Origin of the sequence: Kitasatospora setae KM-6054, assembly GCF_000269985.1 — a bacterium.
Lineage (GTDB): Bacteria > Actinomycetota > Actinomycetes > Streptomycetales > Streptomycetaceae > Kitasatospora > Kitasatospora setae.
In genome coordinates this window covers 5697578-5754083 of record NC_016109.1, presented here as the reverse complement: position 1 = coordinate 5754083, position 56506 = coordinate 5697578, and the positions used below count along the sequence as shown (strand labels likewise).

Genomic DNA, 56506 nt, shown 5'->3' with positions numbered 1-56506 from the left:
GGTCGCCGTCCTCCCGGAACAGGTCGACCGCCTCGGTGATCAGCGGCTCGGCGGCCTTGGCCATCGCCACGCCGCGGTCCGAGGTGTAGGCGAGGTCCCGGTAGGAGTGCCCGTTCTCCGCGCACAGCTCGGCGTACGAGAAGAACCGGAGCCAGTTCGGCGTCTCCTCGTTGGTCTCCCGGATGTCGCTGAAGGTGTCCTCGGAGAGCCGCACCGCGCGGGCGCAGCGGTTGACCTCGCCGATGGTGGAGTACGCCCGCGCCTCCATCGCGTACAGCAGCGACTGCTGGCGGGCGGTGGCGGTGTCCCGGCTGCCGTACTGGGCGAGGTGGATCAGCTCCAGCGCGTCCTCGCCGCGGTTGAGGTGGATCATCTGGCGGCTCATGTCGGTCAGCACGTGCGCGCCGAACGGGCGGTCGCCGGCCTCCTTGGCCGCGTGCAGCGCCAGCACGTAGTACTTCTGGGCGCTCGGGTGCATGCCCACGTCGTACGACATGAAGCCCGCCAGGTGGGCGAGTTCGGCGGTGATCCGGAACAGCCGCTTGGTGGTCGCCTCGGGGTAGCTCTCCTGCAACAGGTCGGTGACCTCGTGGAGTTGGCCGACCACCGCCTTGCGGCGCAGGCCGCCGCCGTTCTGCGCGTCCCACTTCCGGAACATCTCGGTGGTCTGCTCCAGCAGCTGCATCTCCGGCTCGGAGAGCCGACCGGAGAAGTGGTCGCCGCCGCTGGCCGCGGCCAGGATCGGGGTGGGCGCGCCGTTCGGGCCGGGCGTCAGCCAGCGCTGCATCGGCTCGATCAGCGCCGCGCCGGCCGTCAGCGCCAGCGAAGTGCCGAGGAAGCCCCGGCGGTTGAGCATCAGGTCGCTGCGCGAGTACTCGCTGATCGCCTGGACGGTCTGCTGCGGGCTCCAGGGCAGGTCCACCCCGCTGCCGGCGGTGGTCACCTGGACCACCGCGCGCAGGCCGAGGTCCTCGACCGAGACGACCGAGCCGAAGCGCTCGGAGAACAGCTCCGACATGATCTTCGGGATCGGCTCGCGCGGCTGCTCGCCGTCCAGCCAGCGACGCACCCGCGAGGTGTCCGTGGAGACGTGGTGCGCGCCGATCTGCCGCGCCCTGCGGTTCACTTGGCGTGCCAGCTCGCCCTTCGACCAGCCGCTGCGCGCGAACCACGAGCCCAGCTTCTCGTTCGGCTGCTTCTCACCCATGGGACCGTCCCCATCCCGCCCCGAACCCGGGGCCCCGCTTCGCCCTGACCCGTTTCCATCGCCGCCCGCGTGACCGGTCGGCTGCGTTCCGTATTGCGCATGCCGAACGTAGCGCCCCTCCGCCATCCGGGGGAGCAACGTCGGAGAAACGCCACCTTTCGCCACCCCCAAGAGTGAACTACCGGACGCCCGGCCGCGCTTCACTGGAAGTCAGCTCGGCATGACCGCGGCACATGCCCGGACCAGACGGCACCCGACGGAGGCACGCGTGCGGCAACGACGATCCGGCATCCGAAGCGCCGGTGCAAGGCGCCTGCTGGCCCGCGCGACCCGGATCGGCGCGCGCCGGTCCGCGCGCGCCTCCAGCGCGCCACGCACCACGCGTCCGCGGGGCGACGCACCGTCACCTTCCCGTAACCAGCGGCGACCGGAACCGGTTGGGGGTGGCATGGACAAGCTCTTCGGCACCCTGCGGCTCACCCCCCTCGGCGCCCGCCGCCGCACCCGGCCCACCGCGCTGCAGACCGCCGCCGAGTACTCCGGCCGCTGGGGCTGGACGCTGGCCGTCGGCAGCCCGACCGCGCGCCCGGGCACCGCCTGCGACTGCGGCGCCGCGCGGTGCGCCGCGCCCAACCTGCACCTGCGGGTCGGCCCGGTGATCGCCCCCGGCGCCACCGCCGCCGAGCTGGCCGCCCGATGTCCGGAGGGCGCCCCGCTGCTGCTGCCCACCGGCCACCAGTTCGACGTGCTGGACGTGCCGGCCCAGCCCGGCCTGCAGGCGCTGGTCCGGCTGGAGCGGATGGGCACCCAGGTCGGCCCGGTGCTGGCCTCCCCGGCCGGCCGGCTGCTGCTCTTCGTCGCCCCCGGCACCGCCGAGCGGCTGCCCGACCTGCTCTACCGGATGGGCTGGGACGACGCCTCGCTCGACCTCGCCTGCCACGGCCTCGGCTCCTACCTGGCCGCCCCGCCGACCCCGCTCGGCCCGCTCGGCCCGATGCGCTGGCTGCGCCGCCCGGCCGCCGACACCGCCCCGCCGGAGGCCCGCCTGCTGCTCGGCACGCTGGCGTACGCCTGCCACCGCACCCGGGACCGCGAGACCGAGTTCGCCAGCTGAGGCCCCGCGGGCGTCCCGGGAACGGCGCGAGGTCCGTCCCAGGAGGGCGACTCCCTCCTCGAACGGACCTCGTCGGCGGGCGACGACCGCCGGGGCTCAGCCCAGCAGGGCGTCCACGAACGCGCCCGGCTCGAACGGCGCGAGGTCGTCCGCGCCCTCGCCGAGGCCGATCAGCTTGACCGGGACGCCCAGTTCGCGCTGCACCGAGATGACGATGCCGCCCTTCGCGGTGCCGTCGAGCTTGGTGAGCACGATGCCGGTGATGTCGACCACCTCGGCGAACACCCGGGCCTGCACCAGGCCGTTCTGGCCGGTGGTGGCGTCCAGCACGAGCAGCACCTCGTCGACCGGGCCGTGCTTCTCGACGACCCGCTTGACCTTGCCCAGCTCGTCCATCAGGCCGGTCTTGGTGTGCAGCCGGCCCGCGGTGTCGACCAGGACGGTGTCGACGCCGTCCGCGATGCCCTGCTTGACGGCGTCGAAGGCGACGGACGCGGGGTCGCCGCCCTCGGGGCCGCGCACGGTGTGCGCGCCGACCCGCTCGCCCCAGGTCTGCAGCTGGTCGGCGGCGGCGGCGCGGAAGGTGTCGGCGGCGCCGAGCACGACCTTCCGGCCGTCGGCGACCAGGACCCGGGCGAGCTTGCCGGTGGTGGTGGTCTTGCCGACGCCGTTGACGCCGACCACCAGCACCACGGCCGGGCCGTCCCCGTGCTTGACCGAGCGGACGGTGCGGTCGGCCTCGGTGCCGATCAGCTTGACCAGCTCCTCCCGGAGCAGGCCGCGCAGCTCGTCGGGGGTGCGGGTGCCGAGGACCTTGACCCGGGTGCGCAGGTTGTCGACCAGCTCCTGGGTGGCGCCGACGCCGACGTCCGCGGTGAGCAGGGTCTCCTCGATCTCCTCCCAGGTGTCCTCGTCGAGGCGGTCCCGGGAGAGCAGCGTGAGCAGGCCCTTGCCGAGGGTCGACTGCGAGCGGGAGAGCCGGGAGCGCAGCCGCACCAGGCGGCCGGCGGTGGGCTCCGGCACCTCGATCGCGGGCGCGGCCTCGGCCTCCTCGGCGCGCACCTCCTCGGCGGTCCCGGGCTCGGCGGCCTCGGGCTGGGCGGTCCCGGGCTCGGCGGTCTCGGGCTGGGCGGTCTCGGGGGCCTCGGGGGCCTCGGGTGCCTGTGCCTCGGCGGGCGGGGCCTTCACCTGCTCCGGCTTCGCCGCTTCCGGCTCGGCGGGCGCGGTGACGGTCGGCCGCGGGCTCGGCTGGTCCAGTTCTCTGCGTCGTTTGCCGGAGACGACGAGTCCGGTGATCGCGCCGATGGCGACCACCGCAATGACAACGGCAAGGATCACGTATTCCATAACCCGTCCAGTATCACGTAGCGCCTAGGCCGGTCCCGGTTGCGCGGGCTCCGGCGCCGTCCTGTGCCCGTCCGGGGCCCCGCCGTGCGGCCCGTCCGCGCGCTCCTGTCCGGGCACCCGCAGCCGCTGGCTGATCACCTGCGAGATGCCGTCGCCCTTCATGGTGACGCCGTAGAGGGCGTCGGCGGACTCCATGGTGAGCTTCTGGTGGGTGATGACGATCAGCTGGGAGCTCTCCCGCAGCTCCTCCATGATCCCGACCAGCCGCCGCAGGTTGGTCTCGTCGAGCGCGGCCTCGACCTCGTCCATGACGTAGAACGGGCTGGGCCTGGCCTTGAAGATCGACACCAGCAGGGCGACGGCGGTGAGCGAGCGCTCGCCGCCGGAGAGCAGCGAGAGCCGCTTGACCTTCTTGCCGGGCGGCCGGGCCTCGACCTCCACGCCGGTGGTGAGCATGTTCTCCGGGTCGGTGAGCAGCAGCCGGCCCTCGCCGCCGGGGAACAGCCGGGCGAAGACGCCCTCGAACTGGGCGGCGGTGTCGTGGTAGGCGGCGGTGAACAGCTGCTCGACCCGGGTGTCGACGTCGCGGACGATGTCCATCAGGTCGCGGCGGCTCTTGCGCAGGTCGTCGAGCTGTTCGCCGAGGAACCGGTGCCTGGCCTCCAGCGCGGCGAACTCCTCCAGCGCGAGCGGGTTGACCTTGCCGAGCTGCTGGTGGGCGCGCTCGGCGGCCTTGAGCCGCCGCTCGACCTCGGCCCGGACGTACGGGCGGGCGCCGTCCCCGGCGTCCCCGCCGTCCCCGCCGTCCCCGGCGTCCTCGGCGGCGGGCTCGGCGCCGTCCGCGGGCGGCGGGGGCGGGACGGGCTGGTCGGGGCCGTAGCCGGCCAGGAGTTCGGCGGCGGCGATGCCGAACTCCTCCAGCGCCCGGGACTCCAGCTGTTCGATCCGCATCCGCTTCTCGGCGCGCAGCACCTCGTCGCGGTGGCCGGCGTCGACCAGCCGGTCGAGTTCGGCCTTGAGCGCGCGGCCGTGCTCGCGGAACTGCCGCAGTTCGGCCTCCCGGACGGCCCGGTCGGCCTCGACGGCGGCGCGTTCGGTCTCGGCGGCGGCGAGGGTCTCCTCGATCCGGCCGAGCAGGTGGCGGGCGCCGGTGGCGACGGCGCCGGCGGTGGCGCCCTCGCGGCGGGCGCGGTCGCGGCGTTCGGCGGCGCGGGCGCGGGCCTCGCGTTCGGCGCGGGCGGCGCGGTCGAGCTGGTCGGCCCGGCCGGCCAGGTTGCGGACCCGCTCCTCGTGGGTGCGGACGGCGAGCCTGGCCTCCGTCTCGGCCTGCCGGGCGGCGGAGGCGGCGAGGGCGAGCCGGTCGCGTTCGGCGGGGTCGGGTTCGTCCTCGCCGCCGTCGGCGATCTCCTCGGCGGCGGCCAGCCGGGCGGCGGACTCCTCGGCGGCGGCGCGGGCCCCGGCGAGGGCGTCGGCGGCGGCGGCCGCGGCGGCCGCGGTGCGTTCGGCCTCGTCGGCGGCGGCCCGGGCGGCGCCGCCGGAGCGGCCGAGGGCGCCGGCGAGTTCGGCCCGGCGCCGTTCGCCCTGGCGCCGCAGGGCGGCCAGCCGCTCGGTCTCGGCGGCGAGTTCGGCGCGCAGCTCGCGGGCGGCGGCGAGTTCGGCGGCCAGCCGTTCGCAGCGGGCGGCGAGTTCCTCGATGCCGCGGGCGGCCTCGGCGACGGCGGCCCGGGTCTCCAGCGGGCTGGGCGCGCCGGGCGAGCCGCCCTGGGCGAGGGCGGCGGAGAACAGGTCGCCGGCCCGGGTGACGGCCTGCCAGTCGGGGTCGGCGGCGATCAACTCCCGTGCGGTGTCGAGGTCTTCGACGACGGCGGTACGGGCCAGCAGTCGGCGGGCGGCGGCCGCCGGGCCGGGCGGGCCGTCGACCAGTTCGCCGGCCCACCGCGCGCCCGCGCTCGTGGCCGGGGTCGGCGGGACGGGCCGGGCCGGCGCGTCGGCGATCAGCAGCGCGGCGCGGCCGGCGTCCTCGGCGCGCAGCCGGTCGAGCGCGTCGGCGGCGGCGGCCGGATCGGTGACGGCGACGGCTTCGGCGGCGGCGCCGAGCGCGGCGGCCACCGCGAGTTCGAACCCGGTTGCGACGGTGAGGAGTTCGGCGACGGGGCCGAGGACGCCGGGGCGGCCGAGCAGGGCGCCGCTGCCGTCCTTGCGGCGCAGGCCGAGGGCGAGGGCGTCGTGCCGGGCGGTGAGCGCGGCGCGTTCCTGTTCGGCGGCGGCGAGCGCGTCGCGGGCGGTCGAGGCGGCGCGTTCGGCGTCCCGGTGGGCCGCGCGGGCGCGGTCGTGCCGTTCCTCGGCCTCCTGCTCGTCCGCGGTGAACTCGGCGCCCCGCTCGCTGAGGTGCTGGTGTTCGGCGCGGGCGGCTTCGGCGCGCAGCAGCGCCTCGTCGCGGGCGGTGGCGAGCCGGTCGGTCTCGGCCTCGGCGGCGGCGGCCCGGGTGCGGGCGGCGGCGGCGGTGCCCTGGAGCCGGGCGAGGCCCTCGCGGCGGTCGGCGATGGCGCGGGCGGCGGCCTTGAGCCGGGTCTCCTCGTCGGCGAGGGCGCGTTCGAGGTCGGCGCGTTCCTCGGTGGCCTCGGCCAGCGCGTACCGGGCCTGTTCGAGGGCCTCCTCGAGGGCGGCCTCGTCCTCGCGGACCCGGGCGGCCTCGCGTTCGAGGTCCTCGGGGTCGCGGCCGCGGCGTTCCTCCAGCTGGCCCGCGGTGGCGGCGGCGCGGATCCGGGCCTCGGCGAGGCCGATGGTGCCGCGGGTGCGCTCGGCGAGCGAGGAGAGCCGGTACCAGGTCTGCCGGGCGGCCTCCAGGGCGGGCCCGAGCTGCTCGACCTGGGCCTCCAGGACGGCTTCGCGCTGGATGGCGGCGGCGAGTTCCTGTTCGACGGTGGTGCGGCGGAGCTTCAGCGCGAGTTCGTCGGCGACCTCGGCCTCGACGGCGCGGCGCAGCGTGAGCAGGTCGTCGGCGAGCAGCCGCAGCCGGGCGTCGCGCAGTTCGGCCTGGATCCCGGCGGCCCGGCGGGCGATCCTCGCCTGGCGGCCGAGCGGGCCGAGCTGGCGGCGCAGTTCGGCGACCAGGTCCTGGACCCGGTTGAGGTTGGTCTGCATCGCGTCGAGTTTCCGCAGCGCCTTCTCCTTGCGCTTGCGGTGCTTGAGGACGCCGGCCGCCTCCTCGATGAAGGCGCGCCGTCCCATCGGGTCGGCGTGCAGCACGGAGTCGAGCTGGCCCTGGCCGACGATGACGTGCATCTCCCGGCCGATGCCGGAGTCGGAGAGCAGTTCCTGGATGTCGAGCAGTCGGCAGACGGTGCCGTTGAGCGCGTACTCGCTGCCGCCGTTGCGGAACATCGTCCGGGTGATGGTGACTTCGGAGTAGTCGATGGGCAGCGCGCCGTCGGTGTTGTCGATGGTGAGGCTGACCTCGGCGCGGCCGAGCGGGGGGCGGCCGCTGGTGCCGGCGAAGATGACGTCCTCCATCTTGCCGCCGCGCAGCGACTTGGCGCCCTGTTCGCCCATCACCCAGGAGAGCGCGTCGACGACGTTGGACTTGCCGGAGCCGTTGGGGCCGACCACGCAGGTGATGCCGGGTTCGAAGCGCAGGGTGGTCGCCGAGGCGAAGGACTTGAACCCGCGCAGGGTCAGGCTCTTGAGGTGCACCCGACCGTCCTCCTCGCCGTAGCCCGTGCCCCGGGCCGCCGGCCCGCCGCTCGGGGCCGCCCGCCGCCTGCGACTGTATCCGGCCGGGCCGTCGGCGGATGGTTTGGCAGCGCGGCGGGTCGGGGAAGTGGGACGGCAAAGGGTCGTCGCGGACACGACGAAGGGACGTCCGCTTCGGACGTCCCTTGCAGGCTGCCACCCTCTCGCGAGGGAGGCTCAGCGCACGACTGCGTCGATCGCGAGGACCACGAACGATCAGGTCAGGGCCGGCTCGCGCTGGTCCAGGTCGATGCTGCTGAGCAGCGAGTGCTCATCGGCGACGGCGGACAGCGCGTCGTTCTCGGCCTGGAGCTTGACCAGCTCGTTCTCCAGGTCCTGGACGCGCTGCTGCAGCCGTCGCATCTCGGTGAGCATTCGCGGGTCGGGGCCGCCGACGTACCCGAGAAGCGCCTTTGCCATGATGTGTGGTCCTCCACGCTGAGTGACCGAACCGTGTACGGTGGGTCTTGGGGGAAGGGATACGCACGCGCCTGCGCGCCGGACGTGCTGGCTGGGCACTACGAGGGCATCCGCTGGTGAGTGGCACACTCACAGGCGTGGCCCCGCCGGTTAAACGCAAACCTGTGCGCGGGTTTCCAGCGTCTCACCAAAGACCGTACGGGTCAACACGATCACCGCACGCTACCGCGCCCCTGTCACCTGCATGGCGGGAACGACACGCCATCGGCCGGGCTAGTGGATCACTACGTCTGCGGAGTCAACCACGTGTGGGGCCCGATGGCAACCCTGTGACACCGGCAGTTGCCAGGTGCTCTCCCCGCCCCGGCGAGCGCGGTGTGCTCATCGGATCGCGAAGCCGTCGTACCCGTCGCCTACGGCGGTCCAGATCTCGGTGACCCCGCTGACCCGACCAGGCGTTCCGGGCCCGCGGAGCGCGGCGAGCAGCCGCTCGCAGTCGGCGCGCGACCCCTCGGCGACCACCTGGACGCGGCCGTCGCCGAGGTTGCTCGTGTAGCCCGTCAGCCCGATCTCCAGGGCCCTGGCCCTGGTCCACCAGCGGAACCCGACCTGCTGGACGCGGCCGCGCACCCAGATGGTGGCGCGGACGGACCGGTGGCTGTCGTGACCCTGCATGCGTCCGACCATAGTCGGGCACTCCGGGGGCGCTCGGAAGGGGCTGCACGCCCCCCTGCCACCGACCCCCCGCCCTCGCTGGTCTCGCTGGTCTCACTGGTCTCAGTGCCGCGGCTCGGCCAGCGCGTGCAGCGTCCAGCCCCGGCCGGCCGGGTCGAGCGGGGCGGTGGCGGCGGTGAACAGCTCGGCCGCCCGCCGGTAGGAGAGCCGGCCGCGGCCGGTGAGCGGGCAGCGGTCGCGCTCCGGGGTGCCGGCCGGGGCGCGGCGGCCGGTGAGGAACAGCGGCCCGGCGGTGCGGCCGGCCACCAGCAGCGGCAGCAGCCGGGCGGTGCCGCCGCGCCAGCGCAGCGGGCGCTCGTCCGGGGCGGTGCGGGCCTGCCGACCCGCCGGGTCGAGCCGGTCCACGTCCAGCGCGAGCAGCCGCTCGATCGGCGCGCCGCTCTCCCGGACGAGGTGCCAGAGCACCTTCTCGCGCAGCGGCACCCGCAGGGCCAGGACGGCCCGCAGCCGGTCCGCGTCGAGTGCCCCGGCCGGGTCGGCGGGGGCGGTCGGCAGCGGGTGCAGCCCGGCGGCGGGGTCGGCGGCCAGCCAGCCGCGGGCGTGCCACCAGCGCAGGGCGGCCCGCAGCGCGGAGAGTTCGCGGTTGGCGGTGCGGGGGCCGACCGCCCCGGCCCGGGCGGCGAACGCGGCGGCCACCCGCTCCGGCGCGCCGGGCCCGTCCAGCAGGGCGAGCGGCAGCACCGGCGGGACGGCCCGCCGCCGCTCGGGGCCGGTCGGCGGGGTGCGGCCGACCAGCAGCCAGGCCCAGGTGCGCAGGGCGATCCGGTAGACCCGCCGGGAGCCGTCCGCGAGCGGGGCCCCGGCCAGGTAGTGCTCGGTCGCGACGGCGAACTCCACGGGTGTCATTCCCGCAGTAAATCCTCCGCGCGAGGAACCGTCAACACCCGCTCCGACGGCGGTAAATCGCCCGTTTACTGCGCTGGTTTCCGGCCTGGAAGAAATTGATGCTGATCCGCTCAGGTTTTCCGCCGGAACCCCTTGTCCGGCAGCCCCTCGGCGGGGCAGCCTGCCGGTCATGAAGTCGACTCCACGGCGGCTCGCCGTCCTGCGCGGGCGGCCGTTCCGCCTGTTCTTCACCGGCTACGCGGTCTCGCTGTTCGGCTCCTCGACGGCCTCCGTCGCGGTGGCCTTCGCGGTGCTGGACGGCGGGGGCGGCGGCTCCGGGCTGGGCGTGGTGATGGCGGCCCGGATCGTGCCGATCGTGCTGCTGCTGGTGCTCGGCGGGGCGGCCGCCGACCGGCTCGGACCGCGCCGGACCATGCTCGGCTCGGACGCGCTGCGCTGCGCGACCCAGGCCGCCACGGCGGCGCTGCTGTTCACCGGGCACGGCACGGTGGGGGCGCTGGCCGCGCTGATGGTGCTGTGGGGGCTGGGCGAGGCGGTGTTCCTGCCCGCACTGGACGCGCTGCTGCCGCGGCTCGTCCCGCCCGCCGAACTGGCCGATGCCAACGCGCTGCTGGGCATCGCCCGGAACGGCTCGGCGGTGGCCGGTCCGGCCCTGGCGGGGCTGCTGACCGCCACCGCGGGCCCGGGCTGGGTGCTGCTGCTGGACGCCGCCTCGTACGCGGCGGGCCTGGCGGCGCTGGCCCTGCTGCGCGTCCCGCCCGCGCCCGCCGCCGACGGCCCCGCGCCCGGGCTGCTGGCCGAACTCCGGGACGGCTGGGACGAGTTCCGCTCCCGGCGGTGGCTGTGGGTGAGCGTGCTGCAGGGCTGCCTGTTCAACCTGCTGGTGTGGGCGCCGTTCCTGGTGCTCGGCCCGGTGCTGGCCCGCGAGCGGCTCGGCGGGGCGGGCGGCTGGGGCGCGGTGCTGGGCGCCTACGGGGCGGGGGCGGTGCTGGGCGGGCTGGTGCTGCTGGGGCGGCGGCCGCGCCGTCCGCTGCGCGCGGTGCTGCTGGTGACCGCGGGCTGGGCGCTGCCCTCGGGGGCGCTGGCGCTGGGGTGGCCGCTGCCGCTGGTGATGGCGGCGGCGGCCGGGGCCGGGGTGACATCGATCGTCTCCGGCAGCCTGTTCGCCGCCCTGACCCAGCGCCACGTCCCGCCGCGGGCGCTGGGCCGGGTCAGCGCGTACGTGACGCTCGGGGCGTTCGCGTTCGGGCCGGTGGGGCTGGCGCTGGCCGGCCCGCTGGCCGCCGCGGCCGGCCCGGGGACGGTGCTGGGCTGGGGCGCGGCCTGGCAACTGGTCTCCTGCGCGGTGGTGCTGGCGCTGCTGGGCCGCCGGGAGCCGGCCGGGGCGGGCGACCCGGCGGGCGGCCTCCCCGGGGACGGGCGGCGGACGGCCCCCGTCCCGTCCGGGCGGGACGGGGGCCGGGGGCCGTCGGGCCGCTGAGGGGGCGTCAGTCGCCGAAGCCGCCGAAGTCACCGCCGCCGAAACCGCCCCCGTCGAAACCGCCGCCGTCGAAGGAGTCGCCGAAGTCCGCGGGGTTGAAGTCGCCGCCCGAGTAGTCGCCGGCGTCCGCGCCGCCGGTGTAGTCGTGCCCGCCGCCGTCGGAGCCGCCGTCGCCGCCGTACGCGTAGGCCGGGGTGGCGATCACCGAGCCGAGCACGGTGCCGACCAGCAGGCCGGGCAGCAGGCCGCCGCCGAAGTAGCCGCCGGCCCAGGGGCTGTAGGCGGGCCCGGCGTTCCAGTACGGCTGGTCGCCGTGCTCGGTCCGCACGGTGCGGACGTCCGGGTCCCGGCCGTCGGCGATCCGGGCCGCGTCGGCGGCGCAGGCCGGGACGGAGCGGGTGGCGCCGCCCTGCGGGGCCCAGTCCACGTCGGTGCTGGAGGGGCCGTGCCGCGGGTCGAAGAAGCACGGGACGCGGCGCTCGGGCAGCGGGCGGCCCTCCCGGCGGGCGGCCAGCACGGCCAGCGCGAACCGGCCCTGCTCCAGCGCCTCGGTGACCGGGCGGACGTCCTCGGGCCGCTCCGCCGCGTCCATCATGCGCTTGGCCCGGTCGTAGGCGTCCAGCGCGCCGGTGTAGTCGGCGCGCTGGGCGTCGTCCGCGTCGGGGGCGCCGGGGTCGAAGTCGAGCCGGTCGAGCTCCTCGCCGAACGCGGTGATGTCCTCGTCCACCACCGTGCGCAGCTGGGCGAGTTCGGCCCTGGCCTGCGCCTCCTTGCGCTTCTTCGCCCGGCGGAACAGCAGGAGGGCGCCGCCGCCGGCCAGCACCAGCAGCAGCACCGGGACGAGCACCCAGGCGATCGAGTCGCTGTGCTGCGGGCCCTCGCCCTTGGCCTGCCGGGCCGCGCCGTCGACGAACTCGGTCAGCGTGGCGCCGATGTCCTGGCCGTTGGAGCGGTACGCGGCGCCGGCCAGGTTGTCGGTCGCGGCCCGGCCCAGCGCCTCGGAGTCCGAGTCGGCGGCGAACCGGTCGCCACGCCAGACCGCGTAGACGCCGACGATGCCGACCTTGGTGCGCAGGTCCTTGATGACGGTCCTGGCCGGGTACGCCTCGCTGTCGGGCAGCACCGCGACGAAGATCGGCTTGTCGGCGTCCTTCAGCTTCTCCGCCAGCCGGTCCGCCTGGTCCTTGGAGAACCGGCCGCTCATCGCCGGGTCGACGTAGAGCTGGACCTTCTTCATCGCGTCGGCCGCGTCGTTCAGGCCGGACGCCGAGGCGGGCGCGGCCAGGCCGAACACCACCAGCAGCAGGCCGAGCAGCGCCGCAAGGACGGCGGCGGGCCCGGTGCGGGTGGTCCGGGAGCGGCGGAGCACAGTTCTCATGCCCCCGACCGTACCGGCCCGGCGCCGGGGGCCACGCCCTCCTCCGGTAGCGTCCGACCCCTGGTCCTCCCCTACCCGAGGGCGAGTCCGGCGCCCCGGACCCCCGCCGACCGGCCGGAGTCGGGGCCGGGCGTGCCACCGGGGTCGTCCGAACGGGCATAGTGGTGACGATCTTCCGCGCCCGTTCCCCCTCCCGTTTTCCCTCCCCCTTCCCCTCCCCCGACAGGAGACCCCAGGTGATCCTCGGCCTCGTCACCGCCGTCGCGGCGTCCGTCTGCTACGGCACCGGCTCGGTGCTGCAGGCCCTCGGCGCCCGCCGCTCGGCCCGGCAGGAGGCAGCGGCGGGCAACGTCACCGAGCACGGCGGGCCGAGCCTGTCCTCGACCGCGAAGGCCGCCGTCACCTGGGAGTTCATCCTCGGCACGGTGCTGGACTTCATCGGTTTCGGCCTCGGCGCGCTGGCCGCCCGGCTGCTGCCGCTGTTCCTGTCGCAGACCATCATCAGCGCCAACCTGGTGATCACCGCGGTGCTCTCGGTGAAGCTGCTGGGCCTGCGGCTGCGGCAGTTGGAGTGGCTGTCGATCGGCGTCCTGTGCGGCGCGCTGGTGCTGCTCGCGGTGGCGGCCGGCCCGGAGGGCGGGCACGAGGCGGCCCGCGCCTTCCACTGGGCGCTGCTGATCGGCTCGGCGGTGCTGATCGCGGGCGGCTCACTGCTGGTGCGCCGGCTCGGGTCGGGCGGGGCGATCGTGGCCGGCCTGCTCTCCGGCCTGGGCTTCGGCGCGCTGGGCATCGGGGTGCGGATCCTGGACGGCGTGCAGCCCTTCGACCTGGGCGCACTGCTCGCCGACCCGGCGCTGTACGCCGTGCTGGTCGGCGGCATCGGCGGCATGTACCTGCACACCGTCGCCCTGCAGGTCGGCTCGGTGAACGGCGCGACCGCCGCCCTGGTGGTCGGCGAGACGGTCGTCCCCGGCGCGGTGGGCGTGCTCTGGCTGGGCGACTCCTCCCGGGACGGCCTGGGCTGGCTGGCCGTCTCCGGCTTCGTCCTGGCGGTGGCGAGCGCCGTCGGCGTCGCCTACTTCGGCGAGGAGGGCGGCGCGCTGCAGGCCGCCGCCGAGGAGGAGCAGACCCCCGCCGGGCAGTCGGGCTGACGGCCCGGCGCCGGGGCTGCTAGCGTCGTCCCCTCCCCGGTCGCCGGGTGAGGTCTCCCCGGCGGGCCGCCATGACCGAACTGCTCGACGCGCTCGACCACCTGGACGCCGTCTTCGCCCCGCACGCCGAACGGCCGGTCGCCGTCGAGGGCTGCGCGTACTGCCACCCCGGCGGCGGCCTCGCGCTGCTGGCCGGCCCGGTCGGCGGGGTGCCCGACCTGCTGGTGGACGCGGTGGCCGGTGAGGTGCCCGACCACTGGGGCGACTTCCCCGGCCTCTACCGCCGGTTGACCCCGCGGATCCTGCGCCGGGTCGCGCTGGACGCTGCCGGGCCCGACCCGGCGGTGGTCGCGTCCCGGCTGCTGGCGGCCGGCTGGGGCGGGTGGCCCGAGCGCCCGGCCGTGGAGCGCTTCCTGCGGGCCTGGTGGGAGGCGATCCTGCGGGAGCCCTCCGGGCGGCACCCGGGGGAGGCGCTGGAGCTGCTCGTCCCGCTGACCGGCTCCCCCTTCCGGTGGCTGGAGCGGTGGGCGGCCCACCCGGACGAGCGGCTCTCGCTGCTCGTCGACCGCTGGCTGCAGCGCCGCCTGGAGGTGCGCTTCGGCCTCCACGACGAGGCCGGTGCCGCCCCGGCGGAGCTGGCGCAGTGGCTGCTCACCCTCGACCCGGAGTTCCTGGGCGCCTACCGGCTGCGGGAGGTGGAGCGGATCGCCTGGAGCTGAGCGCGCGGACGGCTCAGGCCCGGGGCGGGCGCTGGCACTTCGGGCAGGAGTAGCTGGAGCGGTTCATCCAGGCGTCCCGCCGCATCGGCGTCCCGCAGCGGCGGCAGGGCTCGCCCTCCCGGCCGTAGGCGTCGAGGTCGCGGGAGAAGTAGCCGCTCTCGCCGTTGACGTTGACGTACATCGAGTCGAAGCTGGTGCCGCCGACGGCCAGCGCCGCCGTCATGACGTCCCGGGCGTGGCCGAGCAGTTCGAGTGCGGCGGGGCGGGTCAGGGTGGCGGTGGGGCGGTCGAAGTGCAGGCGGCTGCGCCAGAGCGCCTCGTCGGCGTAGATGTTGCCGACGCCGCTGACCAGGGTCTGGTCGAGCAGGGCGCGTTTGACGGTGGTGCGCTTGGCGCGCAGGGCGCGGGCGAAGGCGTCGTCGTCGAAGCGGGCGTCGAGCGGGTCGCGGGCGATGTGGGCGAGCGAGCGCGGGGTGGCTTCGGGGTCGCCGTCCTCGGCTTCCTCGACGGCGAGGCCGCCGAAGGTGCGCTGGTCGACGAAGCGCAGTTCGGTGCCGCCGTCGGTGAACCGGAGCCGGGCCCGCAGGTGCGGGGAGTCGGCCATCTCGGGTTCCTGGACGAGGAGTTGGCCGCTCATCCCGAGGTGCCCGATCATCGACAGGCCGTCGCCGAGCGGCACCCACAGGTACTTGCCGCGGCGCTGCGGTTCGCCGAGCGTGCGGCCGCGCAGCAGCGCGCTGAACTCGTCGGCGCCGCCGGCCTGGCGGCGGACGGCGCGCGGGTGCAGCACCCGCGCCTCGGCGACGGTGCGTCCGGCGGCCCAGCGGGCCAGACCGCGGCGGACGACCTCGACCTCGGGCAGCTCGGGCACGGCGGGCCGGTCAGACCGTCGTGGCGGGCTGGTCGGCGGCGGGCGCCGCGGCCTCGTTCCGGGCTTCGTGCTGGGCCTTGATCGCGCGCCAGGCGGACTCGGCGGCCTTCTGCTCGGCTTCCTTCTTCGAGCGTCCGCTGCCGGAGCCGTGGTCCTGTCCGGCGACCCGGGCGGCGGCGGTGAAGGTCTTCTCGTGGTCCGGGCCGGATTCGGTGACCACGTACTCGGGCACGCCGAGGCCCACGGCGGCGGTGAGCTCCTGGAGGCTGGTCTTCCAGTCGAGGCCGGCGCCGAGCTGGGCGGATTCCGCGATCAGCGGGTCGAACAGGCGGTGGACGAACTCGGTGGCCGCGTCCAGGCCCTGGTCGAGGTAGGTCGCGCCGATCACGGCCTCGACGGTGTCGGCGAGGATCGACGACTTGTCGCGGCCGCCGGTGCCCTCCTCGCCCTTGCCCAGGCGGATGAAGGCCCCGAGGTCCAGGCCGCGGCCGACCTCGGCGAGCGCGCGGGAGTTGACCACCGCGGCGCGGAGCTTGGCGAGCGTGCCCTCGGCGACCTCCGGGTGGAGGCGGTAGAGGGTGTCGGTCACCACGAGGCCCAGCACCGAGTCGCCGAGGAACTCCAGGCGCTCGTTGGTGGGCAGGCCACCGTTCTCGTACGCGTACGAGCGGTGGGTCAGGGCACGTACCAGAAGGGCGCGCTCAAGTGAGTACCCGAGGCGCCCTTCCAGGACGTCGTATTCGGTCGAAGCCGGCCCACCGCCCTTGCCCCCGTTGGTCGCGGGGTTCGGCTTGCGGGTGGAACTGCCACTGTCCGACATCGATCCGTGCACCCCGCCGATCAGACCGAGAGGACCTGGCGACGGTTGTACGTGCCGCAGCTCGGGCACGCGATGTGCGAGAGCTTCGGCTCGTGGCAGCGGTCGCACGCGACGAGCGCGGGCACGACGGCCTTCCAGTTGGAACGGCGGTGACGCGTGTTGCTGCGCGACATCTTCCGCTTCGGAACAGCCACGGTAAATCTCCTGGTTCTACGGCGAGGCCCTCACGGGCAGCGCTGTGTCTTATTCCTCGTCACCCTCGTCGCCGGGGGCGGCGGAGAGTCCCTGCAGAGCCGCCCACCGGGGGTCGGCGGCGTCGTGGTGGTGCGCCGGGTCGTCGCTCAGGCGCGCTCCGCACGCGGAGCACAGGCCCAGGCAGTCGTCCTGGCACACCGGCTGCAGCGGCAGTGCGAGCACCACCGCGTCACGCAGCACCGGCTGGAGGTCGAACAGGTCGCCCTCCAGGCGGTAAGTCTCGTCCTCGGACTCCTCGTCGAAGTCGTCCCCCGCGATCGCGCGGTGCCGCTCCTCGGACTCCGGGTAGTAGTAGAGCTCCTGGAAGTCGACCTCCAGGTCGTCCTCCACCGGCTCCAGGCAGCGCGAGCACTCGCCGGTGACGCGGGCCTCGGCGGTGCCGGTGACCAGCACGCCCTCGACCACGGACTCCAGGCGGAGCTCCAGCGCGATCTCGCTCTTCTCGGGGACGCCGATGACGTCCGCGATGCCGAGCTCCGCCGGGGCCTCCAGGGTGCGGGACACCTTGCGCAGCGATCCGGGGCGACGGCCGAGCTCGTGCGTGTCGAACACGAGCGGGTCGCGGTGGTCGAGGCGGTTCAAGGTTTCCTGACTTCCTGGCGGCGGCACGCGTTCCTGCGTGGCGCGGGTTTCTCGGTCTCCGTTCCGCACGTCCCGGCTGCGGGCGTGCGGCGGACCCGGCGCGAACAGGCCGGAGTGGTCAGACTACCGGAGACTGCGCGCCGAACCCAACTCGCGCCCTCAGCGGCCGCCGAGCTCCCGCAGCCTGGTCATGTCGATCATGCTGGTGTCGAAGAAGCTGGTCTCGTCCAGTCCGGGCTGCTGCCCGGCCTGCTGCTGGGGCAGCTGGGCCTGCGGCTGCTGCTGGTAGCCGTACGGGTCGGCGGGCAGCGGGTTGCCCCACTGGTCGAAGCCCTGCGGCTGCTGGTACTGCGGCTGCTGGTAGTACGGGTCGACCGGCTGCTGGTGCCCGTAGGGCTGGCCGTACGGGTCGGCCTGCGGGGCGGCCGCCGGGTCGTAGCCGCTGTTGTACGCCTCGGCGTACTGCGGGGCCTGCGGCCGGGCGTACGGGTCCTCGCCGGGCTGCTGCCAGCCGGCCGCGGCCGGGGTCTGCTCGGGCCAGGACTGCTGCTGCGGCACCTCGGCGTACCACTGCTGCGGCTCGGCGCCGTCGGCGAAGCCGGCCGCCACCGCCTCGGCGCGGTCCTTGAGCTGCTGGGCCTCGTCGGCGGCGGCCAGGTAGGCGCCCAGTTCGTCGATCGGGGCCTTGCCGAGCAGCTTGTCGCGGCCCTTGCCGACGGCCTCCAGGGTGGCGGAGAGCACCGCCTCCAGGGTGGCCAGCTTCACGTCCACGTACTCGTCGGCCTCGGGGCTGGGGCTGATCCGCGGCCGGAACTCCTCGCCGTCCTCGCCGCCGTCCGCCTCCGGCTCGTACACGCCGGAGTCGCCGCGCAGCTTCTGCCGGCCGCGGCCGACCGCGCCGAGCGTCTTGGTGAGCACGACCTCGAAGTTGGCCAGCTTGGAGTCGACGTAGTCGTCGGCCTCGGCCCGCTTGGCCTGCACCTCGGAGCGGGCCTCGGCGAGGATCCGGTCGGCCTCGGACTGGGACTGCCGGACCACCTCGGTGTCGGAGATCAGCGAGCCGCGCTCGTCGTGCGCGCCGCGGATGATCCGGTCGGCCTGGTCCCGGGCGTCGGCCACCATCTGCTGGTGGTCGGCCACCACCGACTGGGCCTGGGCGAGTTCGGCGGGCATCGCCTCGCGCAGGTCGCGGAGCATCCCGGTCAACTCGGCACGGTTGACCACGCAGGACGACGACATCGGCATCGCCTTGGCCTTCTCGACCAGGGCGATGATCTCGTCGAGTTTCTGCTGCACGTCCACGGGCGTCTTCAGTCTTTCCGTGTGCCGCCGAGGTGCGGCGGAGGCAGTGCCCGCGGGCCGCCGGCTGCGGCCCCGGGGCCGGGGGTACAGACTGTACGGCCACCTACCCCGCCGCCCGCAACGCCCTGCTCAGCCGCGGCGTTCGGCGATCCGCTCGATCAGCCGGCGGTGCACCGTGTCGGGCAGCAGGTGCGAGACGTCGCCGCCGAGCGAGGCGACCTCCTTGACCAGGCTGGAGGAGAGGAAGCTGTACGTCGGCGAGGTCGGCACGAACAGCGTCTCGACGCCGGTCAGGCCGTGGTTCATCTGGGCCATCTGCAGCTCGTAGTCGAAGTCGCCGGCCGCCCGCAGGCCCTTGATGATCGCCGGGATGCCGCGCTCGCGGCAGAAGTCCACCAGCAGGCCGCTGTGCGACTCGACCTCGATGTTGCCCAGGTGCGCGGTGGTCTCGGCGATCAGCGCGATCCGCTCGTCGATCGAGAACATGCCCTGCTTGTTGCGGTTGATCAGCACCGCCACGTGCACCACGTCGTACAGCTTCGAGGCCCGCTCGATGATGTCGAGGTGTCCGTTGGTGATGGGGTCGAAGGACCCCGGACAGACGGCGCGGCGCATGGGTGTGCTCCCTTGTGGGGCGGGATGTTCTGCTACGAGTCTTGATCAGCCCCGACGGCGGCGCGACCGTACCAGAGCGTGCCCTCGCCGTACTTGCGCGAGCGCAGCGGCTCGAAACCGTCCGGCCAGCCGAACTCGCCGCCCCGGGTGCTGCGTTCCACGGTGACGAGAACGTGCTCGGACAGCCAGCCCCCCGAGCGGAGTGTGACCAGCATCTCCCGCAGCACGGCGTCCTCCACCGCGTACGGCGGATCCAGGAACACCAGGTCGTACGGGGTGGCCGGGGGCGCGCTGGCGATCACCTTCTCGGCCTTCTCCGCGCGCACCTCGGCGCCCGGCAGGCCGAGCGTCCGGACGTTCTCCCGGACGGTCCGCACCGCGCCCGGGTCGGACTCCACCAGCAGCGCGTGCGCGGCCCCGCGGGAGAGCGCCTCCAGGCCGACCGCGCCGCTGCCCGCGAACAGGTCGAGCATCCGGGCGCCGGCGATCGGGCCGGACAGCGCCTCGACGGTGGAGAACATCGCCTCCCGCGCCTTGTCGGAGGTCGGACGGGTGTTCCGTCCCGGCGGCGCGGCGAGCGGGCGGCCTCCGGCACGGCCGGCGATCACGCGAGGCATGGCGTGGGGTCCTTTGCGGGGGGAGCGGGCGGAACGGGCTGCGCGCCCGACCCTAGCCGACGGATCGGCCCCGGGCCGGGCGCGCGGCCCGCGCTCCCCCGCCCGCTCCCCCCGCTACCGCCCGCTCACCGCGCCGCCGGGCTCACTCGTTCGAGGCGGCGCCCAGCAGCGTCGGCGACGCGTACCGCGACCAGGACAGGCAGCCGTCGGGCGGGCAGTACTCGGGGCGGCGCGGGTCGTGCCCGAGCTCGCGCAGCTTGGTCCGGACGGAGTCGGGCGTGCGCCCGTAGCGGGCGGCGATCCGGGCGATGGTCTCGCCCTCGTGGAAGCGCCGGACCAGCTCCTCCTCGTGCTGCGGCACCCAGGGGGCGCCGTGCCCGGGGTAGAGCTCGCGCAGGACGTCCCGGTCCGGGATCGGCTCGGAGACGTCGGCGACGATCGCCAGCGCGCGCAGGGCCCGGTTCAGCGCGATGCGCAGGGAAGCGACGTCCTCCACCGGGAGGCGCAGCTTGCCGGAGGCGACCGGGTTGGCGGAGTTGCCCTCGCGCCAGCCGGTCAGGGTGAGGGTGACTTCGCGGTCGTCCTCGCTGGCGACCTCGATCCGGAAGACCTTGTCGCCGAGCGGGAGCTCGTTGAGGTGACGGAATGCCATGGCAATGACCCCCAATTCTCGCGCCGGGGAAGCGACTTGGAGTGCTCCCCGAACAAGTACATCCTCTCGCGGAGCACTGACAACCGGGGTGCCCGAACGACCCGCCTCAGCCCTTCTCCAGGTACTCCGCGCGCTCCTCGTCGAGCAGGCTCGCCAGCACGGTGCGCAGCTCCGGGTGGGCGGCCAGTCCGGGGTCGGCGGCGACCAGCCGGGTGGCCTCGGCCCGGGCGGCGGCGATGACGTCCTCGTCCTCCAGCACCGAGAGCACCTTCAGCGAGGACTTCACGCCGGACTGGGCCTGGCCGAGCACGTCGCCCTCGCGGCGCTGTTCGAGGTCGATCCGGGAGAGCGCGAAGCCGTCCAGCGTGCCGGCCACCGCGTCCAGCCGGGCCCGGGCGGCGCTGGCCGCGGGCATGTCGCTGACCAGCAGGCAGAGCCCGGCGGCGGAGCCGCGGCCGACCCGGCCGCGGAGCTGGTGCAGCTGGGAGACGCCGAACCGGTCCGCGTCCATGATCACCATGGCGGTGGAGTTCGGGACGTTGACGCCGACCTCGATCACGGTGGTGGCGACCAGCACGTCCACCTCCCCGGCCGCGAACCGGCGCATCACGTCGTCCTTGGCGTCGGGCGCCAGCCGGCCGTGCAGGATCTCCACCCGCAGCCCGGCCAGCGGACCCTTGGCGAGCTTCTCGGCGGTCTCCACCACGGCCAGCGGCGGCCGGCGCTCCTCGCCGTCCGCTCCCCCGCCGACCTCCTCGGGCTCGTCCCCGCGCTTCTTCCGGCCCGCCTTCGCGGGCTGCTCGTCCTCGTCCCCGATCCGCGGGCAGACCACGTACGCCTGGTGGCCCTTGCCGACCTCCTCGCGGACCCGCTCCCAGGCCCGGACCAGGAAGTTCGGCTTCTCCAGGGCGGGCACCACGTGGGTGGAGATCGGCGAGCGGCCGGACGGCAGCTGGTCCAGGACGGAGGTCTCCAGGTCGCCGAAGACGGTCATCGCGACGGTCCGCGGGATCGGCGTGGCGGTCATCACCAGCAGGTGCGGGGGCTGCTCGCCCTTGGCCCGCAGCGCGTCGCGCTGCTCGACGCCGAAGCGGTGCTGCTCGTCGACGACGACCAGGCCGAGGTCGGCGAACCGCACCTTGTCCTCGATCAGGGCGTGCGTGCCGATCACGATGCCGGCCTTGCCGGAGGCCATGTCGAGCAGCGCGCCGCGCCGGGCGGCGGCGCCCATCGAGCCGGTCAGCAGGGCGACCCGGGTGCCGATCTCGGAGCCGCCGATCATCCCGGCCTCGGCGAGGTCGCCCATCATCTCGGTGATCGAGCGGTGGTGCTGCTGGGCGAGCACCTCGGTGGGGGCGAGCAGCACGGCCTGCCCGCCGGTGTCGACCACGGCGAGCATCGCGCGCAGCGCGACCAGCGTCTTGCCGGAGCCGACCTCGCCCTGCAGCAGCCGGTGCATCGGGTGCTCGGTGGCCAGGTCGGCGAAGATCTCGGCGCAGACCGCGCGCTGGCCGTCGGTGAGCGTGAACGGCAGCCGGGCGTCGAAGGCGTCCAGCACCCCGCCGGGGACGGGGCGGCGCGGGACGGCGGGCAGCGCGGAGTCGGCGGCCCGGCGCTGGGCGAGGGCGACCTGGAGCACGAAGGCCTCGTCCCAGCGCAGCCGGTTCTGGGCGCGCTCCTTGTCGGCCTGGCCGTGCGGGCGGTGGATCAGCTCCAGCGCCTCGGGCAGCGGGATCAGGCCGTGCTCGGCGCGCAGTTCGGCGGGCAGCGGTTCGCCGACGTCGGCGAGGTGCTTGGTGAGGGCCATCTCGACGCAGAGCGAGAGCTTCCAGCTGGGCATCTGGGCGCTCGCCGGGTAGACCGGGATGAGCCGGCCGGCGAACTGCTTCGCCGCCGAGGAGCCCTCCTCGTCGTCGATCAACTGGTAGTCGGGCGAGGCGAGTTGGCGGGTGCGGTTGAACAGGCCGACCTTGCCGGCGAACAGCCCCTGCTGGCCGGGGCGGAGGTCCTTCTGCCGCCAGCCCTGGTTGAAGAACACCAGCGAGAGCTTCGAGCGGCCGTCGGTGACCACCACCTCCAGCCGGTCGCCCTTGCGGCCGCGGAACGGGATCAGGGTGACCTTCTCGATCCGGGCCAGCACGGTGACGTGCTCGTCCACCTCCAGCTCGTCCAGGCTGGTGAGCTGGCCGCGCTCGACGTACCGGCGCGGGTAGTGGTGCAGCAGGTCGCCGACCGTGCGCAGGTGGAGGCTGTCGGCCAGCACCTTCGCGGTGCGGTCGCCGACCAGGTCCTTCAGAGGTTCATCGAGAGCGCCCATCGCCCCCATTTCACACCACCGGACCGACGCTCCGGCTCACTCCACCCCGATGAGCAGCGGGGCGGCCTCCTGGCCGCCCCGGTAGGCGACGGTGTCGACCTCGGGACGGGTGCGCCGGGCGTGCGCGATCAGCCGGTCGGCGAGCCCGGCGGGGGCCTCCTCGCCGAGCACCAGGGTGACCAGTTCGCCGCTCGCCGCGATCATCCGGTCGAGCACGGTCAGCGCGGTCTCGGTGAGGTCGGTGCCGATCACCGCGACGTCGCCGTCGATCAGGCCGAGCACGTCGCCGGCCTGGCAGACGCCCGCCATCGTCCAGGACTCGCCCTCGGCGACGGCCAGTTCGGCGTACCGGGTGGCGCCGGCCGCGGAGGTCATCGCGACCACGTCCTCGTCGAAGCGCCGGCCGGCGTCGTGCACGGCGAGCGCGGCCAGGCCCTGCACCGGGGAGCGGGTGGGCAGCACGGCGATCCGGACGCCCTCCTCGCGCAGCTGGTCGGCGGCGGCGCCGGCGGCGGGGCGCAGTTCGGGGTCGTTGAGCAGCAGCACCACCTCGCGGGCGCCGCAGCGGTGCACGGCGGCGACCAGTTCGGCGCTCACCGGCGGCCGGTCCGGGTCGGCCTCCAGCACCACCGACCCGGCCTGCCCGCACAGCTGGGCCAGGCCGCTGCCGGTGACCACGCTGAGCACCGCCCGCCCGTGCGAGACGGTCTCCTCGCGCTCCCCGGAGCGGGCGGCGGCCTCGGCGAAGTGGGTGACCCGGATCCGGTAGGGCCGGCCGGCCTCGACGCCGGCCTCGACGGCCGCGCCCGCGTCGTCCACGTGCACGTGGACGTTCCACAGGCCGTCGCCGCCGCCGATCACCAGCGAGTCGCCGAGCCGGCCGAGCCGTTCGCGCAGCCGGGGCAGCTGCCCGTCCTCGGCCTCCAGCAGGTAGATCACCTCGAACGCGGGGTGGCCGGGGCCGGGCGGGCGCTCCTGGCGCTCGCAGCCGTCCGGCACCGGCGGGTCGACCTCGCGGCGCAGCGCGACCGGGCCCATCGGCTGCTGTCCGGAGACGGCGTCGACCAGCGCGCCCAGCACCGCGACCAGGCCGCGGCCGCCCGCGTCCACCACCCCGGCCTCGGCCAGCACGGAGAGCTGGTCGGGGGTGCGCAGCAGGGCCTGCCGGGCCGCCCGGTACGCCTCCTGGGCCTGTCCGGTCAGCCCGTCGGCGCCGGTGGCGGCGGCCGCGGCGGCGGCGGCGACCGTCAGCAGGGTGCCCTCCACCGGTTCGGCGACCGCGAGGTAGGCCGAGCGGGCGCCGTGGTCGAGCGCGGCGGCCAGTTCGCCGCCGGCCGCCAGCACCTCGGCCAGGCCGCGCAGCCACTGGGCGAGGATCACGCCGGAGTTGCCGCGCGCCCCGATCAGCGCCCCGCGGGCGGCGGCGGTGGTGGCGGCGGCCAGTTCGGGCGCCTCGGCGGCGGCGAACACCGCGTCCAGCGCCTCGGCGGCGGACTCGACGGTCAGGTAGAGGTTCGTCCCGGTGTCCCCGTCCGGAACCGGGTACACGTTCAGCGCGTCGATCTCCTCGCGGGCCTGGCCGAGGGCGGCCAGCGCGAGCCGGCACCAGGTGCGGACGGCCGGGGCGTCGAGGGTGTCCAGCACCAGGTCTCCTCCGGATGAACGCCACGGGAACACGACGGGACGCGGTGGCGAGGGGCGATGCTGGCAGGTTATCGGCCCCCGCGGGGGTGCCCGCCGCAGGCTCGGGCCCGGCCCGGCCTCCGCTCGGGCCCTGGTCCGGCCCCTGGTCGGCCCCCTGCTCGGGCCCGGCTCGGGGGAACGATCACCCGCGCGATCGTGGTAGTTTCGTTGAGCGGGAGTCACCGTTGTATGCTCTCCCGGTTGCCTGGAGCACCCCGGGCTAGTGACAAGTACCTGATCTGAAGTCTTGGAGTGACTCCTGTGGCTGCCAACTGTGACGTCTGCGGCAAGGGCCCGGGCTTCGGCAACAGCATCTCCCACTCGCACCGCCGCACCCCCCGTCGTTGGAACCCCAACATTCAGACGGTGCGCGCTGTGATCGGGCGGACGCCGAAGCGGCTCAACGTCTGCACCTCGTGCATCAAGGCCGGTAAGGTCTCGCGCTGACGCGCAGGCCGGTACGCCGGTCACCGGTTTTCCCGTGAGCCGACCACGCCCCTTCCGGGGGGACCGCGGTCGGCTCACGGCTTTGCCGGTGCCGTACCGGAAGGGGCGTTCCAGGTTCTCCTGGGACGCCCCTTCCGGCTGTCCGCCGTCAGTCCCTGGCCTGCCAGAAGTGGTCCACCGGGCCGATGCCGGCGCCGAGCGCGAAGCCGTGCGCGATGGCGCCGGTGACGTACGCCTTGGCGCGGGCGACGGCCTGCGGCACCGGGTCGCCCTTGGCGAGCTGGGCGGCGACGGCGCTGGCGAGGGTGCAGCCGGTGCCGTGGGTGTGCCGGTTGTCGTGGCGGGGCGCCCGGTACCAGTGGGTCTGCCCGTCGGGGCCGAGCAGCAGGTCGGCGGCCTCGCCGTCGAGGTGGCCGCCCTTGATCAGGGCCCAGTCGGGGCCGAGGTCGCGCAGCGCCTTGGCGGCGTCGAGCATGTCGCGCTCGCCGGTGACGGTGATCCCGGTGAGCTGGGTGACCTCGTGCAGGTTGGGGGTGGCCAGGGTGGCGACCGGCAGCAGCCGGCCGCGGAGGGTGGCGACGGCGTTCGCGGCGAGCAGCGCGTCGCCGTGCTTGGAGACGCCGACCGGGTCGACGACGACCGGGGCGGGGGCGTCGGCGAGCAGGTCGGCGACGGTCTCGACGAGTTCGATCGAGGCGAGCATGCCGGTCTTGACGGCCTGCACGCCGATGTCGTCGACGACGCTGCGGTACTGGGCGCGGACGGCCTCGGCGGGCAGTTCCCAGTAGCCCTGGACGCCGAGCGAGTTCTGCGCGGTGACGGCGGTGATGACGCTCATGCCGTGCACGCCGAGGGCCAGCATCGCCTTGAGGTCGGCCTGGATGCCCGCACCGCCGCCGCTGTCGGAGCCGGCGACGGTGAGGACTCGGGGCGGGGCGGCGGTTTCGGTGCTCATGCGCCCCAACCTACCGACCCGCCCGGCCGGGTCAGAGCACGGCCTCGGACTCGCTCCAGCGGTCCTCCGGGACGGTCTTGAGCTGGACCACGGCGTCGGCGATCGGGGTGAGGTGGATCTCGGTGCCGCGCAGCGCGGTGAAGTGCCCGAACGCGCCCTTGTGGACGGCCTCGACGGCGTGCCAGCCGAAGCGGGTGGCGAGCACCCGGTCGAGCGCGGTGGGGGTGCCGCCGCGCTGGGTGTGGCCGAGGATGACCGGCCGGGCCTCCTTGCCGAGCAGGTTCTCCAGCTCGATGGCGAGCCGGGTGCCGATCCCGCCGAAGGTCTGGTGACCGAACTGGTCGACCTGGCCGTGCTCGAAGCGCAGCGTGCCGGGCAGCGGCTGGGCGCCCTCGGCGACCGCGATGATGGCGAACTTCTTGCCGCGCTGGAAGCGCTCCTCGATCATCCGGGCGACGGCCTCGATGTCGAAGGGCTTCTCCGGGATCAGGATGCCGTGGGCGCCGCCGGCCATGCCCGCGGTGAGGGTGATCCAGCCGGTGTGCCGGCCCATCAGCTCGACCACCATGACCCGCTGGTGCGACTCGGCGGTGGTCTTCAGCCGGTCGATGGCCTCGGTGGCGACGTGCACGGCGGTGTCGAAGCCGAAGGTGACGTCGGTGGCGTCGATGTCGTTGTCGATGGTCTTGGGGACGCCGACGACGGGCAGTCCGGCGTCGCTGAACAGCTTGGCGGCGGTCAGGGTGCCCTCGCCGCCGATCGCGATCAGCGCGTCGATGCCGAGGTTCGCGGCGAGCTGCCGGGAGTTCTCGACCGCCCAGCGGATCTTGTCGCGCTGCACCCGGGCGGAGCCGAGGATGGTGCCGCCGAGGGTGAGCAGGCCGGTGACGTCGTCGTGCGAGAGCGGGCGGGCGCGGCCCTCGATCAGGCCGAGGAAGCCGTCCTCGATGCCGAGGATCTCGTCGCCGTGCACGTCGGTGCCGCGGTGCACGACCGAGCGGATCACCGCGTTGAGGCCGGGGCAGTCGCCGCCGCTGGTGAGGACGCCGATTCGCATGGTGGCTGGGCTCCCTGCTCCCGGGGGGCGCGCCCCCGCGTACGTAGGTGGACCGGACCGTCGACGCTGCCGGTCCGCCCGACAGGCGCAACACTACGCGGTCGGCGGCGCCTCACCCGGGAGGGCGACTACTCGTCGGCGAAGTGGTCCCAGCCGGCGGTGCGGTCCCAGGGGGCGCCGTCGACCGTGACGGTGCCGCCGCGGCCGGGGCGGGCGGTCCGGACGACCTCGCCGATGACCCGCCAACGGGCGGGCAGCGGGGCCGACTTGGGGAAGGTCGCGACGATCGCGTGGTCCTCGCCGCCGGAGAGCACCCAGACCAGCGGGTCGACGCCGACCGCCTGCCCGATGTCGGCCATCTGCGCGGGGACGTCGAAGTCGGCGGCGCGCAGGTCGATGTCGACGTCGCTGGCCCGGGCGACGTGGCCGAGGTCGGCGACCAGGCCGTCGGAGACGTCGACCATGGCGGTGGCGCCGAGCTCGCTGGCGGCCGGGCCGGCGTGGTACGGCGGCTCGGGGCGGCGGTGCGCCTCGACGAAGGCCCGCGGGGAGCGGAAGCCGCGCTGCAGGACGGTCAGCCCGGCGGCGGACCAGCCGAGCCAGCCGGTGACCGCGACCACGTCCCCGACCTGCGCGCCGGAGCGCGTCACCGGGCGCCGGCCCTGCAGGTCGCCGAGCGCCGTGATGGCGAGCGTGATGGTGTCGCCGCGCACCACGTCGCCGCCGACCACGGTCGCGCCGGCCACCTGGCACTCGTCGCGCAGCCCGTCCATCAGCTCGGTGGCCCAGGTGGTGGGCAGGTCGGCGGGGGTGACCAGGCCGAGCAGCAGCGCGGTCGGGACGGCGCCCATCGCGGCGATGTCGGCGAGGTTCTGCGCGGCGCACTTGCGGCCGACGTCGTAGGCGGTGGACCAGTCGCGGCGGAAGTGCCGGCCCTCGATCAGCACGTCGGTGGTGGCGACCACCCGCCCGTCGGGCGTCTTGACCACGGCCGCGTCGTCGCCGGGTCCGAGCTCCACCGCCGGGGTCATCGGCAGCCGCGCGGTCAGCTCCCGGATGAGCCCGAACTCGCCGAGCTCGCCCACGGTCCCCTGCATCAGCCCGTCCTCCCGCGTTCCCCGTGTCCGTTTGGTGTGCGCCCCCGCGCGCAGCGTACGCCTTCCGGGGCCGTCCGGGGTCTCCCCGGTCGGCACCCGGGCGCGGTAGCGTGGTGATCAGACTGCCGGTCAGCACGTCCACCCCACCCAGCCGCCTGGAGGTCCCCCGTGGTGCAGGCGTACATCCTGATCCAGACCGAGGTGGGCAAGGCCACCGCGGTAGCCGAGTCCATCGCCAAGATCGCCGGAGTGGTCACCGCCGAGGACGTGACGGGCCCGTACGACGTGATCGTCCGCGCCGAGGCGGAGTCGATCGACGAACTGGGCCGCCTGGTGGTGGCCAACGTGCAGCAGGTCGAGGGGATCACCCGCACCCTGACCTGTCCGGTGGTGCGGCTGTAGGGCGGACTACCATCGTGCGGTGTCCTACCGCGACCTGCTGAACCGCCTGCCCGCCCCGGTGCGCTGGCTGGCCCCGCCCGCCGTGCTGCTGGCCTGCACGGCCGGCCTGGTCGCGTCCTGGAGCGGCGAGCCGGACGTCGCCCCGCCGGTGCCGGGCGCCGAGGCGGCCGGCTACTGCCGGGCGCTGGACGCCGCGCTGCCCGCCGAGCTGCTGGGGCACGCCCGCCGGGACCCGTCCCCGGCCTCCCCGTACACCGCCGCCTGGGCGTCCGCCCCGCGCACCGTGCTGACCTGCGGCGGCGACCGCCCGGCCTACCTGGACGCGTTCGACCGCAAGGGCCCCTGCGTGGACGGCGTCAGCTGGGGCATGGACGAGGACGGCAGCGGCGGCTACCGCTTCGCCACCGGGCTGCGCAAGGCGTACGTGGAGGTGGAGGTCCCGGCCGGCGCCTACGGCAACTACGCGGACCCGCTGTCCTCGTTCGCGGCGGCGATCCGGTCGTCCGTCCCGGTGATCGACGGGACGGACGACTCGAAGTGCCAGGACGACTAGCGCCCCGGCGGGGCCTCAGCGCAGGCCGGTGGAGCGGCGCAGCGCGGCCGCCAGCAGGCGGTCGATCAGCTCGGCGTAGGGCACGCCGGTGGCCTCCCACATCTTGGGGTAGGCCGAGATCGGGGTGAAGCCGGGCATCGTGTTGACCTCGTTGACCATCCAGCGGCCGTCGGCCAGCAGGAAGAAGTCGACCCGGGCCAGGCCCTCGCAGCCGAGGCCGTCGAAGACCTCGACGGCCTGCCGGCGGATCTCGGCCTGCTCGGCGGCGGTGAGCTCGGCGGGGATCCGGACCTCGGAGGAGTCGATGTACTTGGCCTCGAAGTCGTAGAACTCGAAGTCGCCGTCGACCAGCACCTCGGCGGGCACCGAGGCGCGCGGGCCGTCCTCGAACTCCAGCACGCCGCACTCGATCTCGCGGCCCTCGACGCCCTTCTCCACGATCACCTTGGGGTCGTGGCGGCGGGCCTCCTCGACCGCGGCGTCCAGGTCGGCGAGGTCCTTGACCTTGGTGATGCCGATCGAGGAGCCGGCCCGGCAGGGCTTGACGAACAGCGGCAGGCCGAGCGCGGCGATCCGCTCGCGGGCGGCGGCGCGGCCCGCCTCGGACTCCCACTCGCGCGGCTTGAGCACCGTGTACTCGCCCGCGTACAGGCCGAGCGACTCGATGATCCGCTTGGTGAACTCCTTGTCCATGCCGACCGCGGAGGCCAGCACGCCGGAGCCCACGTACGGGACGCCGGAGAGCTCCAGCAGGCCCTGCAGGGTGCCGTCCTCGCCCCACGGGCCGTGCAGCAGCGGGAGCACCACGTCGACCTCGCCGAGGACCTTCGGCGCGGCGCCGGGCTCGCTCCACACCACCTCGCGGTTGCCGGGGGCGGCGGGCAGCGTGACCTGGCCCTCGGTGGACTCGGCGACCTGGTCGACGTCCGGCATCCGGCCGTCGGTGATGGCCATCCGGGACGGCTCGTCGCCGACCAGGGCCCACCGGCCCTCGTGGGTGATGCCGATCGGCAGCACCTCGTACTTGGCGCGGTCGATCGAACGCAGCACGCTGGCGGCGGTGACCACGGACACGCCGTGCTCGGAGCTGCGACCGCCGAAGACGATCGCGACGCGCGGCTTGGCCGCCTGGTTCGGGGAGGTCTGTTCGATGCTCATATCGGCGTTGAGACTACCGTCCGATTCCGGTCAGCGGCGCTCAGGCTTGGCCGAACGGGCCATCAGCCCTTCGAGTACCTCCTGGGTCGGCCGGCCCTTGTGCACCACGTCGACGACGGCCTCCACGATGGGCATGTCGACCCCGTTGCGCCGGGCCAGGTCGAGCACCGACTCGCAGGACTTCACGCCCTCGGCGGTCTGGCTGGTGGCGGCGATCGTCTCGGCCAGCGTCATGCCGCGGCCCAGGTTGGTGCCGAAGGTGTTGTTCCGGGACAGCGGCGAGGAGCAGGTCGCCACCAGGTCGCCCATGCCGGCCAGCCCGGCGAAGGTGTGCGGGTCGGCGCCCAGCACCAGGCCCAGCCGGGTGGTCTCGGCCAGCCCGCGGGTGATCAGCGTCGCCTTGGTGTTGTCGCCCAGGCCCATGCCGTTGGCCATGCCGACCGCCAGGCCGATCACGTTCTTCACCGCGCCGCCCAGTTCGCAGCCGACCACGTCGGTGTTGGTGTACGGGCGGAAGTACGGGGTGTGGCAGGCCTTCTGGAAGCGCTTGGCGACCGCCTCGTCGGCGCACGCCACCACCGTCGCGGCGGGCTGCCGGTTGGCGATCTCGCCGGCCAGGTTCGGGCCGGACACCACCACGACCCGCTCCGGGCCGACCCCGGCGACCTCGGCGATCACCTCGCTCATCCGCTTCACGGTGCCCAGCTCGACGCCCTTCATCAGGCTGACCAGCGCGGTCTGCGGCTCGATCAGCGGCGCCCAGAGCGCGAGGTTGTCGCGCAGCGTCTGGGACGGCACCGAGAGCACCGCGAAGTCCGCGCCGGCCAGCGCCTCGGCGGCGTCCGCGGTGGCCCGGATGCCCGCGGGCAGCACCAGCCCGGGCAGGTAGTCCCGGTTGACGTGGTCCCGGTTGATCGCGTCGGCCAGCTCCTGGCGGCGCCCCCAGAGCGTCACCTCGCAGCCCGCGTCGGCCAGGATCATCGCGAAGACGGTGCCCCAGGAGCCCGTCCCCATCACCGCGCAGCGGGTCACCGGCCGCCCTCCTCGGCGGCGCGCTCGCGCTTGGCCTGGGCGGCCGCGGCCCGGTCCTTGGCGGCCTTGCGCATGTCGTACCGCTCCTTCGGGGCCTGCTCGCCGCGGATGTCCTCCAGCACGGCGGTGATCGCCGCCATGATGTCGTCGGTGGCCTCCCGGAGCACCTGGGCGGTGATCTCCTGCCCCTGGTACCTGCTCAGGTCGACCGGCGGGCCCGCCGCGACGACCACCCGGTGCCGCGGGAACAGGCGGTACTTGCCCTTGCCCTTGCCGTACGGCGGGATGATCTCGTGCGCGCCCCAGTGCGCCACCGGGACCACCGGCGCGCCCGTCATCAGCGCGACCCGGGCCGCGCCGCTCTTGCCGGTCATCGGCCACAGCTCCGGGTCGCGGGTCAGCGTGCCCTCCGGGTAGAACTGCACGCACTGGCCGCCGTTCACCGCGTCGATCGCGGCCCGGAACGCCTCGGCCGCGTCGGTGGACTCCCGGAACACCGGGATCTGGCCGGTCTTGCGCAGCATGAAGCCGATGAACGGCACCGAGAACAGCGAGGACTTCGCGAGGATCCGCGGCGGGCGGCCCGAGTTGTACTGCCAGTGCGCGTAGAACACCGGGTCGATCACCGAGTTGTGGTTCACCGCGGCGATGAAGCCGGACTTCTCGGGCAGGTGCTCCCAGCCGCGCCAGTCCGCCTTTGCCAGGGCATTGGTCACCGGCTTCACGAGCACCGCCGCGAAGCGGTACCAGATCCCGTAGTCGGCGTTACCGAACCTGGCGTTAGTGCGGCGGGCCACCCCAGCTCCTCCTCGTCCGTGCGGCGCCCCGTACTGCGCCGCGGTCTCTCTCCTCGCCGGGGCCGACCAGCGGCTCCGGGGCGCCGACCAGTCTCGCCCGGGAGCCGAGCCTGTGTCGAGCAGCCACCACCGCCACCAGCCGACCGGCCCGGCCCGCTGCCCGGGACACCCCCCGGGACGCACTGGCCAGGGCTCCCCGGCCGACGCCACAATGGCGCCGATGACAGAGGACACCGTACGCCCCGCCGCCGTCGGGCCCACCGCCCCGGGGCGGCCCCGCGACCCGGCGGACCCGCCGCGGACCGGCTGGTCGGTGGTCGTCCCGGTGAAACCGCTCGCCGAGGCGAAGAGCCGGCTGGCCGCGCTCGGCGCGCTGCGGCCCCGGCTCGCCCTCGCCTTCGCCCGCGACACCGTCGCCGCCGCGCTCGCCTGCCCGGCCGTCGGCCGCGTCCTGGTGGTCACCCGGGACGCGCGCGCCGCCGCGGCGCTCCGCGCGCTGGGCGCCGACGTGCTGGCCGACGAACCCGGCGGCCTCAACCCGGCGCTCGCGCACGGCGCCGCGAGCGCCCTCCGGCGCCACCCCCGCTCGCCCGTCGCCACCCTCTCCGCGGACCTGCCCGCGCTCCGGCCCGCCGAGCTCGCCCGGGTCCTCGCCGCGGTGCCGCCGCACGGCCGGGCCTTCCTGCCGGACGCCCCCGGCACCGGCACCGTGCTGCTGGCCGGCGCCGACGGCGGCCCGCTCCGCCCGGCGTTCGGCCCCGGCTCCCGCGCCGCGCACCTGGCCGGCGGCGCCACCGAGCTCCGCCTCCCGCGCGTCCCCTCCGTCCGGCGCGACGTCGACACCCCGGCCGACCTGGCCGCCGCCCGCCTGCTCGGCCTCGGACCGGCCACCGCGGCCCTGCTCCGAAGCCCTATGCTGGCTCCCATGCAGGCCACCGCGTTCACCTTCGAGCCCACGACCCGCTCCGGCTCGGTCCTGCTCGACGACGGCACCCCGGTCCCCTTCGACGGCCCCGCCTTCGACGCCGGCGGCCTCCGCTTGCTCCGCGCCGGCCAGCGCGTCCGGATCCGCACCACCGGCGAGGGCGCCGACCGCCGGGTGGTCTTCCTCACCCTGCAGACCTTCCCCGACCCGGAAGCCGACGCCGCGCGGCCGTAGCGCCCGCTGCCCGCTGCCCGCTGCCTAGGCGCTCCGCCGGTGCGGCGGCCCGTCGAGGTCCGGTCGGCCGCCCGTGCCGTTCAGGCGCAGCAGGGTGACCTCCGGGGAGTCGACCAGCCTGAGCGGGGCGGGGACGAGTTGGATCGGCCCGTCGACCGTCGGGAGCACGCTGATCAGCCGGGTGCGGCCGAGCAGTGCGAAGCTGAGCCGCAGCCGGCCGTCCCGGGCGAGGAACTCCTCGGTGCGCCCGGTCGCGCCCGGCCCGAAGAAGTAGCGGTACGCCTCGAACTGCGTCCAGCCGAGCGGCAGGGTGCGCAGGGTCTGCCAGAGCGAGGAGAGCGCGGGCGCGAGGGTGAGGAACGAGGTCGGCTCGGTGATCTCCGCGATGCCGACGGTGTAGCCGGGCGGCGTGTCCTTCACGGCGGCTCCTGGGGCGGGCCGAACTCGGCCCAGACGGTGTGGATGCGGTTGCGGTAGCGGTGCCCGTACCGGTCCGCCTGGGTGAGGACGCCGAGGACCTCGAGGTGGTCGCGCGGGTCCGGGGCGGTGAGGTAGTCGGCCTCGACCCGGTGGCCGCCGTCGGGCAGCCGGATGATCCTGGCTTCGGATCCGGTGGCTGCGGCGAGCCTGGATGCCAGGTCGAACACCCTCGTGCTTCGCACGCCGCGCCTCTCCCCGAAGTCGTCCGATCACTCATAGTGAATCTAAGTCATTAGATTCCACCTGATGCATTAGATTGTCAAGCTGAATCACCCGTACTCCGCCCGCACCCCACCCCGTACCGCCCTCCTGCCGCCGCCCCGGCAGGTGCCGCCCTCCGCCGGGAGACGCCAGATGCCCTCACAGGACCCGCCGTACCTCCGCATCGCGGACCACCTGCGCCGCCGGGTGACGGCCGGGGAGTGGGCGGTCGGCGAGCGGCTGCCGTCCCGGGCGCGGCTGGCCGGGAGCTACGGGGTCGGGCCGAACGTGCTCCAGCGGGCGCAGGAAGTGCTCATCGCGGAGGGCCTGTTGGAGGGCCGGACGGGCTCGGGCACCTACGTCCGGGAGCCGGTCGAGCGGCTGACCATGGTGCGCTCGCGGACGGCGGGGCTGTTCCCGGCCGCGCTGACGCCGGACGGCGAGTGGGAGTCGGACTCGTCGGCCCGCACGGCCGCCAGCGAGGAGGTCGCCCGGCGGCTGCGGATCGAGCCGGGCGCGCTGACGGTGCACACCCGCTACGAGTTCCGGCTGGGCGACCGGATCGTCCAACTCGCGGATTCCTGGGAGCCGATGGGGCTGACCGGGGGATCCCCGGTGCTGCTGCCCGAGTACGGCCCGCTGCACGGCCGGGGCGTGGTGGCCCGGATGGCGGCGATCGGGGTGCGGGTGGTCCGCGCGGCGGAGCGGCTGCGCCCCTCCCGGGCGAACGCGGAGCAGGCGGCGCTGCTGGGAATCACCGCGGGCGACGCGGTGACGCTGATCGAGCGGACGTACCTGGACGACTCCGGGCGGCCGGTGGAGACCGCCGATCTGGTCATTCCGGATTCCCGCTGGGACATCTGCTACGAGCTTCCGCTGGAAACCGCGGAGTAAGCCGGACGGGCGGGCCGGCCGGTCATTCGCTTTTCCCCGTCCGACCGTCCGGATGAGTCCGGATGAGTCCGGATGAGGGGGCGTCGGCGCGACGCGGCGTCAGTCGGACGGCCCGCGGGCACCGCTGACGCCGGCTGCGGAACGGGCCGGCGCGACGGAGAACGGCCGCGCCGGTCCGGGCCCGGGCGGAACCCGGACCGGACCGGCGCGGCCGGTGCCCCGGTGCCGGTCGGGCCGGCGCCGGAGGTGGGGCGACTACTTGGCGGTGGACTTGCGCGCGGTGGTCTTCCGCGTGGCGGTCTTCTTCGCCGGAGCGGTCTTCTTGGCGGTGGCGGCGGTCTTCTTGGCGGCCGCCGCGGTGGTGGTCTTCTTGGCCGCGGCCTTCGCCGGGGCCGCCTTCTTGGCCGCCGCGGTCTTGGCCACCGTGGTCTTGGCCGTGGTGGCCTTCTTGACCGCGGTCTTGGCGGGGGCCGCCTTCTTGGCCGCCGTGGCGGTGGTCTTCTTGGCGGCGGTCTTCTTGGTCGCGGCGGCGGAGCCGGCGGCCGCGGCCCGCTTGGTGGCGGCCCGCTTGGCGGCCGGGGTGGCGGCCACGCCGGACTTGCCCGGGGTGAGCGAGCCCTTGGGCGCCTTCTTGACGGACGGGCCGTCCTTCGGCAGCTTCTTGCTGCCGGAGACGAGGTCCTTGAAGCCCTGGCCGGGACGGAACCGCGGCACGGCGGTCTTCTTGACCTTGACCCGCTCGCCGGTCTGCGGGTTCCGGGCGAAGCGCGCCGAGCGCTCCACCTTCTCGAAGGTGCCGAAACCGGTGACCGAGACGCGGTCACCCGCCACGACGGCACGCACCATGGTGTCGAGCACTGCGTCGACGGCCTCTGCGGCAGCCTTGCGACCGCCCAGCTGCTCGGCCACCGCTTCGACAAGCTGAGCCTTGTTCACGTCTTCCCCTTCGGAAACGGGCGCCGGATGATTCCATCCGTTCTTTTCGCACGTTAGGTATGTATCTGCGGACTTTCAATTACCAAACGCGTGAATCACCCTAGTGTCGCAATGGATTTGCGCATGGAGGTGCTCACCGGGGAGGCATCCGCCCCTCGTCGAGGTCCTGCACAAAGCGACTCAACCGCCGTGCCGCCCCCGGGAGATCGCGCTTCGCGGTCTCGGTGACGATCAGCAGTTGTCGGGTGAGAGCGGTCTTTGCGTCCGTCGACACGTTCAGCGCGTGAACGCGGGCGTGGGCTTGCTTCAACCGCTCGGCCACCAGTGCGTAGAGCAGGGTGACTTCCGAGTCGGCAGCACCGTCCCGACCGTCCGCGGACGCGGGTTCGCCGTCCTGGTACGGGGGTTCGGGACTGTGGTGCATGCAACGATTGTGCCATCTGTACGGAGTTGCGCTACACCAGGGTCTATTCCGGGCTGACGAACTCCCCTGCGAACAACGAAGACCCGCCCCGGAGGGGGGCGGGTCTTGTTGTCGTTCCGTCAGAAAGCGGCGGCTCAGGCGACCGGCTGGGTGCGCGGCTTGTAGGCCGGGCGCTTCGCCTCGAACGCGGCGACATCGGCCTCGTTCTGCAGGGTGATGCTGATGTCGTCCAGGCCGTTCAGCAGCCGCCAGCGGACGTTGTCGTCCAGCTCGAACGGGGCCGTGACGCCCTCGGCCCGGACCTCGCGGGCCTCCAGGTCGACGGTGATCTCGGCGGTCGGGTCGGCCTCGGTCAACTCCCAGAGCTTCTCCACCGTCTCCGCCGGCAGGACCACCGTGAGCAGGCCGTTCTTCAGCGAGTTGCCGCGGAAGATGTCGGCGAAGCGGGAGGAGATGACGGCCTGGAAGCCGTAGTTCTGCAGGGCCCAGACGGCGTGCTCGCGGGACGAGCCGGTGCCGAACTCGGGGCCGGTCACCAGGACGGACGCGCCCTGGCGCTCGGGCCGGTTCAGGACGAAGGACTCGTCCTTGCGCCAGGCCTCGAACAGGCCGTCCTCGAAGCCGGAGCGGGTGACCTTCTTCAGCCAGTGCGCCGGGATGATCTGGTCGGTGTCCACGTTCGAGCGGCGCAGCGGGACGGCGCGGCCGGTGTGGGTGGTGAACTTCTCCATGGCGTCAGACCTCCGCGGCCACGTTGTCGGTCAGGTCGGACGGTGCGGCCAGACGGCCCAGCAGCGCGGTGGCGGCGGCCACCTGGGGGGAGACCAGGTGGGTGCGGCCGCCCTTGCCCTGGCGGCCCTCGAAGTTGCGGTTCGAGGTGGAGGCGCAGCGCTCGCCCGGGGCCAGCTGGTCCGGGTTCATGCCCAGGCACATCGAGCAGCCGGCGTGCCGCCACTCGGCGCCCGCGGCGGTGAAGACCTTGTCCAGGCCCTCCTCGACGGCCTGCAGGGCGACCCGGACCGAGCCGGGGACGACCAGCATCCGCAGGCCCTCGGCGATCGTCCGGCCCTCGACGATGGCCGCGGCGGCCCGCAGGTCCTCGATCCGGCCGTTGGTGCAGGAGCCGACGAAGACGGCGTCGACCTTGACCTCGCGCAGCGGGGTGCCGGCCTCCAGGCCCATGTACTTCAGGGCGTTCTCGGCGGCGATCCGCTCCTGCGGGTCCTCGAAGTCCTCCGGGCTCGGCACGTTCGCGCCGAGCGGCGCGCCCTGGCCGGGGTTGGTGCCCCAGGTGACGAACGGGGTGAGCGAGGCGGCGTCGATCAGCACCTCGGCGTCGAAGACCGCGCCCTCGTCGGTGGCCAGGGTCTCCCAGTAGGCGACCGCGGCGTCCCAGTCCTCGCCCTGCGGGGCGTGCGGGCGGCCCTGCAGGTAGTCGAAGGTGGTGCGGTCGGGGGCGATCATGCCGGCCCGGGCGCCCGCCTCGATGGACATGTTGCAGATCGTCATCCGGGCCTCCATCGAGAGGCCGCGGATCGCCGAGCCGCGGTACTCCAGGACGTAGCCCTGGCCGCCGCCGGTGCCGATCTTGGTGATCACGGCCAGGATCAGGTCCTTGGCGGTGACGCCCTCGGGCAGCTCGCCCTCGACGGTGATCGCCATGGTCTTGAACGGGGCCAGCGGCAGCGTCTGGGTGGCCAGCACGTGCTCGACCTGGCTGGTGCCGATGCCGAAGGCCAGCGCGCCGAAGGCGCCGTGGGTGGAGGTGTGCGAGTCGCCGCAGACCACGGTCATGCCCGGCTGGGTCAGGCCCAGCTGCGGGCCGACCACGTGCACCACGCCCTGCTCGACGTCGCCCAGCGAGTGGATGCGCACGCCGAACTCGGCGGCGTTCTTGCGCAGCGTCTCCAGCTGGACCCGGGAGACCGGGTCCGCGATCGGCTTGTCGATGTCGAGGGTGGGGGTGTTGTGGTCCTCGGTGGCGATCGTCAGATCGGTCCGGCGGACCGGGCGGCCTGCCAGCCGGAGGCCGTCGAAGGCCTGCGGGCTGGTCACCTCGTGCAGCAGGTGCAGGTCGATGTAGAGCAGGTCGGGCTCGCCCTCGGCGCGCCGGACGACGTGGTCGTCCCAGACCTTCTCTGCGAGTGTCCGTCCCATCGGATTCCCTCCAGCCGGCCGCTCTGCCGGCCTTCTCGTGATCGTCGAGGTCTTGTCCCGTGCCGCCCTGTGAGGCTCGCTTGGAGTCGCGACCTGCACGCCGGACCGTCCAGGATGCGGACACCGTGGTGGGGCGCCGTCCTGGGTGTCTCCCGGGCTGCTGACTCCAAGAGTGGCGCTTTTCTCGGAAGATTGAACTTGCGTCTCGCTGATTGAGACTGCAGTATCGAGACATGGACAACACTAGCGGCGTCGGCGTTCTCGACAAGGCCGCTCTGGTGCTCAGCGCACTGGAGTCGGGCCCCGCCACGTTGGCGGGGCTGGTCGCCGCCACCGGTCTGGCGCGGCCCACCGCCCACCGACTCGCCGTCGCACTCGAACACCACCGCCTGGTCACCCGGGACATGCAGGGCAGGTTCATCCTCGGCCCCCGGCTCGCCGAGCTCTCCGCCGCGGCCGGCGAGGACCGCCTGCTGGCCGCCGCCGGCCCGGTGCTGACCCACCTGCGGGACGTCACCGGCGAGAGCGCCCAGCTCTACCGCCGGCAGGGCGAGATGCGGATCTGCGTGGCCGCCGCCGAGCGCCTCTCCGGTCTGCGCGACACCGTGCCGGTCGGCTCCACGCTGCCGATGAAGGCCGGTTCGGCTGCCCAGGTGCTGCTCGCCTGGGAGGAGCCGGAGCGCCTGCACCGCGGCCTCCAGGGCGCCCGGTTCACCGCCACCGCGCTCAGCGGCGTGCGCCGCCGCGGCTGGGCCCAGTCCATCGGCGAGCGCGAGCCCGGCGTCGCCTCGGTCTCCGCGCCCGTCCGCGGCCCGTCCAACCGGGTGGTCGCCTCGGTCTCGGTCTCCGGCCCGATCGAGCGCCTCACCCGCCACCCCGGCCGGATGCACGCCCAGGCCATCATCGAGGCCGCCAACCGCCTCACCGAGGCCCTGCGCCGCAGCTGAGCCGCCCCGCACGCGCACCGCGCGGCGTCCCCCCGTCCGCCGGCCGGGGGGACGTCGCCGTACCCGCGCCCGGGCACCGCCCGGGCATGCAAAAAGAGCCCCGGTTTCCCGGAGCTCGTTCTGTGGAGCGTTTCTTGGCTGGGGTACCAGGACTCGAACCTAGACTAAATGAACCAGAATCACTCGTGCTGCCAATTACACCATACCCCATAAGTACCCCCGACCGGATTCGAACCGGCGCTACCGCCTTGAGAGGGCGGCGTGCTAGGCCACTACACAACGGGGGCCTGAATGAGCGAGTACCCCCGACCGGATTCGAACCGGCGCTACCGCCTTGAGAGGGCGGCGTGCTAGGCCACTACACAACGGGGGCGAGACTCATTCATTCATGTGCAATTGTCAAGAATTGCGTACCCCCGACCGGATTCGAACCGGCGCTACCGCCTTGAGAGGGCGGCGTGCTAGGCCACTACACAACGGGGGCTTACTGCAGTGATGTGCTGCGCTGGGGTACCAGGACTCGAACCTAGACTAACTGAACCAGAATCAGTCGTGCTGCCAATTACACCATACCCCACCAGAGTTCAACCCCTCTGCGGGGTCTTCCTCGGTGTCTTGCGCCTCCCTGCCCGGGCGGCGCAGAAAGAACATTACCCGACGCCCCGCCCCGCTCCAAAATCGATAACCGCAGGCCGTGCGCCGGACACCTGCGGGCCAGGTCAGTGACCTGGCCCGCAGGTGTCCGTGGGCCGCCCCGGCGGGGGCCGGGAGGCGGCTCAGGAGGCCGGGAGCAGCTCCAGGGCGGAGAGCAGGCGGCGGAGCGTCTCCTCGCGGCCGAGCAGTTCCATCGACTCGAACAGCGGCGGGGAGACCCGGCGGCCGGTGACCGCGACCCGCAGCGGGGTGAAGGCGAACTTGGGCTTGATGCCCAGGCCCTCGACCAGGGCCTCGCGCAGTGCGGCCTGGATCGGCTCGGGGCTGAAGTCGGGCAGCTCGGTGAGCGCCTCGACCGCGGCCTCCAGCACCGGGCGGGCGTCGGCGGTGAGGACCTTGGCGCCGTCCTCGGGGTCGACCGCGAAGTCCGCGGGGGCGACGAACAGGAAGCCGGCCATGGTGACGATCTCGGAGAGGACGACCATCCGCTCCTGGGTGAGCGGCGCGACCTTCGCCAGCAGGTCGAGCTGCTCGGCGGTGGGCTCGGCCGGGAGCAGGCCGGGGGCCTGCAGGTAGGGCACCAGGCGCCGGACGAACTCCTCGGGGGCGAGGCGGCGGACGTGCTCGGCGTTGATGTGCTCGGCCTTCTTCAGGTCGAAGCGGGCCGGGTTGCCGTTGACGTCGTCGATGTCGAAGGCGGCGACCATCTCGTCGACGTCGAAGATGTCGCGGTCCTCGGCGAGCGACCAGCCCAGCAGGGCGAGGTAGTTGAGCAGGCCCTCGGGGAGGAAGCCGCGCTCGCGGTAGAGGTTGAGCGAGGCCTGCGGGTCGCGCTTGGAGAGCTTCTTGTTGCCCTCGCCCATCACGTACGGCAGGTGGCCGAACCGCGGGGTGGTGCCGTTGCCGACGCCGATCTCCGCCAGCGCGGCGTACAGCGCGATCTGACGGGGCGTCGAGGAGAGCAGGTCCTCGCCGCGCAGGACGTGGGTGATCTCCATCAGGGCGTCGTCGACCGGGTTGACCAGGGTGTACAGCGGGGCGCCGTTGGCCCGGACGATGCCGTAGTCGGGGACGTCCTTCGGGTCGAAGGAGATCGGGCCGCGGACCAGGTCGTCGAAGGCCAGCGTGGTGTCGGGCATCCGGAAGCGGAGGATCGACGGGCGGCCCTCGGCCTCGTACCCGGCCCGCTGCTCGGCGGTCAGGTCGCGGCAGTGGCCGTCGTAGCCGGAGGGCTTGCCGGCCGCGCGGGCGGCCTCGCGGCGGGCGTCCAGCTCCTCGGTGGTGCAGTAGCAGGGGTAGGCGTGGCCGGCCGCGCGCAGCCGCTCGGCGACGTCCGCGTAGACGTCCATCCGCTGCGACTGGCGGTACGGGGCGTGCGGGCCGCCGATCTCCGGGCCCTCGTCCCAGTCGAAGCCGAGCCAGCGCATGGCGCCGAGCAGCTGCTCGTACGACTCCTCGGAGTCGCGGGCCGCGTCGGTGTCCTCGATCCGGAACACCAGGGTGCCGCCGTTGTGCCGGGCGTAGGCCCAGTTGAACAGGGCGGTGCGGACCAGGCCGACGTGCGGGTTGCCGGTCGGGGAGGGGCAGAAGCGGACCCGGACGGCGGGGTCCTTCTGGTCGGCCACGTTGTCAGCCACGCTTGATCACCTTGTTGGAGAGGGTGCCGATGCCTTCGACGGAGACGGCGACCTCGTCGCCGATGTTCAGGGGGCCGACACCCGCGGGGGTGCCGGTGAGGATGACGTCGCCCGGGAGCAGGGTCATCGCCTCGGAGACGTGCGCGATCAGCTCGGCGACCGAGCGGATCATCTGCGAGGTGCGGCCGGCCTGCCGGAGCTCGCCGTTGACGGTGCAGGTGACGGCCAGGTCGGCGGGGTCGAGGTCGGTCTCGATCCACGGGCCGAGCGGGCAGGAGGTGTCGAAGCCCTTGGCACGGGCCCACTGGCCCTCGCGCTGCTGCACGTCGCGGGCGGTGACGTCGTTGGCGCAGGTGTAGCCGAAGACCACCTCGGGGACGCGCTCCAGCGGCACCTCGCGGCACATCCGGCCGATCACCACGGCGAGCTCGGCCTCGTACTGCACGTCCGAGGAGAACGGCGGGTAGGCGATCGACTCGGTGGGGCCGATGACGGCGGTGGAGGGCTTGAAGAAGGTCAGCGGCACGGCCGGGACCTCGTTGCCCAGCTCGGCGGCGTGCGCGGCGTAGTTGCGGCCGACCGCGACGACCTTGCTGGGGAGCATCGGGGCGAGCAGCCGGACGTCCCGCAGGCGGTGGGTCTCACCGGTCGGCTGGGGGGTGCCGAAGGGGTGCCCGGCCAGCGCGTGGACCACCAGCGAGTCGGGTTGCGCGGCATCCCCCTCGATGACTCCGAAGGAGACCGAGCCCGCCGCGGGGCTCCCTTCGCGGACGGAGAACCTGGCGATACGCACAGCGCTGCAACCTCTCGGTTCGTCGGCCGCCCGGACGCTCCCGGACGGCTGCCGGGCCCGCAGTACCGGGCTCGGCTCGTGGGTACCAGGTTATCGGCGCGGCGGGGCCCCGGGGCGCGCCCGGCGGGGCTAGCGGATGGTGCGGCGCGGGTTGGCGGTGGAGGCCGGGAGGTCGGTGGAGTAGGTGCGGCGGGTGCGGCCGGCCGCGAAGCCGGGCAGCTGGGAGAAGTCCGCGACGGAGGCCAGCGTGGTGCGGCGCGGGTTGGCCGTGGAGCCGGGGGCCTTGGGGGTCGTGTCGGACATCGGTGTCTGCACCCTTGTTTCACTCGAACGCGATTCGGACTTTTGCGCGGGCCCGCCACCGGGCAGGCTCCGAGCAACCCTGCCAGGTTAGGGAGCCCATTCCACAGCGACCGTGACCAAAGCTACACATCGGGCTGTGACTTTGCTCACAATTGGCGGGGCAAAGGGCGCGGAGGTGACGATTCCGGCCAATGCCGGAATCCCGCATTGCGGATATCCCGGACATTCGGCGTACAAGCCGATCTTCCCCTTCGTTGACCTGCACGCGTCGAGTGTCCGAAAAGGACCGTATTCCGCGCCGCGGGCGCCACGGAACGTGAGTCCCCGCGCGCGGAGGGTGGCCCAGGACACCGTGTCGTAACGGCCCTTGTTGGACTTCCCCCGCTGTGCTGGAATGCCACGGAAAAACTCGACACCGCCCTATCTCCGCACGGCGGGGAAGGGCGCCCGGTCCAGAGGTTGCGACGCCAGTGCAGGGACGTTTCAAGAGGGGCAGCGGCGCCGCGGGTGACCCGGAGTCGCGCGAGCCCGCGGCCGGCCCCCACCAGGCGGCACCGGCGACTACGGGCCAAGGCGAGCGGCCGTACGGCTCCCCCGCCGAGCCCGCCGCCGACAGCGGTGCGCAGGGCGCGAACGGCGCGCCCCAGCAGGACGGCGACAAGCCGGCCGGCCAGAAGAGCCGACGCGCCAGACTGCGCGGCACGCTCAACCGCCGCCGGGCCACCGGCCTGAGCCGCTTCGCCATGCGCAACTGGCGGATCCGGACCCGCCTGATCGCCCTGCTCCTCCTGCCCGTGATGGTGGCGCTGGTCTTCGGCGGCCTGCGCGTGCAGAGCTCGATGGAGAACTCCCGCGAGCTCTCCCAGATGAGCGACCTGGCCGAGCTGGCCCGGACCGCGACCGACCTGGCCGACGCCCTGCAGACCGAGCGCGACATCGCGGCCGGCCCGGTGGCGCACGGCGGCAACGCGGACACCGACAAGGACGTGCAGAAGGCGTACTCCGACAGCAGCGCGCTGTCGAAGCGGTTCAACGCGGCCGCCGACAAGTTCGACGACCTCGACCTGGCCGGCTCCAAGACCCTGCTGCTGCAGGTCCGCAAGGACCTCAACACGCTCCCCCGGGCCCGCCGCGGCGCCTTCACCGACCCGAACAACATCCAGGCCACGATCACCAACTACAACGTGATCATCAACGACCTGATCGGCGCCGCGCAGGACATCGCGATCACCTCGAACTCCACCGAGCTGGTCAAGTCCACCCGAACCCTGTACCAGTTCTCGCTGTCCAAGGAAGCCACTTCCATGCAGCGCGCGCTGATCTCGGCCGCGCTCGCCAACCCGGTCACGCCCACCCTCTCCGCCTCCGACGAGACCTTCGGCATCCGGCTGATCAACTCCGAGGACAACGCGATGGAGAACTTCACCGCGCTGTACGGAGAGGGCGCGGCCCGCTCGCTGCGCTCGGCCATGAGCTACAACAAGGTCGTCGCCGAGGCCGACCGGTTCGCCCAGGCGGTGCTGAACCCGAACGGCATCAAGCAGGCCGACGGCGTCAGCTACCAGCAGTGGTACGAGGAGTCCACGGCCAAGATCAACGCCGAGCGGGTCATCGAGAAGAAGCTCCTCGAGGACCTCAACGGCAAGGCCCAGAAGCTGCAGTCGGACGCCGACGCCCAGTCGGTCATCAACGCCTCGCTGGTCGCCCTGGTGCTCGTCGTCGCCATCGCCGGCGCCGCCCTGGTGGCCCGCTCGATGGTGCGCTCGCTGACCCGCCTGCAGACCTCCGCCGAGGACGTCGCCGAGCGGCGGCTGCCCGAGCTGGTCAAGACGCTCTCCGAGAGCGACCCGCACGACGTCGACGTCACCGTCGAGCCGGTCGGCGTCGACTCGGCCGACGAGATCGGCCACGTGGCGCACGCCTTCGACATGGTGCACCGCGAGGCGGTCCGACTGGCCGCCGAGCAGGCGCTGCTCCGCGGCAACATCAACGCGATGTTCACCAACCTGTCGCGCCGCAGCCAGGGCCTGATCCAGCGCCAGCTGTCGCTGATCTCCGAACTGGAGAGCCGCGAGGCCGACCCGGACCAGCTGGCCTCGCTGTTCAAGCTCGACCACCTCGCGACCCGCATGCGCCGCAACGGCGAGAACCTCCTCGTCCTCGCGGGCGAGGACCCCGGCCGCCGCTGGACCCGCCCCGTCCCGCTGGTCGACGTGCTGCGCGCCGCCGCCTCCGAGGTGGAGCAGTACGAGCGCGTCGAGCTCGCCTCGGTGCCCACCGCCGAGGTCGCCGGCCGCATCGTCAACGACCTCGTCCACCTGCTCGCCGAGCTGCTGGAGAACGCCACCTCGTTCTCCTCCCCGCAGACCCGGGTCCGGGTCACCGGCCACGCCCTGCCGGACGGCCGGGTGCTGATCGAGATCCACGACACCGGCATCGGCCTCTCCCCCGACGACCTCGCCGACATCAACGAGCGCCTCGCCAACCCGCCGGTCGTGGACGTCTCGGTCTCCCGCCGGATGGGCCTGTTCGTGGTCGGCCGGCTGTCGCTGCGGCACGGCATCCGGATCCAGCTCCGCCCGTCCGACTCCGGCGGCACCACCGCGCTGGTCATGCTGCCGGTGGACGTCACCAACTCCGCCGAGCGGCGCGGCAACCGGCCCGGGGCCGGCCAGCCGGGCCAGCCCGGCCAGCCGCCGCAGGGCGGCAAGCAGCAGCGCGGCCTGGCGCCGACCCCGCGCCAGCAGGGCCGCCCGGCGGGCGACCTGCCCGGTGCGCGGACCGCGCTCGGCCAGGCCGGACCGAACGACCCCGCGGGCCGTCCGCAGCTGGGCCAGGGCCCGGCCGGCGGCAGCCCCGACCTCTTCTCCCCCGCCGGCTCCTCCGGCCCGGCCGCGCCGCAGCGCACGCCGGGCGGGCCCGGCGGCCCGGGCGGACCCGGCACGCTCGGCGGCCAGCCGGGCGACGGCGGCTTCGGCCCGAACGGCGCCTTCGGCGGCCGCTCGCCGCAGCCGCAGGGCCGCCCCGGCGCGCTGCCGACCCGCTCGGTCGGCCAGTCGCTGCGCGAGAACCCGGCCCAGGGCGGGCCGGCCGGTCCGGGCGCGGGCGCGCCCGCCGGTCCGGGTGCCGGTGCGCCGGCCGGCGGCGGGCTGCCGCCGCGGCGGGTGCCGGGCGCCTCGGGTGCCCCGGGCCTCCAGGACGGTCCGGGCCAGCAGCGCGGCGGACTGCCGCCGCGCCGTCCGCAGCAGGGCCAGCCCGGTCAGTTCGGCCAGCCGCCGCAGGGCGGTCCGCAGGGTCCGGGTCAGGGCCAGGGCCCGCGCCGTCCGCAGGGCCCGCAGGGCGCCCCGCAGCCGGGCCAGCGGCGTCCGGGCGGTGAGCCGACCCAGCACGGGCGGGCCGAGCAGCCGCCGCGCCGTCCGCTGCCGCCGCAGGGGCCGGCCGCCCCGGTCGAGCAGTCGGGCGGGTTCGACCGTCCGCGCTTCGAGGCGTCCGACATCGACCCGCGCGACCCGCTGGGCCTCGGCCTGGTGGAGCCGGTGCTGCCGGACCCGGTGGGCCAGGGCTTCCCGCCCGTCCCGCCGCAGCCGCAGGCACCGCAGTTCGCCGAGCGTCCGCAGCCGATGGCGCTGCCGACGGCCGGCGAGCGGTCGGCCGAGCAGGCCGCTCCGGCCGGGCCGGGTGCGTCGGCGCCGGGCCGCGAGCAGCTCCGCCCGCGTCCGTACCAGCCGCAGCGCCCCGGCACCTCCGCGCCGGGCTTCGACGAGCGCGCGCAGGGCCCGGCCCCCCAGGGCCAGGCCGCGCGCCCGCAGGCCGAGCCGGTCGAGCGGCCGCGCCCGCAGCAGGGCCCGGGCCCGCAGTCGCCGGGCCTGCCGCACCGCCCGGCACCGGGCGGTGCACCGCAGCAGCGTCCGGCCGCACCCCAGCAGCAGCAGCGTCCGACCGGCCCGCAGGGCCAGCCGGGCCAGGGCCAGCGCCCGGCGGCGCCGTTCGGCGGCGCCCCGGCGGGCGGTCCGCAGGATGGTCCGCAGTCCGGCGCTCCGTCCGGTCCGCAGGGCGGCCGGCCGGTCGACCCGCAGGGCGACCCGGACGCGCCGTGGCGCCTGTCCGCGAACGACGAGCGCTGGCGGCGGGCCGAGCAGATGCGCGAGCCGCAGACCAACGGCCTGACCACCTCGGGGCTGCCGCGCCGCACCCCGCAGGCCAACCTGGTCTCCGGCAGCGCCGAGGCCAGCCCGCTGACCGGTCCCCAGGTCTCGCGCAGCCCGGAGGAGGTGCGCGGCCGGCTGACCAACCTGCGCCGCGGCATCCAGCAGGGCCGCCAGGCGGGGACGCAGCAGCCGGGCTTCGGCGGTCCCGCGTCGCAGCAGCGGCCGGGCTTCGACTTCGGCGGGACGTCCGAGGGCTACCGGGGAGCCCGGGGCGGACGGTCCGACGTCGATGGCAACAACGGCTTCGGCCCCGAGCACCAGGAGCGTTGAGTTGATCCAGATGAGCCAGGCCGCACAGAACCTGAACTGGCTGATCACCAATTTCGTGGACAACACCCCCGGGGTGTCCCACACCGTGGTGGTCTCCGCCGACGGTCTGCTGCTGTGCATGTCCGAGGGCTTCCCCCGGGACCGTGCCGACCAGCTGGCCGCCGTCGCCTCCGGCCTCACCTCGCTGACCTCCGGCGCCAGCCGCATCTTCGAGGGCGGCGAGGTCAACCAGACGGTGGTCGAGATGGAGCGGGGCTTCCTGTTCCTGATGGCGATCAGCGACGGCTCCTCGCTGGCGGTGCTCGCCTCGCCGGACTCCGACATCGGCCTGATCGGCTACGAGATGGCGTTGTTGGTCGACCGGGCCGGCGCGGTGCTCACGCCGGCCCTGCGGGCGGAGCTCCAGGGCAGCCTGCTCCACTGACGGACCGGTCCCACCCGACCCCGACTCCTTCTCAGCACCACCCTCACCGTGCCGGGTCCTCACCCGACCCCCGGATTCGGCACTCCCACCCCAGGTCTTCGCCGTACGGTGGCTGACAGCCCGTCAGCCAGCGGCCCCGCGGGCTCCGGCCGCGAACGACTGCAGCACAAGGAGGACGCATGACCCCGCCCCCGACACCCGCCGGCGCGTACGGCAACGGTTACGGAAACGGCTACGGCGGCCAGCAGGCCGGCGGGTACGGCGGCCAGCAGTCGGACGGCTACGAGCAGCAGCCGCTGGTCCGCCCGTACGCGATGACCGGCGGTCGCACCCGGCCGCGCTACCAGCTGGCCATCGAGGCGCTGATCTCGACGACCAGCACCACCGCCCCCGGCGGCCTGCTGCCCGAGCACGCCCGCATCGTGTCGCTGTGCCGCGACGTGAAGTCGGTGGCGGAGATCTCCGCGCTGGCCGGCGTCCCGCTCGGGGTCGCCCGCATCCTCGTCGCAGACCTGGCGGAAGCCGGTCTGGTCGCCATCCACCAGCCCGCCGCCGCGGGCGAGTCGGGCGGTACGCCTGACGTCACGCTGCTCGAAAGGGTCCTCAGTGGACTTCGCAAGCTCTAACGCGGCCGCCGCCCCCAGCCGCGCCACCACCTCCGCCAAGATCGTCGTCGCGGGCGGCTTCGGCGTGGGCAAGACGACGCTCGTCGGCGCGGTCTCCGAGATCAACCCCCTGCGCACCGAAGCCGTCATGACCAGCGCCTCCGCCGGCATCGACGACCTCAGCCACGTCTCCGGCAAGACGACCACCACCGTCGCCATGGACTTCGGCCGCATCACCCTCGACGAGGACCTCATCCTCTACCTGTTCGGCACCCCCGGACAGGACCGCTTCTGGTTCATGTGGGACGACCTCGTCCGCGGCGCCATCGGCGCCGTCGTCCTCGTCGACACCCGCCGCCTCGCCGACTGCTTCCCCGCCCTCGACTACTTCGAGAACAGCGGCCTCCCCTTCGTCGTCGCCCTCAACGGCTTCGACGGACAACAGGCCCACACCCCCGAAGAAGTCCGCGAAGCACTCCAACTCAACACCGAGATCCCCATCATCACCCTCGACGCCCGACGCCGCGACAGCGCCAAGAGCGCCCTCATCACCCTCGTCGAACACGCCCTCCTCGCCCGACTGCGGTGAGTCACGGCCAGGCCGGGGGCCGCGTACCACGGATGGTTCGCGTCCCCCGGTAACAGTTCGGTAGGCATTTGCCGGACTGGTTTGACAGTGCGTAGCCGCCCGAACCCGCTGCGCGCGAATGACCTTGAACTTTGCGGGAGTTCACCCTTTTATGTCCGTTTTACACCCGGGACGTATGGGGCGGAGGGGGCGTTTGTCCGCCCCACCCGCTCGTGTTGGAATTCCAGCTACCCCGTAGGACCCACGCGGGCCGCGGCCCGCCAGGGGGGTAGTAGCCGCCGGATAGATCCATGGCCGCCAGTCGGTCGAGAGGTTGTTGTCGAGTGAGGCGTAAGCAGCCAGTCACCCCTCAGCGGCGCTCCGAGCCCCGCCAGCAGGACCCGGGTAGCGGCCCGAACCCCGGCCAGGGCGGTGGCCCGGAGGCCGGCCGGTTCTCCGCGTTCACCGCGACCGAGGACCGTGACCGCGCCGAGCAGCAGCAGCGCGCCGTCGCCGCCGAGCCGGCCCCCCGTCCCGTCCCCGCCAAGGACGGCGCCCCGCGCTCCGGCGGCGGCCGGTACGACTTCCTGTCCCCGCTGAACTGGCGCGTGCCGACCCGCCTGGTGGCCATCCTGGTCATCCCGGTCGTCATCGCCCTGGTCTTCGGCGGCCTGCGCGTCAACACCTCGCTGGACGACTACAACCAGGCCGACCGGGCGGTGCGCATCGCCAACCTGGCCAGCGCCGCCACCAAGCTCGCCGACGCCCTGGAGCAGGAGCGCGACGAGACCCTGGTGCCGCTGCTCACCGGGCAGGGCGACCAGGGCGAGGTGAAGAAGCTCCGGGACAAGACCGACGAGGCCCTGAAGGGCTACAACGCGGCGTTCAAGGACGTCAGGGACGACGCCACCATGAAGCGGCGGAACGACCAGTTCCAGCAGCTGGTGGCGTACCTGCCGCACCTGCGCGCCAACGCCTACAAGCCCGAGCTGTTCGCGACCGCGACCGCCAACGCCTACTCGCTGATGTTCGCGCCGCTGCTGGCGGTGGACAACTCGGTCGGCTTCGGCTCCACCAACGTCACCTCCAAGGGCCGCGCGATCTACGCGATGTCGCTGGCCAAGGCGTCCGCCTCGACCCAGCGCGCGCTGATGCTCAACCTGCTGGTCGGCCTCGGCGTCGGCGGCGTGGACAAGTACGAGGGCGACGACCTGATCCAGTCGCTGGTGGTCGCCTCCCGCCTGGAGCAGACCGCGCTCGGCGAGTTCAACACCGCCTCGGACGAGTCCGAGATCGCGGTGTACTCGCAGGCCCTGGTCGACCAGGCCACCGCCGACCAGCGGCTGCCGCTGCGGATGCCCGACGGCCACAGCCTGCCCACCATGCCGGGCCTGCTCGCGGTCGGCATGTCCTACGCCGGCCAGCTGTCCAGCACCGCGGCCGGCGGCGACGCCGCCGCCAAGATGATCGACCAGGTCGGCAAGGACGGCCTGACCCGCCCGCTGTGGGACCAGGCCACCAAGAGCCACATGAGCGCCCTGCGCGCCGCCGAGACCGACCTGCTCGGCCAGGTCGTCAGCGAGGCCCAGGGCATCAAGGACCGGGCCTTCACCGACTGGGTGCTCAACTCGCTGATCGTGGTCGCCTCGCTGGTGCTGGCCGGTCTGCTCACCGGCTACATCGCCCGCTCGATGATCCTCGGCATGCGGACCCTGAACACCGCCGCGCTCGACATCGCCAACCACCGCCTGCCGGAGCTGGTCGACAAGCTCTCCAAGACCGACCCGGAACGGGTCGACACCTCGGTCAGCCCGATCCCGCTGCACGGCAAGGACGAGATCGGCGAGGTCGCCCGCGCCTTCGACCAGGTCCACCAGCAGGCCGTCTCGCTCGCCGCCGAGCAGGCGCTGCTGCGGGGCAACGTCAACGCGATCTTCACCAACCTGTCGCGCCGCAGCCAGGGCCTGATCCAGCGCCAGCTGGCGCTGATCACCGACCTGGAGAACAACGAGGCCGACCCGGACCAGCTGGAGAACCTCTTCAAGCTGGACCACCTCGCGACCCGCATGCGCCGCAACGGCGAGAACCTCCTCGTCCTCGCGGGCGAGGAGCCCGGCCGCCGCTGGAACACCCCGGTCCCGCTGGTCGACGTGCTGCGCGCGGCCGCCTCCGAGGTGGAGCACTACGAGCGGATCGAACTGGCCGGCATCCCCGAGGCCGACGTGGTCGGCCCCGCCGTGACCGACCTCGTCCACCTGCTCGCCGAGCTGCTGGAGAACGCCACCTCGTTCTCCTCCCCGCAGACCCGGGTGCTGGTCAACGCGACCCGGCTGCCCGACGGCCGGGTGCTGGTCGAGATCCACGACAAGGGCATCGGCCTGACCGCCGAGGACTTCGCCGAGATCAACGAGAAGCTGGCCGAGCCGCCCACCGTCGACGCCACCATCTCCCGCCGGATGGGCCTGTTCGTGGTCGGCCGGCTGTCCCAGCGGCACGACATCCGGGTGCAGCTGCGCCCGTCCGGCGAGTCGGCCGGCACCACCTCGCTGGTCATGCTGCCGCAGCACCTCACCCAGCTGGGCGTGATGGCGCCGGAGCCGCAGGCCGAGGAGTTCACGGTCTCCCGGATCTTCGCCGAGCAGGAGCCCACCGCCGAGTGGGCCGCGTTCGACGGCCAGGAGCGGACCGCCGCCGAGCTCGGCTTCGACGACCACCTGCCCAGCCGCGGCGAGGTGCCCGCGGGCGGCTTCTCCCCCGCGCTGGAGTCGATGCAGCGCTCGCAGCGGATCGAGGAGCGCCGCCGGGCCGCCCTGGAGCTCGGCCCCGGCGCCTCCGCCGGGGAGCCGGTGGAGGCCGAGGTCCTGGAGTCGCCCTACGGCGAGCCCGGAGCCGGCTACCACCCCGACTACGCCCAGGACCGGCCGCAGGCCCAGGACGACCCGTACGGCCGCCCCTTCGAGCCGCAGCGGCCCGCCGGGGCCGCGGACTACGGCTACCGCCAGGACGACCCGTACGCGCCCGCCCAGTACGGCGAGGAGCCCTACCCGGCCGAGCAGTACGCCGGGGCCCCCTACGGCGACGAGCCGGGCTACGCCGAGCCGCGGCAGTCCCCGTCCCCGTACGCCGAGGCGTACCAGCAGCCGTACGGGCAGTACGGCGACGAGTACCGCCAGGACGGCTACCAGCAGGACTACCAGCAGGACGGCTACGGCCGGGACGAGTACCGCCAGGACGAGTACCAGCAGGACGAGTACCAGCAGGACGGGTACCGCCAGGACGGCTACCAGCGGGACGGCTACGGCTACGAGGAGCCCGCCGGGCACCCGTACCCGGCGGAGGAGCCGCCGGCCCTGCCGCCGGCCGGGACCGCGCCGGAGCAGCCGGGCGGCGGCGCGCTGCCGCAGCGCCGGCCGGGCCAGCAGCTGGCGGGCGGCGGTGCGGGCCGCGCCGCGGGCGGCGAGACCCCGAACTGGTTCACCGGCGCGAAGGACACCTCCGCCCCGGTCGACGAGCCGCGCGGCCACGACGTGTCGGCGCTCGGCGGCTACGGCCCGACCGGTCCGACCGCGGCGCCCAGCGAGTGGGAGTCGCCCAACGACGGCGACTGGCAGCGCGCGGAGAAGCTCCGCGAGCCGTCCTCGTCCGGCATCACCCCGTCGGGCCTGCCCCGCCGGGTGCCCCGCCAGAACCTGGTCCCGGGCAACGCCCGGACCACCCCGCAGGAAGGCCCGCAGGTCTCCCGCGACCCGAACGAGGTCCGCGGGCGCCTGACCAACCTGCGCCGCGGCGTCGAGCAGGGCCGCCAGGCCGGCGGCGACCCCGGTGCCACCGGCAGCTTCCGGATCGACCCCGACCAGGGGGCGTACGGGGATGGACCGCACAACAGCAGCACCGATCTCTTCGGCGGCTCGAACCAGCAGGAGCGTTGAGTTGACCCAGATGAGCCAGGCCGCACAGAACCTGAACTGGCTGATCACCAATTTCGTGGACAACACCCCCGGGGTGTCCCACACCGTGGTGGTCTCCGCCGACGGTCTGCTGCTGTGCATGTCCGAGGGCTTCCCCCGGGACCGTGCCGACCAGCTGGCCGCCGTCGCCTCCGGCCTCACCTCGCTGACCTCGGGTGCGAGCCGCATCTTCGAGGGCGGCGACGTGACCCAGACCGTGGTCGAGATGGAGCGCGGCTTCCTGTTCCTGATGGCGGTGAGCGACGGATCCGCGCTCGCGGTGCTCGCCTCCCCCGACTCCGACATCGGTCTGGTCGGGTACGAAATGGCACTCCTCGTGGACCGCGCCGGCGCGGTCCTGACGCCCGCCCTGCGGGCCGAACTCCAGGGCAGTCTCCTGCACTGACGGTTCGTCGGATACCGTCCTGGTATTCGAAAGACCTCATTGCCCGTCCCGAGGTCGCTTCGGCGGCCTCGGGACCGGGCGTTGTACGGCCTTCGCACCACCGGCCACGGCGCTCCCCGGCGACGCGGCCAGCAACGCACCGCCGCACCCTTTGAGGAGATGAACCGTGACACCGCCCGACCACAGTGGCCAGTTCGGCGTCCCGTACGCGGGCTCCGGCCACGACGCTTTCGGGGCTCCCGGCGTCGGCCACGGTCAGCAGCAGCAGTACGCGCCGCAGTTCAACGGTGGCCAGTCGTACCTGCCCCCGCAGTCCGACCCGCGCTGGTACCAGCGGCAGGACGGATACGGCCAGGCCCACCCCGGCCCCGCGTACCACTCCGGCGACGGCTCCTACCCCGGTCCCGAGGGCTTCCACGAACCCGCCCCGCCGCACCGGTACGAGGAGCAGCAGCCCGGCTACGTCGAGGAGTACGCCGACGAGGAGGAGGACGCCGAGCCGCTGATCCGCCCCTTCGCGATGACCGGCGGACGCACCCGGCCGCGCTACGAACTCGCGCTGGAGGCCCTGGTCTCCGCCGCGGTCGACCCGGCCCGGATGGCCACCCTGCTCCCCGAGCACCAGCGGATCTGCGCGCTGTGCGCCACCGACGTGAAGTCGGTGGCGGAGATCTCCGCGCTGCTGAACCTGCCGCTCGGCGTGGCCCGCATCCTCGTGGCGGACCTGGCCGAGGCCGGCCTGGTCGCCATCCACCAGCCCGCAGCCGGCGGCGAATCCGGCAACCAGCCCGACGTCACGCTGCTCGAAAGGGTCCTCAGTGGACTTCGCAAGCTCTAACGCGGCCGCCGCCCCCAGCCGCGCCACCACCTCCGCCAAGATCGTCGTCGCGGGCGGCTTCGGCGTGGGCAAGACGACGCTCGTCGGCGCGGTCTCCGAGATCAACCCCCTGCGCACCGAAGCCGTCATGACCAGCGCCTCCGCCGGCATCGACGACCTCAGCCACGTCTCCGGCAAGACGACCACCACCGTCGCCATGGACTTCGGCCGCATCACCCTCGACGAGGACCTCATCCTCTACCTGTTCGGCACCCCCGGACAGGACCGCTTCTGGTTCATGTGGGACGACCTCGTCCGCGGCGCCATCGGCGCCGTCGTCCTCGTCGACACCCGCCGCCTCGCCGACTGCTTCCCCGCCCTCGACTACTTCGAGAACAGCGGCCTCCCCTTCGTCGTCGCCCTCAACGGCTTCGACGGACAACAGGCCCACACCCCCGAAGAAGTCCGCGAAGCACTCCAACTCAACACCGAGATCCCCATCATCACCCTCGACGCCCGACGCCGCGACAGCGCCAAGAGCGCCCTCATCACCCTCGTCGAACACGCCCTCCTCGCCCGACTGCGGTGACGGGGCCCCCGAAGGGGTAATGGACACGCCAGAAGGGGGCGTGCGGAGCCTTCCGCACGCCCCCTGGGCACTTCCGCGCACCAGCCGCCGCTACGGCTGCTGACCGACCCTCAGCAGGCCGTAGGTGTACGCGTCCTCCAGCGCCACCCAGGACGCCGCGATCACGTTGTCCGCGACGCCGACCGTCGACCAGGTCGCGCTGCCGTCGGTGGACTCGATCAGCACCCGGGTCTTCGAACCGGTGCCGTGCTGGCCCTCCAGGATCCGGACCTTGTAGTCCACCAGCTCCAGCTTCGCCAGCGCCGGGTAGATCGGCTCCAGCGCCGTCCGCAGCGCCTTGTCCAGCGCGTCCACCGGGCCGTTGCCCTCGCCGGTGGCGACCTTCCGCTCGCCCCGCGCCCACAGCTTCACGGTCGCCTCGTTGCCCGCGAAGCCCTGCGGGCCCTGCTCGCTGATGGTCCGCCAGGACTCCAGCTCGAAGTACCGCAGCTTCTCGCCGCCGTGCACCTCGTCGCGCAGCAGCAGCTCGAACGAGGCGTCCGCCGCCTCGTAGGTGTAGCCGAGGTTCTCCTGCGCCTTCACCCGGGCCACCACCCGGCCCGCCAGGTCGCGGTCGCCGGTCAGGTCGTAGCCCAGCTCCTTGCCCTTCAGCTCGATCGACGCCCGCCCCGCCATGTCGGACACCAGCATCCGCATGGTGTTGCCGACCAGCTCCGGGTCGATGTGCTGGTACAGGTCCGGGTCGACCTTGATCGCGGAGGCGTGCAGGCCCGCCTTGTGCGCGAACGCCGAGAAGCCCACGTACGGCTGGTGGGTGGACGGCGTCAGGTTCACCACCTCGGCGATGGCGTGCGAGATCCGGGTCATCTCGGCCAGCGCGCCGGCCGGGAGCACCCGGCGGTCGTACTTGAGCTCCAGCGCCGCCGCGACCGGGAACAGGTTGGCGTTGCCGACCCGCTCGCCGTAGCCGTTGGCCGTGCACTGCACGTGGGTCGCCCCGGCGTCGACCGCGGCCAGCGTGTTGGCGACCGCGCAGCCGGTGTCGTCCTGGGCGTGGATGCCCAGCCGGGCGCCGGTCTCCGCCAGCACGGTGGCGACGGTCTCGCGCACCCCGGACGGCAGCATGCCGCCGTTGGTGTCGCACAGCACCACCACGTCCGCGCCCGCCTCGTGCGCGGTGCGCACCACGGCGAGGGCGTACTCCGGGTTGGCCCGGTAGCCGTCGAAGAAGTGCTCGCAGTCGATGAACACCCGGCGGCCCTGGGCGCGCAGGTACTCCACGCTGTCCCGGACCATCTCCAGGTTCTCCTCCAGCGTGGTGCGCAGCGCCAACTCGACGTGCCGGTCGTGCGACTTCGCCACCAGCGTCACCACCGGCGCGCCGGAGGCGACCAGCGCGGCCAGCTGCGGGTCCTCGGCGGCCTTGCCGCCGGCCCGGCGGGTCGCGCCGAACGCGACCAGCTGGGCGTTCCTGAACTCCAGTTCGGCCTGGGCGCGGGCGAAGAACTCGGTGTCCCGGGGGTTGGCGCCCGGCCAGCCGCCCTCGATGAAGCCCACCCCGAACTCGTCCAGGTGGCGCGCGATCGCCAGCTTGTCCGCCACCGTGAGGTTGATCCCCTCGCGCTGGGCGCCGTCGCGGAGCGTGGTGTCGAAGACGTGGAAGCCGTCGCTGGGACGGCCGTTGGCCTCGGTCATGGCCCTGGGTTCTCCGTTCGGTGGAGGTACTGCTACTGCTGCTGCCGGGATCGGGATCCGGCTCCACTGTCCAGCATCCCGCGCGCGTCCCCGGTGTCTCCGTCCCCTCGTGGGGTCCGGTGCCGGTCCGGGGGCAAAACAAAAGACCCCTCGCGGGTGCGAGAGGTCTGCGCGCGGGTCTGGACGCTCGTGGTCGCTCCGCGGTCAGGGTGTTGCCGTGGAACGGTCACTGCGGACCGGCGCGCCTGCTGCTAATAATCAGCGAAAGCGAGGACACCCTCGCAGTGTTGCACACGCCCCGCCCGTGGGCACCGGCGTCTCGCCATCCGGAACGGCTCAGGCGAAGAGGTCGGCGGTGTCGAGCTCGAACCCGAACGGCGCGGGCAGCGGCAGCGGCGCCCCGGCACGGGCGGTGGTGGTCAAGGTGTAGTCACCGCGCACCGGCCGGCCGTACAGCACCGCCGTCCGTTCCCCCCGGTCGAGGACCAGGTAGAGCGGGATGCCCGCCAGCGCGTAACCCGGCCGCTTGAGCTCGTGCTCCCGCACCGGCAGCCGGGACGTCACCTCCATGACCAGCACCACTCCGGACGGCTCCCACCATCCCGGCTGTCCCCGCATCGCGCCGTACTCGGTGAACGTGCCGTCCGGGATGTACCGGCCGCCCGGGACGACCAGTCCCTTGTGCGGGCCGTAGTCGAACTCGGGCTCCGCCCGGAGGACCTGCTGGAGCACCCGGCCGATCATGGCCTCGTGGTCGCCGTCCTGCGGCGGCGACAGCACGATCTCTCCCGCGACCAGTTCGGCGCGGTAGCCCTCGGGAGCCTCCAGGGCGAGGAAGTCCGCCGTCAGGCAGGGGTCCTCGGACACGGTCGCGTTCACTGGGGTCCTCCTTCCACCGGCCCAACGAGCGACGGCCGCGGGAGGTCACCCGGGCCCGCCGGAGCGGCGCGCCCGGGTTCGCGGCGGCTCAGGCGATGGTGTGCATCCAGCCGTGGGTGTCGGGGGTCTGGCCGCCCTGGATGGCGAGCAGCGACTCGCGCAGGCGCATGGT

The 56506-nt window shown here is 73.9% G+C and carries 52 protein-coding genes, 5 tRNA genes and 1 pseudogene (2 of these 58 cut by a window edge); 18 read left to right on the top strand and 40 right to left on the bottom strand.

The features are described from left to right. Positions 1-1207 carry the 5' portion of a transcriptional repressor NsdA gene (gene nsdA / locus KSE_RS25575; protein ID WP_014138254.1) on the bottom strand. 251 nt of this gene lie to the left of the window's left edge, so only the first 1207 of its 1458 coding nucleotides appear in the window; its start codon is at positions 1205-1207; the stop codon falls past the left edge of the window. Positions 1208-1655: 448 nt separating this feature from the next. On the opposite strand from nsdA, the gene KSE_RS25570 reads away from it, so the two are divergent. Next, complete coding sequence (locus KSE_RS25570) at positions 1656-2321, top strand: bifunctional DNA primase/polymerase (RefSeq protein ID WP_014138253.1); 666 nt, start codon at positions 1656-1658, stop codon at positions 2319-2321. 96 nt (positions 2322-2417) lie between these two features. Here KSE_RS25570 and ftsY read toward each other — a convergent pair whose 3' ends face one another. From ftsY to KSE_RS25545, 5 genes are all read right to left on the bottom strand, one after another. Beyond that, positions 2418-3668 carry a signal recognition particle-docking protein FtsY gene (ftsY, locus tag KSE_RS25565; RefSeq protein ID WP_014138252.1) on the bottom strand — a complete coding sequence of 417 codons (1251 nt, stop codon included), beginning with the start codon at positions 3666-3668 and terminating at the stop codon, positions 2418-2420. A gap of 24 nt (positions 3669-3692) precedes the next feature. Then, positions 3693-7361, bottom strand: coding sequence for a chromosome segregation protein SMC (smc, locus tag KSE_RS25560; protein WP_014138251.1), 3669 nt, complete (start codon positions 7359-7361; stop codon positions 3693-3695). A 255-nt stretch (positions 7362-7616) separates the two neighbouring features. Continuing rightward, positions 7617-7820, bottom strand: coding sequence for a hypothetical protein (locus KSE_RS25555; RefSeq protein WP_014138250.1), 204 nt, complete (start codon positions 7818-7820; stop codon positions 7617-7619). 381 nt (positions 7821-8201) lie between these two features. After that, complete coding sequence (locus KSE_RS25550) at positions 8202-8495, bottom strand: acylphosphatase (RefSeq protein ID WP_033259303.1); 294 nt, start codon at positions 8493-8495, stop codon at positions 8202-8204. 102 nt (positions 8496-8597) lie between these two features. Further along, positions 8598-9401 carry a hypothetical protein gene (locus KSE_RS25545; protein ID WP_033259292.1) on the bottom strand — a complete coding sequence of 268 codons (804 nt, stop codon included), beginning with the start codon at positions 9399-9401 and terminating at the stop codon, positions 8598-8600. Between the two features lie 169 nt (positions 9402-9570). Here KSE_RS25545 and KSE_RS25540 point away from each other — a divergent pair, with 169 nt between their 5' ends. Further along, entirely contained in the window at positions 9571-10881 is a 1311-nt protein-coding gene (locus KSE_RS25540) for an MFS transporter (RefSeq protein ID WP_014138247.1), read from the top strand. A 7-nt stretch (positions 10882-10888) separates the two neighbouring features. On the opposite strand, the gene KSE_RS25535 is transcribed toward KSE_RS25540, so the two are convergent. After that, the gene (locus KSE_RS25535; protein ID WP_033259291.1) at positions 10889-12259 is read right to left on the bottom strand and encodes a membrane protein; all 1371 of its coding nucleotides are present in this window, start codon (positions 12257-12259) and stop codon (positions 10889-10891) included. Between the two features lie 236 nt (positions 12260-12495). Between KSE_RS25535 and KSE_RS25530 the strand changes: the two genes are divergently transcribed. Together KSE_RS25530 and KSE_RS25525 are read left to right on the top strand one after the other, a co-directional pair. Then, a complete protein-coding gene (locus tag KSE_RS25530) occupies positions 12496-13410 on the top strand; it encodes a DMT family protein (RefSeq protein WP_014138245.1) in 915 nt (304 codons plus the stop codon). 71 nt (positions 13411-13481) lie between these two features. Continuing rightward, positions 13482-14129, top strand: coding sequence for a hypothetical protein (locus KSE_RS25525; RefSeq protein ID WP_014138244.1), 648 nt, complete (start codon positions 13482-13484; stop codon positions 14127-14129). 13 nt (positions 14130-14142) lie between these two features. Here KSE_RS25525 and mutM read toward each other — a convergent pair whose 3' ends face one another. The 10 genes from mutM to KSE_RS25480 all read right to left on the bottom strand — a co-directional run bounded on the left by mutM (position 14143) and on the right by KSE_RS25480 (position 23804). Continuing rightward, positions 14143-15000: a bifunctional DNA-formamidopyrimidine glycosylase/DNA-(apurinic or apyrimidinic site) lyase gene (gene mutM / locus KSE_RS25520; RefSeq protein ID WP_014138243.1), complete on the bottom strand. Its 858-nt coding sequence runs from the start codon at positions 14998-15000 to the stop codon at positions 14143-14145. A gap of 10 nt (positions 15001-15010) precedes the next feature. Continuing rightward, positions 15011-15820 (bottom strand): ribonuclease III, encoded by an 810-nt coding sequence (gene rnc / locus KSE_RS25515; RefSeq protein ID WP_014138242.1) that lies wholly within the window; start codon positions 15818-15820, stop codon positions 15011-15013. A gap of 20 nt (positions 15821-15840) precedes the next feature. Beyond that, positions 15841-16014: a 50S ribosomal protein L32 gene (gene rpmF, locus KSE_RS40320; protein WP_014138241.1), complete on the bottom strand. Its 174-nt coding sequence runs from the start codon at positions 16012-16014 to the stop codon at positions 15841-15843. Between the two features lie 49 nt (positions 16015-16063). Further along, positions 16064-16657, bottom strand: a complete 594-nt coding sequence (locus KSE_RS25510; protein ID WP_014138240.1) for a YceD family protein — start codon at positions 16655-16657, stop codon at positions 16064-16066. Positions 16658-16816: 159 nt separating this feature from the next. Further along, on the bottom strand, positions 16817-17959 hold the full coding sequence (locus KSE_RS25505; protein ID WP_014138239.1) for an ATP synthase F0 subunit B: 1143 nt from the start codon (positions 17957-17959) through the stop codon (positions 16817-16819). A 129-nt stretch (positions 17960-18088) separates the two neighbouring features. Then, positions 18089-18574, bottom strand: a complete 486-nt coding sequence (gene coaD / locus KSE_RS25500; protein ID WP_014138238.1) for a pantetheine-phosphate adenylyltransferase — start codon at positions 18572-18574, stop codon at positions 18089-18091. Positions 18575-18606: 32 nt separating this feature from the next. Continuing rightward, positions 18607-19191: a 16S rRNA (guanine(966)-N(2))-methyltransferase RsmD gene (gene rsmD / locus KSE_RS25495; RefSeq protein ID WP_033259290.1), complete on the bottom strand. Its 585-nt coding sequence runs from the start codon at positions 19189-19191 to the stop codon at positions 18607-18609. 142 nt (positions 19192-19333) lie between these two features. Continuing rightward, positions 19334-19843 (bottom strand): hypothetical protein, encoded by a 510-nt coding sequence (locus tag KSE_RS25490; protein WP_014138236.1) that lies wholly within the window; start codon positions 19841-19843, stop codon positions 19334-19336. A gap of 106 nt (positions 19844-19949) precedes the next feature. Next, positions 19950-22160 carry an ATP-dependent DNA helicase RecG gene (gene recG / locus KSE_RS25485; RefSeq protein WP_033259289.1) on the bottom strand — a complete coding sequence of 737 codons (2211 nt, stop codon included), beginning with the start codon at positions 22158-22160 and terminating at the stop codon, positions 19950-19952. A gap of 36 nt (positions 22161-22196) precedes the next feature. Beyond that, on the bottom strand, positions 22197-23804 hold the full coding sequence (locus KSE_RS25480; RefSeq protein WP_033259288.1) for a DAK2 domain-containing protein: 1608 nt from the start codon (positions 23802-23804) through the stop codon (positions 22197-22199). A 300-nt stretch (positions 23805-24104) separates the two neighbouring features. Here KSE_RS25480 and rpmB point away from each other — a divergent pair, with 300 nt between their 5' ends. Beyond that, on the top strand, positions 24105-24290 hold the full coding sequence (rpmB, locus tag KSE_RS40315; protein WP_014138233.1) for a 50S ribosomal protein L28: 186 nt from the start codon (positions 24105-24107) through the stop codon (positions 24288-24290). Between the two features lie 148 nt (positions 24291-24438). Here rpmB and thiD read toward each other — a convergent pair whose 3' ends face one another. From thiD to KSE_RS25465, 3 genes are all read right to left on the bottom strand, one after another. Further along, positions 24439-25245 (bottom strand): bifunctional hydroxymethylpyrimidine kinase/phosphomethylpyrimidine kinase, encoded by an 807-nt coding sequence (thiD, locus tag KSE_RS25475; protein WP_014138232.1) that lies wholly within the window; start codon positions 25243-25245, stop codon positions 24439-24441. Positions 25246-25276: 31 nt separating this feature from the next. Continuing rightward, the gene (locus KSE_RS25470; RefSeq protein ID WP_014138231.1) at positions 25277-26302 is read right to left on the bottom strand and encodes a 6-phosphofructokinase; all 1026 of its coding nucleotides are present in this window, start codon (positions 26300-26302) and stop codon (positions 25277-25279) included. A 128-nt stretch (positions 26303-26430) separates the two neighbouring features. Beyond that, entirely contained in the window at positions 26431-27399 is a 969-nt protein-coding gene (locus KSE_RS25465) for a thiamine-phosphate kinase (RefSeq protein WP_014138230.1), read from the bottom strand. A gap of 168 nt (positions 27400-27567) precedes the next feature. Between KSE_RS25465 and KSE_RS25460 the strand changes: the two genes are divergently transcribed. Further along, positions 27568-27801, top strand: coding sequence for an Lrp/AsnC family transcriptional regulator (locus tag KSE_RS25460; protein WP_014138229.1), 234 nt, complete (start codon positions 27568-27570; stop codon positions 27799-27801). A 19-nt stretch (positions 27802-27820) separates the two neighbouring features. Then, a complete protein-coding gene (locus KSE_RS25455; protein WP_014138228.1) occupies positions 27821-28354 on the top strand; it encodes a DUF3515 domain-containing protein in 534 nt (177 codons plus the stop codon). Between the two features lie 15 nt (positions 28355-28369). On the opposite strand, the gene KSE_RS25450 is transcribed toward KSE_RS25455, so the two are convergent. Genes KSE_RS25450 through KSE_RS25440 form a run of 3 tightly spaced genes read right to left on the bottom strand, consistent with a single transcriptional unit; the run spans position 28370 to position 31341 of the window. Further along, positions 28370-29512, bottom strand: coding sequence for a D-alanine--D-alanine ligase family protein (locus tag KSE_RS25450; protein ID WP_014138227.1), 1143 nt, complete (start codon positions 29510-29512; stop codon positions 28370-28372). Between the two features lie 30 nt (positions 29513-29542). After that, a complete protein-coding gene (locus KSE_RS25445; protein WP_033259299.1) occupies positions 29543-30526 on the bottom strand; it encodes an NAD(P)H-dependent glycerol-3-phosphate dehydrogenase in 984 nt (327 codons plus the stop codon). Positions 30527-30540: 14 nt separating this feature from the next. Beyond that, positions 30541-31341: a lysophospholipid acyltransferase family protein gene (locus KSE_RS25440; protein ID WP_014138225.1), complete on the bottom strand. Its 801-nt coding sequence runs from the start codon at positions 31339-31341 to the stop codon at positions 30541-30543. Between the two features lie 220 nt (positions 31342-31561). Between KSE_RS25440 and cofC the strand changes: the two are divergent. Further along, positions 31562-32269, top strand: a pseudogene (gene cofC, locus KSE_RS44955) (2-phospho-L-lactate guanylyltransferase); the annotation flags it as partial. A 255-nt stretch (positions 32270-32524) separates the two neighbouring features. On the opposite strand, the gene KSE_RS25430 reads toward cofC, so the two are convergent. Both KSE_RS25430 and KSE_RS25425 read right to left on the bottom strand, forming a co-directional pair. Further along, a complete protein-coding gene (locus KSE_RS25430; RefSeq protein WP_014138223.1) occupies positions 32525-32920 on the bottom strand; it encodes a hypothetical protein in 396 nt (131 codons plus the stop codon). Next, the gene (locus KSE_RS25425) at positions 32917-33162 is read right to left on the bottom strand and encodes a hypothetical protein (RefSeq protein ID WP_148283154.1); all 246 of its coding nucleotides are present in this window, start codon (positions 33160-33162) and stop codon (positions 32917-32919) included. The genes KSE_RS25430 and KSE_RS25425 overlap by 4 nt, the downstream gene beginning before the upstream one ends. Positions 33163-33334: 172 nt before the next feature. Between KSE_RS25425 and KSE_RS25420 the strand changes: the two genes are divergently transcribed. Then, complete coding sequence (locus KSE_RS25420) at positions 33335-34075, top strand: GntR family transcriptional regulator (protein ID WP_014138221.1); 741 nt, start codon at positions 33335-33337, stop codon at positions 34073-34075. 255 nt (positions 34076-34330) lie between these two features. Here KSE_RS25420 and KSE_RS25415 read toward each other — a convergent pair whose 3' ends face one another. The 4 genes from KSE_RS25415 to leuC form a co-directional block, all read right to left on the bottom strand. Beyond that, entirely contained in the window at positions 34331-35011 is a 681-nt protein-coding gene (locus KSE_RS25415; RefSeq protein WP_014138220.1) for an HU family DNA-binding protein, read from the bottom strand. A 133-nt stretch (positions 35012-35144) separates the two neighbouring features. Then, positions 35145-35435 (bottom strand): SCO5555 family protein, encoded by a 291-nt coding sequence (locus tag KSE_RS25410; protein ID WP_014138219.1) that lies wholly within the window; start codon positions 35433-35435, stop codon positions 35145-35147. A gap of 134 nt (positions 35436-35569) precedes the next feature. Continuing rightward, positions 35570-36166, bottom strand: coding sequence for a 3-isopropylmalate dehydratase small subunit (leuD, locus tag KSE_RS25405; protein WP_014138218.1), 597 nt, complete (start codon positions 36164-36166; stop codon positions 35570-35572). Between the two features lie 4 nt (positions 36167-36170). Further along, entirely contained in the window at positions 36171-37592 is a 1422-nt protein-coding gene (gene leuC, locus KSE_RS25400) for a 3-isopropylmalate dehydratase large subunit (protein ID WP_014138217.1), read from the bottom strand. 233 nt (positions 37593-37825) lie between these two features. On the opposite strand from leuC, the gene KSE_RS25395 reads away from it, so the two are divergent. After that, on the top strand, positions 37826-38539 hold the full coding sequence (locus tag KSE_RS25395; protein ID WP_014138216.1) for an IclR family transcriptional regulator: 714 nt from the start codon (positions 37826-37828) through the stop codon (positions 38537-38539). A gap of 135 nt (positions 38540-38674) precedes the next feature. Here the strand turns inward: KSE_RS25395 and KSE_RS25390 are convergent. The 8 genes from KSE_RS25390 to KSE_RS43440 form a co-directional block, all read right to left on the bottom strand. Then, positions 38675-38749 (bottom strand) — tRNA-Gln (locus KSE_RS25390). A gap of 4 nt (positions 38750-38753) precedes the next feature. Beyond that, positions 38754-38826 (bottom strand) — tRNA-Glu (locus KSE_RS25385). A 13-nt stretch (positions 38827-38839) separates the two neighbouring features. Next, positions 38840-38912, bottom strand: a tRNA-Glu gene (locus KSE_RS25380). 38 nt (positions 38913-38950) lie between these two features. Then, positions 38951-39023, bottom strand: a tRNA-Glu gene (locus KSE_RS25375). A 21-nt stretch (positions 39024-39044) separates the two neighbouring features. Next, positions 39045-39116, bottom strand: a tRNA-Gln gene (locus KSE_RS25370). A 199-nt stretch (positions 39117-39315) separates the two neighbouring features. Continuing rightward, entirely contained in the window at positions 39316-40830 is a 1515-nt protein-coding gene (gene gltX / locus KSE_RS25365) for a glutamate--tRNA ligase (RefSeq protein ID WP_014138215.1), read from the bottom strand. Beyond that, positions 40823-41623 (bottom strand): fumarylacetoacetate hydrolase family protein, encoded by an 801-nt coding sequence (locus KSE_RS25360; protein WP_014138214.1) that lies wholly within the window; start codon positions 41621-41623, stop codon positions 40823-40825. The genes gltX and KSE_RS25360 overlap by 8 nt, the downstream gene beginning before the upstream one ends. Before the next feature lie 129 nt (positions 41624-41752). Then, positions 41753-41926: a hypothetical protein gene (locus tag KSE_RS43440; RefSeq protein WP_014138213.1), complete on the bottom strand. Its 174-nt coding sequence runs from the start codon at positions 41924-41926 to the stop codon at positions 41753-41755. A gap of 470 nt (positions 41927-42396) precedes the next feature. On the opposite strand from KSE_RS43440, the gene KSE_RS25355 reads away from it, so the two are divergent. The 8 genes from KSE_RS25355 to KSE_RS25320 all read left to right on the top strand — a co-directional run bounded on the left by KSE_RS25355 (position 42397) and on the right by KSE_RS25320 (position 53760). Beyond that, on the top strand, positions 42397-46404 hold the full coding sequence (locus KSE_RS25355) for a sensor histidine kinase (RefSeq protein WP_014138212.1): 4008 nt from the start codon (positions 42397-42399) through the stop codon (positions 46402-46404). A 10-nt stretch (positions 46405-46414) separates the two neighbouring features. Further along, positions 46415-46828 (top strand): roadblock/LC7 domain-containing protein, encoded by a 414-nt coding sequence (locus KSE_RS25350; protein WP_014138211.1) that lies wholly within the window; start codon positions 46415-46417, stop codon positions 46826-46828. 179 nt (positions 46829-47007) lie between these two features. Continuing rightward, the gene (locus KSE_RS25345) at positions 47008-47454 is read left to right on the top strand and encodes a DUF742 domain-containing protein (RefSeq protein ID WP_014138210.1); all 447 of its coding nucleotides are present in this window, start codon (positions 47008-47010) and stop codon (positions 47452-47454) included. Beyond that, positions 47435-48022 (top strand): GTP-binding protein, encoded by a 588-nt coding sequence (locus KSE_RS25340; protein WP_014138206.1) that lies wholly within the window; start codon positions 47435-47437, stop codon positions 48020-48022. The genes KSE_RS25345 and KSE_RS25340 overlap by 20 nt, the downstream gene beginning before the upstream one ends. 323 nt (positions 48023-48345) lie before the next feature. Continuing rightward, a complete protein-coding gene (locus KSE_RS25335) occupies positions 48346-51930 on the top strand; it encodes a nitrate- and nitrite sensing domain-containing protein (RefSeq protein WP_014138209.1) in 3585 nt (1194 codons plus the stop codon). A gap of 10 nt (positions 51931-51940) precedes the next feature. Then, positions 51941-52354 (top strand): roadblock/LC7 domain-containing protein, encoded by a 414-nt coding sequence (locus KSE_RS25330; RefSeq protein ID WP_014138208.1) that lies wholly within the window; start codon positions 51941-51943, stop codon positions 52352-52354. Between the two features lie 166 nt (positions 52355-52520). Beyond that, complete coding sequence (locus tag KSE_RS39385; protein ID WP_014138207.1) at positions 52521-53192, top strand: DUF742 domain-containing protein; 672 nt, start codon at positions 52521-52523, stop codon at positions 53190-53192. Further along, positions 53173-53760 (top strand): GTP-binding protein, encoded by a 588-nt coding sequence (locus KSE_RS25320; RefSeq protein ID WP_014138206.1) that lies wholly within the window; start codon positions 53173-53175, stop codon positions 53758-53760. The genes KSE_RS39385 and KSE_RS25320 overlap by 20 nt, the downstream gene beginning before the upstream one ends. A gap of 90 nt (positions 53761-53850) precedes the next feature. Here KSE_RS25320 and cimA read toward each other — a convergent pair whose 3' ends face one another. The 3 genes from cimA to KSE_RS25305 form a co-directional block, all read right to left on the bottom strand. Further along, entirely contained in the window at positions 53851-55455 is a 1605-nt protein-coding gene (gene cimA, locus KSE_RS25315) for a citramalate synthase (RefSeq protein WP_014138205.1), read from the bottom strand. A gap of 336 nt (positions 55456-55791) precedes the next feature. Further along, the gene (locus KSE_RS25310; protein ID WP_014138204.1) at positions 55792-56334 is read right to left on the bottom strand and encodes a Uma2 family endonuclease; all 543 of its coding nucleotides are present in this window, start codon (positions 56332-56334) and stop codon (positions 55792-55794) included. Between the two features lie 88 nt (positions 56335-56422). Continuing rightward, on the bottom strand, positions 56423-56506 hold the 3' end of the coding sequence (locus KSE_RS25305) for a branched-chain amino acid aminotransferase (RefSeq protein ID WP_014138203.1). Its footprint extends 1029 nt past the window's final position; 84 of the gene's 1113 nt are visible here — the last part of the coding sequence; the start codon falls outside the window, past its right edge; its stop codon occupies positions 56423-56425.

Bases quoted from the DNA above. Each gene is read 5' to 3' on its own strand.
- KSE_RS25570 (WP_014138253.1), top strand. From the start codon at position 1,656: ATGGACAAGCTCTTCGGCACCCTGCGGCTCACCCCCCTCGGCGCCCGC.
- ftsY (WP_014138252.1), bottom strand. From the start codon at position 3,668: ATGGAATACGTGATCCTTGCCGTTGTCATTGCGGTGGTCGCCATCGGC.
- KSE_RS25555 (WP_014138250.1), bottom strand. From the start codon at position 7,820: ATGGCAAAGGCGCTTCTCGGGTACGTCGGCGGCCCCGACCCGCGAATG.
- KSE_RS25550 (WP_033259303.1), bottom strand. From the start codon at position 8,495: ATGCAGGGTCACGACAGCCACCGGTCCGTCCGCGCCACCATCTGGGTG.
- KSE_RS25545 (WP_033259292.1), bottom strand. From the start codon at position 9,401: ATGACACCCGTGGAGTTCGCCGTCGCGACCGAGCACTACCTGGCCGGG.
- KSE_RS25540 (WP_014138247.1), top strand. From the start codon at position 9,571: ATGAAGTCGACTCCACGGCGGCTCGCCGTCCTGCGCGGGCGGCCGTTC.
- KSE_RS25535 (WP_033259291.1), bottom strand. From the start codon at position 12,259: ATGAGAACTGTGCTCCGCCGCTCCCGGACCACCCGCACCGGGCCCGCC.
- KSE_RS25525 (WP_014138244.1), top strand. From the start codon at position 13,482: ATGACCGAACTGCTCGACGCGCTCGACCACCTGGACGCCGTCTTCGCC.
- rnc (WP_014138242.1), bottom strand. From the start codon at position 15,820: ATGTCGGACAGTGGCAGTTCCACCCGCAAGCCGAACCCCGCGACCAAC.
- coaD (WP_014138238.1), bottom strand. From the start codon at position 18,574: ATGCGCCGCGCCGTCTGTCCGGGGTCCTTCGACCCCATCACCAACGGA.
- rsmD (WP_033259290.1), bottom strand. From the start codon at position 19,191: ATGCCTCGCGTGATCGCCGGCCGTGCCGGAGGCCGCCCGCTCGCCGCG.
- KSE_RS25490 (WP_014138236.1), bottom strand. From the start codon at position 19,843: ATGGCATTCCGTCACCTCAACGAGCTCCCGCTCGGCGACAAGGTCTTC.
- recG (WP_033259289.1), bottom strand. From the start codon at position 22,160: ATGGGCGCTCTCGATGAACCTCTGAAGGACCTGGTCGGCGACCGCACC.
- thiD (WP_014138232.1), bottom strand. From the start codon at position 25,245: ATGAGCACCGAAACCGCCGCCCCGCCCCGAGTCCTCACCGTCGCCGGC.
- KSE_RS25470 (WP_014138231.1), bottom strand. From the start codon at position 26,302: ATGCGAATCGGCGTCCTCACCAGCGGCGGCGACTGCCCCGGCCTCAAC.
- KSE_RS25465 (WP_014138230.1), bottom strand. From the start codon at position 27,399: ATGCAGGGGACCGTGGGCGAGCTCGGCGAGTTCGGGCTCATCCGGGAG.
- KSE_RS25450 (WP_014138227.1), bottom strand. From the start codon at position 29,512: ATGAGCATCGAACAGACCTCCCCGAACCAGGCGGCCAAGCCGCGCGTC.
- KSE_RS25445 (WP_033259299.1), bottom strand. From the start codon at position 30,526: ATGGGGACGGGCTCCTGGGGCACCGTCTTCGCGATGATCCTGGCCGAC.
- KSE_RS25420 (WP_014138221.1), top strand. From the start codon at position 33,335: ATGCCCTCACAGGACCCGCCGTACCTCCGCATCGCGGACCACCTGCGC.
- KSE_RS25410 (WP_014138219.1), bottom strand. From the start codon at position 35,435: ATGCACCACAGTCCCGAACCCCCGTACCAGGACGGCGAACCCGCGTCC.
- leuD (WP_014138218.1), bottom strand. From the start codon at position 36,166: ATGGAGAAGTTCACCACCCACACCGGCCGCGCCGTCCCGCTGCGCCGC.
- leuC (WP_014138217.1), bottom strand. From the start codon at position 37,592: ATGGGACGGACACTCGCAGAGAAGGTCTGGGACGACCACGTCGTCCGG.
- KSE_RS25395 (WP_014138216.1), top strand. From the start codon at position 37,826: ATGGACAACACTAGCGGCGTCGGCGTTCTCGACAAGGCCGCTCTGGTG.
- KSE_RS43440 (WP_014138213.1), bottom strand. From the start codon at position 41,926: ATGTCCGACACGACCCCCAAGGCCCCCGGCTCCACGGCCAACCCGCGC.
- KSE_RS25350 (WP_014138211.1), top strand. From the start codon at position 46,415: ATGAGCCAGGCCGCACAGAACCTGAACTGGCTGATCACCAATTTCGTG.
- KSE_RS25345 (WP_014138210.1), top strand. From the start codon at position 47,008: ATGACCCCGCCCCCGACACCCGCCGGCGCGTACGGCAACGGTTACGGA.
- KSE_RS25330 (WP_014138208.1), top strand. From the start codon at position 51,941: ATGAGCCAGGCCGCACAGAACCTGAACTGGCTGATCACCAATTTCGTG.
- cimA (WP_014138205.1), bottom strand. From the start codon at position 55,455: ATGACCGAGGCCAACGGCCGTCCCAGCGACGGCTTCCACGTCTTCGAC.